Source organism: Providencia sp. PROV223, assembly GCF_028479245.1.
Classification (GTDB): Bacteria; Pseudomonadota; Gammaproteobacteria; order Enterobacterales; family Enterobacteriaceae; genus Providencia; species Providencia rettgeri.
Genome location: NZ_JAMPNG010000015.1, coordinates 57,672 through 108,058, shown reverse-complemented (window position 1 = coordinate 108,058; position 50,387 = coordinate 57,672). Strand labels below are relative to the sequence as shown.

The window sequence follows — 50,387 nt, the reverse complement described above, 5'->3', positions numbered from 1 at the left end:
AACTCACACAACTGGATTCTGTCTCCTTTTAGAAAAGGAGTCAAGAGGAATGGCCAAAATTGCCCTTCTAGGGCTAGTTACCGTGTGTCTTACGGTGTTGTGTTTTTCGTTATTGATGCAAGAAAGGCTGTGCTCTTTCAGTATCAGTAGCGGAAGCACGCTGGTTCAAGCTACGTTATCTTGCGATAACTAGTCTTGTGGGGGAAATTCCCCCACATTTCTCTCTGATTGTGAATTGGTGATACAAGCACCCTGTTTTAAGCTATGGGCGATAAACCTTTATATTTTCATAACCTTGCTCTTTTAAGTATAGCGCTTGCAAGCGGCTCATTACCCCACGGTCACAATATAATAAATAGGTTTTATCTTTTGGTAAGTCACCAAATTGCGTGCTCAACTTATAGAATGGAATATGCTTAACCTCCATTCCATCGACATTCAGTGGCTTGTCTTCAAATTCATCAATTGAACGAATATCTAAAATCACTTCATTTTCAATTGAAAGCTCACTCACCATTTCAATTTCAGGAACTTTTTCAAGGCTTTCTTGTGCAATTTGTCGAATATCAATATTTTGCGCTTGCTCAACAACAGACTCTAAAATACCAAAATCAAAATTGGCTTCTTCTGCTTCAATACGCGCTTTCACCGCTTTAACGGTTGGGCTTTTTGAAATCACACCGCAATATTCGGGCATGGTTTTTGCGAAATCTTCAGTGCCAATTTGGCGAGCTAGTTTGATAATGTGTTCTTTATCATGGGAAATTAATGGCCTTAATATTAAGGTATCAGACGCATTATCAATCAAACGTAAGTTTGTTAGGGTTTGGCTGGAAACTTGCCCAAGTGCTTCACCCGTGACAATCGCCTGCACGCCATAACGCTCTGCAACTTTAGATGCAGCTCTTACCATCATACGTTTGAGCACAACCCCCATTTGGCCATCATCAACTTTTTCTAAAATTTCAGCGACAACAGGCTCAAAATTTACAGCAATAAAACGGACTTTATGGGAGCTACCAAAACGGTTCCACAGATAATGTGCGATTTGCTTCACACCAATTTCATGAGCTGCGCCGCCTAAATTAAAGAAACAGTAGTGAACACGACAACCACGGCGCATCAACATATAGCTAGACACACCTGAATCAAAACCACCAGAAATGAGTGATAACACATCTTCTTGAGTCCCAATAGGGAAACCACCGATACCTTCAATACGTGCTTTAACTAAAATAAGTTTATCATCTTCGATTTCTAAGTGAATCGTGGTATCAGGGTCTTTAAGCTTAACTTTTGCAGAGGCAATGTGTTGATTTAACCCACCACCGATATACCGTTCAGCGTCGATAGATGAAAATTCATGTTTACCACGACGTTTTACCCGCACACAGAATGTTTTATTTTCTAATGATTCACCATAGGCTTCGTGTGTCATTTCGTAAATATGATGTAGACTGGTAAACGGTTTTTCTTCCACTTCGAGAATATGGTGAATACCTGGAATGCGCCCTAGCATGTCACAAATTTCGTCGTGTTTTGTTTCTCCCTTCACACGCACTTCAATGTTATCCCAATTACGGACAACCGAAATCTCTTCGCCAAGCGGTTTAAGCACGTTACGGATATTACTGGTCAAAATTTTAATAAAACGTAGCCTAACAGTTTGGCTTTTAATGGTAATTTCTGGGAATAACTTAATGATAAACTTCATAATAGCTGCATGTTCATGGTGGTTGGGGGCAAACGAATGTGCCTTAACAGAGACACATGACACGTTACCAATTGTCAATAAAGAGGCGTATTATAACACTATCTTGCGGGTTGAATCTAAAAACCCCAATAATAAATTGTAACCGTAGCAAGACTGCGTTAGTCTGCTGAATATTTAAAATCCCTCGAATTAACTGATTTCACATTAGTGGCTAAAGACTATGGCTAAAGAAAAAACTCAGCAAGTTCCGACTGTTAGTTTTGAAAACTCGCTTCAAGAGCTAGAGCAGATCGTCGCTCGCCTAGAATCTGGTGAACTTCCCTTAGAAGATGCCCTTAATGAGTTTGAACGTGGTGTTCAAATTGCTAAACAAGGTCAAAAAGTATTACAGCAAGCAGAGCAACGTGTACAAATTTTGCTAAGCGATGACGAAAATAAACCTCTAGCCGATTTTTCACCTGATACAGAATAAATTATGTCTGAACAACATTTAGATAGCTTTACGCAGCAACAAAAGCAAGCCTACGACAGAGTCAATCAATATCTATTAGATGCCTTAAATGCGCTGCCGTTTGCAGACCTCCCACTTGCTCAAGCGATGCGCTATGGCACATTATTGGGTGGAAAGCGCTTACGCCCATTTTTAACTTATGCCGTCGGTTCTATGTTTGGTGTTAGCCAAGAAAACCTTGACGCTCCAGCTGCTGCAGTCGAATGTATTCATGCTTATTCATTAATCCATGATGATTTACCTGCAATGGATGATGATGATTTGCGCCGTGGCCAACCGACTTGCCACATTAAGTATGGTGAAGGCAATGCAGTGCTTGCTGGAGATGCATTACAAACATTGGCATTCCAATTACTGTCATCTGCACCAATGCCGGATGTGACAGACAAAGACCGCATAGCGATGATTGCAGAGTTATCATACGCAAGTGGCTTAGCGGGAATGTGCGGCGGGCAAGCTCTTGATTTAGATGCAGAAGGAAAGCAAGTTGACCTTGAATCTCTTGAGCGCATTCATCAACATAAAACAGGGGCATTAATTCGTGCAGCAATCCGTCTTGGTGCTTTTGCTGCTGGTGAAAAAGGTCAAAAATTACTGCCTGTTTTAGACAAATATGCACAATCCATCGGTCTTGCCTTTCAAGTACAGGACGATATCCTTGATGTTATCGGTGATAGCGAAGTCACAGGTAAACGCCAAGGAACGGATGCCGAACATGAAAAAAGTACCTATCCATCGCTATTAGGGCTTGAAGTTGCTCAGAAAAAAGCACGTGAGCTATATCATGATGCGGTAGACGCTTTAGAGACTCTCCAGTCCCATGGATATAATATAGAAATGTTAAGCGCTTTAGCTAATTTCATTATTGAACGTAAAAGCTGACAATATGCTTTGCCTTTTGGCTACAAGAAGATCGATAATTACGGCAATTTATTACCCTAATGCATCTTCGAATCATTCCTATAACCAAAAAAATAGATGGATTACTTCTTAATCACTCGAGTTATAGGCAGACGATAAACGAAGGCAACCCAACAGCAGATAGAAGCTTTATGCTGCTAAATACTGAGAATAGTCATTTTACTGTGGCTAAGTAAGTTGGGTTTTTTATTAATTATAAGTGAGCAACTAATGAGTATTGATATCGCTAAATATCCCACGCTAGCCTTGGCAGAGACACCAGATGAGCTTCGTCTGTTGCCTAAAGAAAGTTTGCCTAAGCTTTGTGATGAACTCAGACAATTCTTGCTGAGTAGCGTGGGTCGCTCTAGCGGTCACTTTGCTTCTGGCCTCGGTGCTGTTGAACTCACCGTCGCATTACATTATGTCTATAAAACTCCATTTGATAATCTTGTTTGGGATGTCGGCCACCAAGCCTACCCACATAAGATATTAACGGGTCGCCGTGACCGTATTGATACCATCCGTCAAAAAAATGGTCTACATCCCTTTCCATGGCGCGAAGAAAGTGAATATGACATTTTAAGCGTTGGCCATTCCTCAACATCCATTAGTGCCGGTTTAGGTATGGCCATTGCTGCAGAAAAAGAGCAACAAAACCGTAAAACAGTTTGTGTGATTGGTGATGGCGCCATCACCGCTGGAATGGCATTTGAAGCAATGAATCATGCAGGGGATGCCGCACCTGACATGTTGGTTATCTTAAACGATAACGAAATGTCTATTTCAGAAAATGTTGGCGCACTAAACAATCACTTAGCTCACTTACTTTCTGGAAAGCTCTATACAACATTACGTGAAGGTGGGAAAAAAGTTTTTTCTAACATGCCACCTATCAAAGAATTATTGAAAAAGACAGAAGAACACATTAAAGGCATGGTCGTACCGGGGACCATGTTTGAAGAATTAGGTTTTAACTATATTGGCCCCGTTGACGGTCATGATGTTGTTGCCTTAGTTCAAACGTTAAAAAATATGCGTGACTTAAAAGGACCGCAGTTTTTACATATCATGACCAAGAAAGGTCGCGGTTATGAGCCGGCAGAAAAAGACCCAATTAGCTGGCATGCAGTTCCTAAATTTGACCCAAGTACATTCACTTTGCCCAAAAGCAAAGAGACCGGGCCGACATTCTCTAAAATTTTTGGTGATTGGCTGTGTGAAGAGGCTAAAGATGATGGCAAGTTGATGGCTATCACGCCAGCGATGCGTGAAGGCTCTGGTATGGTTCGGTTTTCTAAAGAATTCCCTGATCAATACTTCGATGTCGCGATTGCCGAGCAACATGCAGTCACCTTTGCCGCTGGCCTTGCTATTGGTGGCTATAAGCCTATCGTTGCTATCTATTCGACTTTCTTGCAACGTGGTTACGACCAAGTCATTCATGATGTGGCTATCCAAAAGGTGCCTGTCATGTTTGCGATCGACCGAGCCGGTATTGTGGGGGCTGATGGGCAAACTCACCAAGGTTCTTTTGATATTTCATTCCTGCGCTGTATACCAACCATGGTTATTATGGCTCCAAGTGATGAAAATGAGTGCCGCCAAATGCTACATACTGGCTACCATTATCAAGATGGTCCATGTGCGGTGCGTTACCCTCGAGGCACAGGAACAGGCGCTGAGTTACAGCCACTATCACCGCTGCCTATTGGTAAGGGTATTGTTCGCCGCAAAGGTGAAAAAGTCGCTATCTTATGCTTTGGTACCTTATTAAGCCACGCATTGGTCGCTGCTGAGCAACTTAATGCAACTGTTGTTGATATGCGCTTTGTGAAGCCTTTAGACGAAGCGCTTATCCTTGAAATGGCCAATACTCATGATGTACTTGTCACTCTCGAAGAGAATGCCATCATGGGTGGAGCAGGTAGCGGTGTGAATGAATTCTTAATGCATGAGAAAAAAATCATTCCAACCTTAAACCTTGGCTTACCTGACTATTTTATTTCTCAAGGTACCCAAGAAGAACTTATTGCTGAACTGGGCTTAGATTCCACAGGTATTGTTAATTCTATTAATAACTACTTAGCCAAATAATTTTTATCTCTAGGAGGGCATTGCATCAACACGCAATGCCCTATTCAATCACAAAGCCAATCACTCTTATTCTCTTTCTTAATATATTAGAAAATTATTTAACTCTTTGTAATTGCTTACTCGCTAATATTCAATTAAAAAAATCACCCATGTCACATTTTTATTATATTTCAAGATCATTATAATCAAATATAAAACCAAATATAATCAGTTTATCTACAACGATATTCAGTTATTTACCTAGAATCTGAATATAAACAAAACTTTTGTCTTGAATGTAAATTTTCACAATAAAGGCATGCAAATCATTTTGAAATCCATTAATATGAAGCTTGTCACTGTATGACGGCGTAATTTAGGCTGTGAATTATATTCGACACCTATCATTATGAAATATAAGTTTTTATATTAAAATAATGATAATTAACATTAAAAACGAATATATTATTTTAACAATTTTAACCAGAAGTTAATAATTAATTATTTTGTTTTCTTAATTAGCAAACCAGGAAACAAATAAACGCTATTCCAACTACAATTTGCATATAGTTTCTTTTTATTTAGCCAATTTTAATAAATAGATTTGGGAGCGCTTATGTGTGGACAATATATTAATGAACCCTTGTATTTATCTATCGCAAACTGGGTAATGAAACAAGGCCATTGGACTACAGCTAGAGAAATATCTAATCACTTTGATATTCCGCATCCTAATGCTGTCAATATTGTTTCTTATATTTTATCTGATGTTGCTGAAATTCAGTGTGAAGTAAAAATGATCCCAAATAAATTATCGGGACGAGGCTGCCAATGTCAGCGGCTTATTAAAGTTAAGAAAATTGATAACCAGCTTTATGCTCGTTTAAGAAGCCATCAAACTGAAAAAGTCACTATCGATTCCCCAATGAAAGCGGCCTCTATGCCACCAAGTGAATTAAATCGAGAGCAAAAATGGCAATGGATGCTATCAAAAGCACAACGTCGTTAAACTTATTTTTCAGTTTTATACCAATAAAAAACGCAGACTTCACCATCTGCGTTTTTTATTTTACGGCCTTTTAGTGAATCACTGGCCCTTAGGTTTTACATCTGTTGTACCAAATAATTTGGGTCGATTAACTTCAAGCTCTGTCAGCGGTTGGGTTTCCTGTAATTGTTGATGATATCGGCCTGCTAAGTCTTGATATTCTTTCGTATTTAACCGTTTCCAATGCAGTTCTTCATCAGTCACTGAGCGTAAAAAGCGCGCAGGACTTCCGACCAACATCTGACGATTTTCGCCTTGAAAACCGGCCTTAACAAAACTCATCGCAGCAACAATACTTTCCTCACCAATCACTGCGCCATCCATAACGACACTGTTCATTCCGACCAAAGCATCACGGCCAATAATGCATCCATGTAAAATAGCTCCGTGGCCTATATGCCCACATTCATGGACAATGGTTACGACATCACTATAGCCATGCATAATGCAGCAGTCCTGAATATTCGCCCCTTTTTCTATGATCAAGCGGCCATAATCCCCACGTAAAGAGGCATTCGGCCCAACGAAAACCCCTTCACCAATAATCACATCACCAATCACTACCGCTGATGGGTGAACATATGCAGTAGGATGAACAACCGGGATAACACCTTCAAAAGCGTAAAAACTCAAAATTCACCTCACTGCTAGATTAATTAGCGACCTTTCCAGTTTGGAGAACGTTTCTCAGAGAAAGCCAATGGCCCCTCTGTGGCATCTTCGGAATGAAGAACCGCAGGATATTGAGTCAGTACACCACTGCGCATTAATTTATAGCCCTCTTCGACAGTAAGCTCTCCTGTCGCGCGGAAAATTTCTTTTAGAGCAGCAACTGCTAATGGCGCACTTTGCGTAACTTGTTCTGCAAGTTCACGGGCTTTATCCATCAGACTCTCAATAGGCACTACATCGTTAGCTATTCCCCAACGTAAAGCTTCTTGTGCATCCATTCTTCTGCCTGTCATCACCATTTCATTCACGATTGGCGCAGGTAAAATTTTAGGTAAACGTAAAACCCCCCCGCTATCTGGAACAATACCGAGCTGAGCCTCAGGTAATGCAAAACTGGCATTTTCAGAACAAATTATCATATCTGCCGCTAAAGCCAGTTCAAAACCGCCACCAAATGCATATCCATTCACCGCCGCAATAACAGGTTTGTTTAAATTAAAAATTTCAGTCAAACCGGCAAAGCCACCTGGGCCAAAGTCAGCATCAGGGGCCTCACCTTCTGCCGCCGATTTTAAGTCCCAGCCTGCAGAGAAAAATCGCTCTCCTGCCCCTGTGATAATTGCAACACGCAACGAAGGATCATCGCGAAAATTAAGGAAAACCTCCCCCATTTTGAAACTGGTTTTTGCATCTATTGCATTAGCTTTAGGTCTATCGAGTATGATTTCTAAAATAGCGCCATTTCGGGTAATTTTTAATGATTCGCTCATAATATAATCCTTTCTTCGTCGTGCAGTGACGCTTCAGGTTGCAGGTATGCAGCCCGAAATGTATGCAAAATTAATCACGTTTGTCGATTATTGCAGATGTTTTTTCAATACTTTTCCAGAGCAGTTACGCGGTAAATCTTTACGTACCTCAACACACGTTGGCACCTTAAATTTCGCCATTTGTTTTTCACAAAAAGCAAAGAACTCTTCCTGAGTTAAGGTTTCCCCTTCTTCAAGCACAATAAAAGCTTTAATCGCTTCATCTCGGATGTCATCCGCAACGCCGATCACTGCTACATCCACAATGGCAGGGTGTGAGGCAATAATATTTTCAATTTCACTGCAAGAGACATTTTCTCCACCGCGTTTGATCATATTGCTGCTTCTATCGACAAAATAGAAAAAGCCATCTTCGTCTTGGTAGGCAAAGTCCCCCGTGTGCATCCATCCCGCTTCATCAAAGGTTTTTGCGGTCGCTTCAGGGTTGTTGTAATACTCTTTAAAAAGGGTTTTACCACGCTCACCTTTCACACAGAGCTCACCAATAACCCCCGCACCAACACGCTGGTTATTTCTGTCCCGAATTTGAGCCTGATAACAAAAACCCGGGCGACCAATGGACGGCCAGCGACGCATATCGCCAGGCCGGTCACCAATCAAACCAACAATAGTCTCCGTCATTCCATACGAAGTTAAAAACCGCTTCACCCCAAAACGGGCCATAAACTGGTCGCGTTCTTCTTCACTTAAATTGAGGTAAAACATGGCTTCTCGTAAACAATGATCTTTTTCGTTATCCGCCAGCGGCTGGCTTAATAATGTGCGGATCATCATGGGGATAAGTTCGATGACAGTCGCTTTGTATTTCACCACTTGTTGCCAAAAACGGCGTGCGCTGTATTTCTCTAATAACACAAACGTTGCACCGACAGAAAATGCAGCCATAGAAGCTGTACATTGGCAGTCAATATGAAAAGCAGGCATGACTGTTAAATAAATATCATCAGAGCGTAAGCTGTTTTGCCAAGAAGAGTAATAACCGGCAAAGCGGAGGTTATAGTGGGTAATAATTACCCCTTTAGGCTTCGAGGTGGTTCCAGAGGTAAATAAAATCTCGGCCGTATCATCGACACTCAATTCAACAACCTGAGTCAATTGCGTATGTTGTTGTGACTGTTCAAACCAAAAGTCAGAAATATGCTCTACGGGTTCAATTTGTGTGTCTGTAATCAAAAAAATATGTTTTAGACTTGTCGCTACGTCAGCGAATACTTGTTGATAAATATCTAAGAAAGAGGAACGAGTGACTACCATTTTGGGTTGGCAGTTCTGCATGATCCAAGCACTTTCATTGTATTTATAACGCGCATTAATTGGGACCATAATCGCCCCAATTTTAGCCAAGCCAAACCAGCAAAAGAAAAATTCCGGGCAATTATCTAAATGTAAAGCCACTTTATCGCCTTTTTGAATGCCATAGGCTAAAAAGAGATTGGCGGTGCGATTAATGTGCTGGTTCATTTCTAAATAGCTGAACTTGCTAGTTTTTCCATCGCAGGATTCAAAGATAAGCGCCTGGCTGTTTCCATGGGTTAACGCTAAATCATCCCACATTTGACGCAAATTTTGTTTACCGATTACATCCATTAATTGTTACCCATCATTTCCCTGATGAATACTCAGCTCAATAGTCATCATTGACCTGAGTACCCATTCAATTAATCAACTATTTTGGCTAGCCCTTTATCGACTAACCCCCGAATATCAGTTTCGCTGTATCCAATATTTTTTAAGATATCTGTCGTGTCCATACCGTGTGATGGCATGCCTCGCCAAATTTGTCCGGGGTTATTTTTGAATTTAGGCATGACGTTAGGACCACGACAGGTTTTTCCTTCCATTGTTTGCCAACTGGTAATAGATTCGCGTGCAATGTATTGAGGATTGGTTTCTAACTCAGGAATAGTAAGGACTTTGGCGCTAGCAATATTCAATTCTGCGAGTCTTGCTAACACTTCATCAATCGAACGTGAACCTAGCCATTCATCGAGTTTTTCTTCAACTAAAGGCCCATAAGGGCATTCCACACGGTGAATTAACTGTGTGCCTTCCGGTATTTCTGGTGTACCTAACAGATGCGCCAACCCAATATCTTTAAAAATTTCCTGAATTTGCGTGATACCAACAATTTCCATCACGATATAGCCATCATTACAACTATATAGGCCACAACCTGCGTAATAGGGGTCTTTCCCTTTTGTCATACGTGGGCAGATCTCTCCACCATTGAAGTAGTCCATCATGAAGTATTGCCCCATACGTAACATCACTTCATACATGGCAACGTCAATACTTTCACCCTTTCCGGTTTCACGGGCTTTATACAGTGCCGCCAATGCCGCCGTTGTCGCCGTCATGCCAGAAAAATAGTCTGCGGTATAAGGAAAAGCCGGCATTGGCTGGTCTTTATCACCGTTTTGAATCAGATAGCCGCTGAAGGCTTGAGCAATGGTGTTATACGCTGCGAGGTTGGTATATTGTGGGTCACCGTACTGCCCAAAACCGGATAAGTGTGCAATGACCAGTTTAGGGTTATGTTCCCAAAGTACTTCGTCCGTGATACCACGACGAGCAAATGCGGGGCCTTTACTCGCTTCAATGAAGATATCGGTTGTTTCCATCAGTTTTAGAAACGCGTCACGCCCCTCATCTTTGAAAATATTCAATGATAACGCACGTAAATTACGCCGTGATAGCTGTGGGTAGTTGGGTTGAACGCGAATAGTGTCTGCCCAGGCGACATTTTCTATCCAGATCACTTCAGCGCCCCATTCTGCAAACATTTGCCCTGCAAATGGGCCAGCAATTTCAATTCCTGAAAATACCACTCTAACCCCAGCTAGAGGGCCAAATTCTGGCATAGGTAGATGCTCTGCCATGTTCTTATCTCCTGTGAAGCAGGGTTGGCCTTCTCTTGAAAACCATCCCATTACGTTCAGTTATTAGCGGTATTGTTTCAGTACGCTACGGCCTAATGTCAGTATTTGCATTTCATCTGAACCACCTGATACGCGATCCACACGAAGGTCACGCCAGAAACGGGCAATTCGGTGCTCACCTGCAATTCCTACACCACCGAGTACTTGCATCGCAGAGTCCACGACTTCAAATGCCGCATTTGCACAGAAGTATTTACACATTGCTGCATCACCAGAGGTGATCAATCCGTTGTCACTCTTCCATGCAGTTTCATATAACATGTTGCGCATTGAATTGAGCTTGATCGCCATATGTGCAAATTTTTCTTGAATTAACTGAAAACGACCAATGGCTTCACCGAATTGAACACGCTGGTTAGCGTAACGCGCCGCATCTTCGAACGCACACATCGCGGTACCATAGTTAGTTAATGCCACTAAGAAACGCTCATGGTCGAACTCTTCTTTTACACGGTTAAAACCGTTACCTTCGCGGCCAAACATGTCTTTTTCATCCAGTTCGACATTATCAAAGGTAATTTCACAACAGCTATCCATGCGTAAACCCAGTTTTTCAAGTTTATTCACCTTGATACCTGGTTTGCTCATATCTAAGAACCATTCGGTGAAAACAGGTTTGTCTGGTGAATCCGCATCGCGACTCATCACCACAATGTATGGGGTGTAAGCACTACTGGTGATAAAACATTTGCTACCGTTCAAATACACTTTGCCATTACGGCGTTGGTAAGTGGTTTGTAGGCTACCAACATCAGATCCTGCACCCGGTTCAGTGATCGCCGAGTTCCACATTTGTTTACCCGTACCACGGAACGCCATGATTTTGTCAATTTGCTCTTGAGTCCCTTCTCTAAGCACCGTATTAAAACCGCCCGGTAATTGGTACAACACATAGGTTGGTGCACCTAGGCGACCAAGCTCCATCCATACCGCAGCAACGGTGATAAACCCTGCATTTAAGCCGCCATGTTCTTCTGGGATCAGCAGGTTATCGATTTCCATATCCGCTAAGGCTTTGACAAAGCGTTCAGGATATTTACTGTCTCGGTCACATTCGGCGAAATAGCTTTCCCAGTTTTCACTGGCCATCAGTTCACGGATCCCTGCGACAAACAGTTCCTGCTCATCATTCAATCTAAAATCCATATCAATAACCTCTTACATGTTGTTTTTGAATAAATTAGTCATTTTTCCAATGCACTTTGGCATCTTTAATAAAGGAGAGCGTTACCATGATGTTGACGAAAAAAAGTGGGCATCCTCCGGCAATTATCGCGGTTTGAATTGGTTTTAATCCGCCTAAAGCCAGCAAGACAATGCCGATAACGCCAACTAAGACAGACCAACCAATGCGCACTAATAATGGTGGCTCATCGCCATCTTTAACTGCGCGACAAGTTGACATCGCGAGTGTGTAAGAACACGCGTTGATCAGTGTCACCGTGGCGATAAAGCAGAGGATGAAGAAGCCCCAAATTGTTGCAGTGCTCAAAGGTAAAGCCGCCCATGTTTCAATGATGGCGCGTGCGACGCCGAACTCTTCGATCAGCTTTGGAATGTTAATAATGTTTTGGTCTACCAGTTGTAGGGTATTACTGCCTAATATTGTCCAAATTAGCGTAGTTCCTGCCGTCAAGCCTGCTACCATACCGATACACAGCTCACGGACGGTACGGCCTTTAGAGATACGTGCGAGGAAAATACACATTTGGATGGCATAAATTACCCACCACGCCCAATAGAATACGGTCCAACCTTGTGGGAAACCGCCTTTGCCGACTGCATCTGTATAGAACAACATGCGTGGCATATACATCATTAGAACCCCGATAGAATCGGTAAAATAGTTCACAATGAAGCTAGCACCGCCAACAATAAATACCCATCCCAGCATCAAGAAACTCAGGTAACTACGGACGTCACTGGCGATTTTCACCCCTTTTTGCAAACCAAAAGCCACACAAATTGCATTCAGGATGATCCAGCAGAAGATAATGATGGCATCGAGCTCAAGGGTATGAGGAATTCCAAACAGGTATTGAATACATTCGGTAACCAGCGGTGTCGCTAGCCCTAAACTCGTCCCCATTGCTAAAATCAATGCGACCAAGTAAAAGTTATCAATAATGGTTCCAAACCAGCCATTTACGTGTTTTTCACCCACTAATGGAACCAGCGTACTACTTGGGCGAATGACATCCATTTTACGAACGAAGAAAAAGTAACCAAATGCGACCGATAAGAAGCTATAAGTCGCCCATGGGAGCGGTCCCCAGTGGAATAAGCTATAGGCTAACCCGATATTTTTCGCTTCATTTGAATAAGGCTCAAAACCAAATGGAGGCGCTGATACATAGTAGAATATTTCAATCGAACCCCAGAAAAGTACGGCAGCTGAAGTACAAGATGCGAACATCATGAAAATCCAGCTTGCTCGGCTAAACTCAGGTTTTTCTTCCCCTAAGCGCTTCTTCGCATAAGGCCCTAAAATCAACCAAAACCAGCCACCAAACATGACAACCATATACCACTCAAATGCCCAGCCCCACACATTGGTGACATAGCTGAAAACTTGGTTGATAACTTCATTTGACGCATCTAAATCACGAACAGTTAACCAACACAGTAGTCCAACAATGATCAACGGCGGAAAAAAAACCTTCGGTTCTATCCCACCTTTTTTATTTTCTTTGCTCATAGTTCGGTCCCAATTTATTATTTAATATATAAGTTTTAAAATAGATATTATTCTCATTACCTAATATCTATATGCATTTAAAACTTATATTTATTATTAAATCCCAACAAACCTAATTAAGTATTAATTCAAATTCTATCCAAATCATGTCTAGTCCCCATAAACAATTCTGTTATTAAGGTCACAATATTATTCGTGATAAATAATTGTTATTAATTTTAATAATTAAAACACCAATAAATACATAGAGATAAAATATTGTGTAACGTTAATGTTATTAAATACCTTCAGTATTGGTGATTCCAGTAGCAATATTGAACATTTCATTGATAACTAGATGATTTTTACAGTATTGGTGAGTAGGGTATCAGTATGAATATTTAAACCCACTTTAATTTAAGGTTTTCAATATTGGTGACTTAGGTTTTATTTTTAAATATCCAGTTCATGATAATTATATAATCCGAAACCGAAACGGATCATATTTATTAATATTATTTTAGGAGATGTAATGAATATTATTACATGCTATAAATCTGTTCCTGATGAACAAGATATTATTGTAAATAGCACAGATGGTTCTTTAGATTTTTCACGTGCCGATACCAAAATCAGTCAATATGATTTAAATGCAATTGAAACCGCTAATCAAATAAAAGCACAGCAAGCTGACAGCAAAGTGATTGCGTTAAGTATTGGTGGTAAAGCACTCACGAATATGAAAGCACGTAAAGATGTGCTATCGCGTGGCCCAGATGAGCTCGTTGTTGTGATTGATGACCAACTTGAGCATGCACTTCCCCATCAAACTGCCATTACCCTTGGTGCAGCGGCACAGAAAGTGGGCTTCGATTTAATTATTTGTGGTGATGGCTCCGCGGATCTCAATGCACAACAAGTGAGCATTTTATTAGGTGAAACGCTGCAAATTCCTGCCATCAATGGTGTAAAAAAAATTGTTTCCATCACAGCTGATACGGTCATTGTAGAACGTGAGCTAGAAGATGAAATTGAAACGCTATCCATGCCATTACCGGCCATTATCGCTGTAACCTCCGACATTAACGTTCCTATTATTCCTTCAATGAAAGCCATTTTAGGTGCCGCTAAAAAACCCATCCAAGCTTGGACGATGGCAGATATTGGCTTAGATAACGTTGCCGCATTATCGTCTCAATCTATCGCCGCGCCGAAACAAAAAGTCCGCCAGCGGGTCATCATTGAAGGTGATGGCGATGACCAAATTGCGCAATTTGCTGAACATTTAAGAAAAATTATTTAATTGGAGGAGTTATGAGCAAATTATCAACCGTTTGGGTATTTAGTGATATGACTTCTCGCTTACCTGAACTTATCGGTGGTGCCCTCTCGCTTGGCGAGCAAGTGAATGTTTTTGCCCTTGATGAAGCACAAAGCGCACAAGCTTTCCAACTTGGCGCTTCGCAAGTCTTTCTATTAACAGGTAAACCCGATGACCGCATTATTGAAGACTATGCGGACACGATGGTTTCCACCATCAAACAACAAAGCGATAACGGTTTACTGTTGTTACCAAATACCCGCAGAGGAAAATTACTTGCAGCACGCTTAGGCGCGAAACTACAAGCCGCGGTTTCCAATGATGCCGCCGCAATCACAATTGAATCTGAAAAACCGCTGATTAAACATATGGTTTATGGTGGCTTAGCCTTCGGCCAAGAGACCCTAGATAGCGCATTTTCAATTGCAACCCTTACCTCTGGTACATTTGAAGCAGCCCCAAGTGATGCATCACGTAGCGGCACAGCTCAAGCTACACAATGGGTCGAACCAAAACAATCTATTGTACGTACCTCGATTCAGAAAAAAGCAGGTAACTCAGTGGAATTAGACAAGGCACGCTTAGTTGTCAGTGTCGGGCGAGGTATTGGTAGCCAAGAAAACATTGCGATTGCCAAAACGCTTGCCGATACCATCGGTGCTGAAATCGCTTGTTCTCGCCCAGTCGCAGAAAACGAAAAATGGATGGAACATGAGCGCTATGTGGGTATTTCTAACTTAATGCTCAAACCTGAACTTTATCTTGCCGTCGGCATTTCAGGGCAGATTCAACATATGGTCGGTGCGAATGGCGCACAAACGATCGTCGCAATCAACAAAGATAAAAACGCCCCTATTTTCCAATTTGCAGACTACGGGATCGTTGGCGATCTGTTCAAAATCTTACCTGCGTTAACGCAACAACTGGCGAAATAAACTCAATAACAGTGAGGCATTTTCCTCACTGTTTTCGTGACCTTTGGAGAAACTATGTCCGATGATATTTTTGATGCAATCATTGTAGGCGCAGGTCTAGCTGGCTCTGTAGCTGCATTGGTGCTTGCCCGTGAAGGTGCGCAAGTTCTCCTAATCGAAAGAGGAAACTACGCGGGCGGCAAAAACGTAACAGGTGGGCGAATGTATGCCCATAGCTTAGAACGCATTATTCCAGGCTTTACCCAAGAAGCGCCTATTGAGCGCATGATCACACGCGAAAAACTGTCATTTATGACCGAAACTGGCGCTGTTACAGTTGATTTCCAAAATGGCTCAGAACAAAGCCCTGATGAAACGTCTTGGTCTGTACTACGCGGTAAATTAGATCCATGGCTAGTTGAACAAGCCGAAAATGCTGGTGCACAGTGTATTACGGGTATTCGGGTTGATAAGTTAGTAGAACGCGATGGCAAGGTAGTTGGTGTTGAGGCTGATGGTGATGTACTTGAAGCTAAAGTGGTCATTTTAGCGGATGGCGTCAACTCACTGCTGGCTGAACAACTTGGCATGACTAAACGCGTCAATGCAGAACATGTCGCTGTTGGTGTAAAAGAGCTCATTGAACTACCAAAAGATGTCCTAGCTAACCGTTTTAACCTTAAAGACAAAGAAGGTGTTGCTTGGCTATTTGCTGGCTCACCAACCGATGGCTTGATGGGCGGTGGGTTCCTCTATACCAATGAAGATACCGTTTCACTCGGCTTAGTTTGCGGCCTACACCATATTAAAGATGCTAAAAAATCTGTTCCGCAAATGCTTGAAGACTTTAAACAACATCCGGCTGTTGCACCTTTGATTGAAGGTGGAAAAATGGTCGAATATGCCGCGCACGTCGTCCCTGAAGCGGGTTTAAAAATGCAATCAGAACTGGTTCGCGATGGTGTGTTAATCGCGGGCGATGCTGCGGGTATGTGTATGAATTTAGGTTTTACTATTCGCGGTATGGACTTAGCCGTTGCTTCGGGTGAAGCCGCAGCAAAAGCGGTACTTAGCGCAATGAAAACTGATGATTTCAGCAAACAAAATTTAAATCAATACCTCACACTGCTCAACGAAGGCCCACTGCGGGACATGAAAATGTACCAAAAAATGCCTGAGTTTTTGGATAACCCGCGCATGTTTTCTGCTTACCCAGAAATGGCGGTTGGTATTGCAAAAAAACTCTTCACTATTTCAGATGAAGCTCCTGTGCCTTTACGTAAGACCATGTTACAACACGCGAAAAAAGTGGGCTTTATGAACTTGCTCAAGGATGGAATTAAAGGAGTCAGAGCAATATGAGTAATCCAGTCAACGTTGATGTCAAACTCGGTATTAATAAATTTAATGTCGATGAAGAAAACCCGCATATTGTGATAAAAGAGCATCCAGATATGAATGTGCTCGACACATTAACTAAAGCTTGCCCTGCGGGATTATATAAAAAACAAGAAGATGGCTCAGTACGTTTCGATTATGCCGGCTGTCTCGAATGTGGAACCTGCCGCATTCTTGGCTTAGATAGTGCATTAGAAAAATGGGAATACCCACGCGGCACTTTCGGTATTGAATTTCGTTACGGCTGATTTATTTAGCATCACTCTCGAAGCTAATAACTTCGAGAGTTTTCAGGCGTTTATTTGCGCTGATCAGGGACACATCCATAATGAAACCAAAAAGTTTTGATGATATTCAATTTTCCTCCGTTCACCGACGGATTATGCTGTGGGGTAGCGGTGGGCCTTTTCTGGATGGTTATGTATTAGTCCTGATCGGCGTTGCATTAGAACAACTCACCCCCGTATTAAGTTTAAGTAGTGAATGGATTGGCTTATTGGGTGCTGCAACATTGGCAGGCCTATTCATTGGTACTTCTCTATTTGGCTATATTTGTGACCAAGTCGGTCGTCGTAAAATGTTTTTAATTGATATTGTTGCCATTGGTGCCATTTCAGTCGCGACCATGTTTGTCTCAACACCGATGGAGCTGCTTATCATGCGGTTCTTAATCGGGATTGTAATAGGTGCAGACTACCCAATTGCAACGTCAATGATCACCGAATTTTCCAATACCAAACAACGTGCATTTGCTGTCGGGTTTATTGCAGCAATGTGGTATGTCGGTGCCACCTGTGCCAATCTCGTCGGCTATATGCTATATGACGTGGAAGATGGCTGGCGCTGGATGCTTGGTAGCTCAGTGATCCCCTGTATTATTATTTTGATTGGTCGTTTTGATTTACCTGAATCACCTCTTTGGCTGATTCGCAAAGGGCGCATTAAAGAATGTGAAAAAATGATGGAAAAGTTATTTGGCCAACCCGTAATATTTGAAGCCGAAGAACAACAAAAAACACACTTTCTTCAATTATTCACTAAGAGGCATTTTTCTTTCGTCCTATTCACCGCCATTATTTGGACCTGCCAAGTGATCCCGATGTTTGCAATTTACACCTTTGGACCACAAATCGTTGGGCAGTTGGGGTGGGATCAAGGAAAAAACGCTGCACTCGGTAACGTAGTTATCAGCTTATTCTTTATGCTAGGCTGCTTACCTGCGATGTATTGGCTGAATAAAATGGGACGGAGACCATTATTGATTGGTAGCTTTGCCATTATGACCCTCGCACTTGCCATACTTGGACTATTTTCAAACCTTGGTATTTGCCTTGTGATTATCATGTTTGGGATTTACGCTTTTTTCTCAGGGGGACCCGGTATTTTGCAATGGCTTTACCCTAATGAGCTGTTTCCAACAGATATTCGCGCATCCGCCGTTGGGGTAATTATGTCCATCAGCCGTATTGGAACCATTTTTTCAACATGGGCATTACCGCTATTTATCACTAAATACGGTGTCAGTTCGGTGGTATTAATGGGGGCAGGCGTTTCTTTACTCGGACTGATCGTTTCGATCCTATTTGCACCAGAAACCAAAGGCTTAACCCTAGCACAAACCTCAGTGATGGGTATCCGGCGTGGAAAGAAGTAAAAGAAGCAAAAGAAGTTACTACGATAAACAATCACATCAAATACGCTAAACAATTCTTACTGCACCAAGACAGCAAGAGAAACGAATCCCTAGGAGCATAGAAGAGTATGTGACTAGGGTAACGCAGTGCCAGTAAGAAGTATAACGCGTATTTATACGCTAAATAGTTCAGATTGTAGGTAGGCGGCAAGCAAATAAGACCCTAGGAGCATACACAAGTATGTGACTAGGGCGAATAAGCGAAGCCAACACCCCTACAATTTGAAATATGACGCGTATTTATACGCTAAATAGTTTGTGTTGTGGCTAGGCGGCAATCGAGGTTATCCCGATGAGCATACACAAGTATGTGATTCGGGTAACCAAGTGCGGCCAACAACGCCACAGCGCAAAATATGACGCGTATTTAGTTGGTAGAGAATGGCATGATGTCATACCATACCAACAACCAAATAGTCACATAAGCAAAAATCGCCGCAATAATATCGTCAATCATGATGCCAAAACCGCCACTGACTTTTCGGTCAAAAATCCGTATCGGCCATGGCTTCCACATGTCATAAATGCGGAAAATAAAGAAGGCGGTGATGACCCATTCATAATCAACAACTGGGATCGCCATGAGAGTAATCCACATCCCGATAAATTCATCCCAAACAATGCTGCCGTGGTCATGAATTTTCATATCATCGGAAGTGCGCTGACAAATTAAGCAACCAATCCAAAAACCCGCGATAATAAGCACCCACAGGCTCCAAATTGGCATGTTGGCCATTAATAACCAGAAAGGTATCGCAGCAAGAGAGCCCATTGTGCCTGGCACAATAGGTGAAAGGCCGCTACCAAATCCTGTAGCCAATAAGTGCCAAGGATTACGCATATTCAGCCGTTTTTTTGCTTCTGCTTTTTCTTGGCGACTAGCCATTCTATGCACCTTCCGAAACAAAATGATCGAAACCTTTTAGGTTTACATCAACTTCTTGGTTATTGCAAAAGTAGCTAATTCCTTCAGACTGCGGCTTAATTTGCCCAATACACGTAAAGCCTGAGCCTGTGTGTGCAAGTGCCATCTCTAGCGCTCCACGGTTAATTTCAGGAACGGTAAAGCAAAGTTCGTAGTCTTCACCACCACTCAAAGACCATAAACGCCCTTGTTCGATACTACAACTTTGTTTCAACGCTTCTGATTGAGGCAATGCATCTAAATTAATGCGCGCACCACAACTGCTCGCTTTCAAGATGTGGTTGAGATCAGAAACTAAACCGTCAGAAATATCAATCGCAGAAGAAGCCAGGTTTCTCAATGCTTGGCCTTGTAAAATCCGTGGCTGTGGACGTAAATGGCGCGCAATTAGCCATTCTTGATGTTCTACATTTTTAACATTCAGTTTATCTTGTAAAATAGCAAGGCCAGCAGCGCTATCACCGAGAGTCCCCGTTACATAAATCCAATCGCCATTACGCGCCCCCGCACGGGACATCGCTTTGCCGTTTGGCACTAAGCCATGAACCGTGTAGGTCAAGCTCATAGGGCCTCGGGTTGTATCACCACCAATTAATTGCATGCCATAATAGTTAAGCTGTTCAAACAAACTATCACTAAAAGATTGTAACCAATCACAATCAACACAAGGCAATGTAATTGCCAAAGAAACCCATGCAGGGTCTGCGCCCATCGCTGCGAGGTCACTTAAATTAGATGCTAATGATTTATAAGCAAGATCAGCTGGTGAAATGGTTGGTAGGAAATGAATACCAGAAACGAGAGTGTCAGTGCTTACAGCAAGTTGCTGTTTTTCTGGAATGGTCATCAACGCACAGTCATCCCCAATACCGATATTAACATCACGTCGGTTAGTGGTTTGACGGTTAAAATAACGCGCGATGAGGTCAAATTCGCCATATGACATGGTAGATTTTCCGTTTTCGCTATATCTATTTTCGTTTAAGACGAAGCAAATAATTTACACCCTAATAATTCAATAATAGGTAAATAGCACTGAATTGCTAACCTGAAGAGTCTATCTAATTGGCTGCAATTATTCTTCGCTCACCGGCCATTGAAATATCGCGAGCATATAAACACAAAGGTAGACTGGAACCCAGGCTACCTATTTATTACCGTAGTGCTACAGGAGGGAACCCTGATATTATTATTTTTTACGGCGTACCGCAGGTGCAGCTTTGTCTAATACACCGTTAACGAATTTATGGCTATCTTCTGCGCCAAAAACTTTCGCTAATTCAATACCTTCGTTGATTGCGACTTTATAAGGTACATCTTCACGGAAACTTAATTCAAACATGGAGACGCGTAAAATCGCTTTTTCTACCTGCCCTAACTCTTCGAGCTGACGAGATAAATAAGGCGCCATCTGTTGATCTAGTTTTGTTGCGTTAGTCGCAACACCTGATAACAGTTCACGAAAATAGTTTACGTCGACGTCTGACATGTCCTGTTCAGCAATAAACTCATATTCGACTTCAGCAATTGGATTGCCAGATAATTGCCATGAATAAATGGCTTGTACAGCACACTCACGAGCGCGGCGACGAGCAGCAGGTTTCACAAGATTCCCCTTAAATTTAAAAACTGTACACAATAAATACTTGTTGCATTGCGTAATCTACACCGTAGTGGCGAAAAAATAGCAACATAGAGCAAATTGTGTATTATTTGCCTTTGATGGCCTTAATTACATTAATCATTTCAAGTGCTGTCAGTGCAGCTTCAGCACCTTTATTACCTGCTTTAGTACCCGCACGTTCAATAGCTTGTTCAATATTTTCAGTGGTTAACACACCAAAAGTCACTGGAACTTCACTGTTCATCGCAACATGAGATAAACCGGAGCTACATTCACCTGCAACGTATTCAAAGTGAGCAGTCCCACCACGAATCACAGTACCTAATGCAATCACTGCATCATATTTATTCGTTTCAACCAATGCTTTTGTGGTCAATGGCAGCTCATAAGCGCCTGGAACCCACACAATTGTAATATTGTCATTTGAAACCTGACCAATGCGTTCTAACGCATCAACAGCACCTTCCAGCAGACTATCATTAATAAAGTTGTTAAAACGAGCGATAGCGATAGCAACACGCGCTTGTGGAGCAGCAACAACACCTTTAATTACGTTCATAGCCTTCCTCTAATATTAATTATAACCCGCGGGGCGCGGATTTTATCACATTCTTTCGTGTATCGTACGTATGATTTTCAAAAAAACCACTTACCATACGGGACGAAGCCTGACACGAAGGTCTGGCCCGACTTGCTTCACTTCTGTAAATTCAAATTTTGGCGCATCAACAAGGGCGTTAAGCGGCGGAAAGTCCACCAAACCTCGAGCGCTGTCACCTAATAATTTAGGTGCAATATAGACAATCAGTTCGTCAACTAAACCTAGCTTAAGTAATGAGCCTGCGAGTTTTGCTCCCGCCTCAACCCAAATGCTATTCACATTACGTTTAGCCAGCTGCATCATCAAAATAACCAGATCGGTGCCGTTTTCATCTGCTGGAATAGCGATTTGCTCAATTTTTCCTTGCCATACCGCATTTTCATCTGGGGTTGAGCGCACTAACCAACATTCACCATCTAATTGAGTAACTTTATGGTCAGGAGTCACTCGATTGTGATTATCTAGCACAATACGAATGGGTTGGCGTACTTGGCTTTCTGGATACACTTGTTGGATATCTGATGGGAGCTCATTCCAACGTACCGTTAAAGAAGGGTCATCAGCAACAACCGTGCTGCTCGTACTTAAAATAGCACTTGCCTCGGCTCGAAGAGCTTGTACATCTTTGCGAGCTGCCGGGCTGGTAATCCATTTGCTTTCCCCAGATTCAAGGGCGGTCTTGCCATCAAGCGAAGCAGCAAGTTTCAACTGGATATAGGGAAACCCGGTACGCATACGTTTTAAAAAGCCACGGTTCGCCGCTTCAGCATCGTCTAATAAAACATTACTACGTGTTTCAATTCCTGCTTGCGACAACATATACAGACCACGGCCTGCAACCTGAGGATTTGGGTCTTGCATCGCCGCTACAACTCGGCTTACACCTGCATTAATCAGTGCTTCTGCACAAGGCGGAGTGCGGCCGTGATGACTACAAGGCTCAAGGGTGACATAGGCCGTTGCCCCTTGCGCTTTTTCTCCTGCCATACGCAATGCGTGAACCTCAGCGTGAGGTTCCCCTGCTTTCTGATGATACCCTTCACCGACAATGGCACCATCACGCACAATCACACACCCGACATTTGGATTAGGTGATGTAGTAAAACGCCCTTTTCGTGCCAATTCAAAAGCACGAGCCATATACATGTTGTCTTGTTCAATCATTGGCGTTAATCCTGTAATTTAGCGATTTCTTCGCCAAATTCGCGCACATCTTCAAAGCTGCGGTAAACAGAAGCAAAACGGATATAGGCAACTTTATCGAGCTTTTTCAGTTCATCCATAACCAAACTGCCAATCAATTTCGACGGAACTTCACGCTCTCCCGTAGCCCGAAGCTGAGATTTAATAGAAATAATAGCTTGCTCAATGTCATCAGAACTTACAGGCCGTTTTTCTAATGCCTTTTGCATACCTCGATTAAGCTTTTCTTCATCAAAAGGTTCACGAATATCGTCGCTTTTAATGACTCTAGGCATGACAAGCTCAGCGACTTCAAAAGTGGTGAAGCGTTCATGACAAAGTAAGCACTGGCGGCGTCTACGGACTTGGGACCCTTCACCGACCAGACGCGAGTCAATAACTTTCGTATCTACAGCTGAGCAGAATGGGCAGTGCATAGCGTTTCCTGAATCTATTTAGGGGGAGATAGTTTACCCTACTGTGCGAGAAAAAACACCCTAGAAGATGCCTCCTAGGGTGTTCTCGTTGCTCTTCATATTTCGCGTTATAGGGGTGTTGGCATCGTTTATTAACCCTAGTCACATACTTTTGTATGCTCCTAGGGATTAATTACACTTGCCGCCTACCTACAACACGAACTATTTTGAGCACTAATTGGCTTAACTCTTTATTATTCCCGTTGTAGGGGTATTGGCATCGCTTATGAACCCTAGTCACATACTTTTGTATGCTCCTAGGGATTAATTACACTTGCCGCCTACCTACAACACGAACTATTTTGAGTGCTAATTGGCTTAGTTACTCATCATTTTTAAAACTAAGGCAGTAATGACTCTTGGTCTGCGCCTTCTTTTTCGACTTTCGCTTGCATCAAGTGTTCACGCTTCATACCCATCTTCAGTGCTAATGCAGAAGCCACATAAATAGATGAGATAGTACCGATAGTTACACCGATTAACATAACCAATGAGAAGCCTTCTAACATTGCGCCACCGAACAGGTATAGCATCAGAACCACTAATAATGTGGTGGCTGATGTCATGATGGTACGGCTCAATGTTTGCGTCAAAGAGACGTTCATGATTTCGTACGGTGTACCACGGCGTATTTTACGGAAGTTTTCACGGATACGGTCTGATACAACGATACTGTCGTTCAGTGAGTAACCAATAACTGACATCAATGATGCCACGATAGTCATATCTATCTCTATATGGAACAAAGACAGAATACCCAAAGTGATCACCACATCATGCGCAAGAGATAACACGGCACCCGCGGCCAAACGCCATTCAAAACGGAAACCAACGTAGACTAGGATACAAATCAACGCAGTTAACAGAGCCAAAGCCCCTGTTTGCGCTAATTCAGCCCCAACACTTGGCCCCACGAATTCAATGCGTTTTACGGTTGCTTTATCATCCACATTTTGGTTGATAATCGTGATAATTTCTTTACCGACTTCTTGACCAGCAGTGCCTTCAATTGGCGGAATACGGATCATGATATCGCGGCTGCTACCAAAGTTTTGGATTAATGGATCTTTATGATTCGAGTTAGACAAGCTATCACGAATTTTATCCAAATCAGCTGGCTGACTTAAGTTGATTTCAATTACCGTACCACCGGTGAAATCTAAGCCCCAGTTAAAACCTTTGACGCCAATAATCACAAAAGAAGCTATCAGTAATACGATAGAAATGCTAAAGGCAACGTTGTCCCAGCGCATAAAGTCATAAACTTTACGGCCATAGTTCAATTGTTCAACAGTATAATCCTGTGCCACAACGTGCTCCTTAAATTGACAGCTTGTTAATACGTTTACCGCCGTAAAGCAGGTTCACGATAGCACGTGTACCAACGATAGCTGTAAACATAGAGGTTGCGACACCAATCGCTGTCGTAATCGCAAAGCCTTTAATAGACCCAGTACCCACTGCATAGAGAATAATCGCAGTGATCAGTGTCGTTAAGTTTGCGTCTGTAATACTTGAGAAGGCGCCTTTATACCCTTCATGAATTGCTTGCTGAACAGATCGACCGTTCTTGAGCTCTTCTTTAATCCGTTCGTTAATTAGAACGTTCGCATCGACGGCAACCGCAAGGGTTAATACGATACCGGCAATACCAGGCATAGTCAGTGTTGCGCCCGGTAATAAGGACATCACCCCAACAATTAACACCAAGTTTGCCAACAGCGCGCTACTCGCAATCAGACCAAATTTACGATAGTAAATAATCATAAATAGGATAGAAGCTAACAGACCTGCGATACAGGCTTTCAGCCCTTGCTCGATATTTTGCATACCTAGTGTTGGACCAATGGTACGTTCTTCAACAATTTGGATTGGCGCAATCAACGCACCTGCACGTAACAGTAATGAAAGCTGGCGAGCTTCAGTGCCGTTAGTAATACCAGTAATACGGAATTTGCTACCAAAACGTGCAGAAATACGTGCCGCATTGATGACTTTTTCATCTTTCACCAAAATTGAACGGCCCGTTGCATCTTTCTTGCCACTGTCTTTGTATTCAACAAACAGCGTTGCCATCAGCTTGTCTTGGTTATCACGTGTAAAGTCAGACATGATAGAACCACCAGAACTATCAAGACTGATACTCACTTGTGGTTGACCGTTTTCATCCGCATCAGATGTTGAGTCGGTAATATGGTCACCCGTTAAGATCACACGCTTATATAAGACATAAGGCATGCCTTCACGGTCATATTTAACTTCTGAATCACCTGGTACACGGCCACTTTCCGCTGCAGAAGAATCCACAGCGGTATTCACTAGACGGAATTCTAATGTCGCAGTCGCACCTAAAATTTCTTTTGCGCGCGCGGTATCTTGAATACCCGGTAATTCAACCACAATTCGGTCAGCGCCTTGGCGTTGAACGAGTGGCTCCGCAACACCTAATTGGTTTACACGGTTGCGAATAATAGTAATGTTCTGAGAAACCGCGTAGTTACGTGCTTCACGTAAGCGCTCGTCGGTCATCACTGCGATCATGGTGTTATCGCTGCCATCACTAAAGACTAAGTCTGGGTATTTACGAGACAATGCTTTTTCAGCTTGGCTACGATCATCAGCGTTACGGAAACGAACTTCCACGCTATAATCATTGCCTTTACGAATAGAAGAGTACGCAATGCCTTCTTGACGCAGGTCATTACGCAAACCATCCATGTTTTGTTCCTGCAATTTACCTAATGCAGTGTCCATATCAACTTCCATCAGGAAGTGAACCCCACCACGCAGATCAAGACCAAGCTTCATCGGTTCACCACCGATAGCTTCGAGCCACTTAGGCGTTGCAGGTGCAAGGTTTAATGCAACAACATACTGGTCACCCAGTGCATTCATGATCACTTCACGCGCACGTAACTGAACATCAGAGTTGTTGAATCGGGCTAAAATGGCCCCATTTTCTAGAGAGATAGATTTACTCTCAATTTTATCGTCTTTTAACGATTTCTGGACTTGGATCAGCGTTTGTTCATTGGCGGCGGTTCCCCGCACGCCAGTGATCTGAACAGCCGGATCCTCACCATATAGGTTTGGAAGTGCATAAAGCAAACCGATGAGGATCGCGAAGATCAACATCAGATACTTCCACAAAGGATAACGGTTTAGCACGGCAGTTCCCTTCGGGAGAATCAGAATTAAATTGCTTTCATTGTGCCTTTAGGTAAAACAGCAGCAACGAAATCACGTTTGATGGTTACTTCTGTGTTCTCACTCAGCTCAAGAACCACATAACCGGTTTCAGACACTTTAGTTACACGTCCGATTAAACCGCCAGTTGTTAAAACTTCATCACCTTTAGTGATAGATTCCATCAATTTACGGTGTTCTTTCGCACGTTTTTGCTGTGGACGCAAAATCATGAAATAGAAGATCAGCGCGAAAACAACAAGCATGATAACCATAGTGTACGGGCTACCTTGCGCTGGTGCACCTGCTGACGCCGCTGCTTCAGAAATAAAAAAACTCATTCAACTTTCCTCATTGTTTTATTGAAAGCAATTTTACATACAAAAAAGCTAAGTTTGATATGCTACACAGATTAATGGCATTTCGCACTTAAATTCATTCGATATTTAATGAAGGTTCAGGTTTACCAATCTTTTGGTAAAAATCTTTAGCAAACTCTTCAAAATTCCCATTTTCAATGGCTTGGCGAATACCGGCCATCAAGCGCTGGTAATAACGTAAATTATGGATGGTATTGAGCCTTGCACCAAGAATTTCATTACATCTATCAAGATGATGCAGATAAGCGCGGCTATAATGACGACAAGTATAGCAGTCACACTCAGCATCCAGTGTTGATGTGTCTGATTTATACTTAGCATTACGAATTTTTACCACGCCATTTGTCACAAATAAATGCCCATTTCGCGCATTTCGTGTTGGCATCACACAATCGAACATATCGATTCCGCGACGAACCCCTTCCACTAAATCTTCAGGCTTACCAACCCCCATTAAGTAACGAGGTTTTTCCGCTGGAATTTGCGGGCAGACATGTTCTAAGATTCGGTGCATATCTTCTTTCGGTTCGCCAACGGCTAAGCCGCCTACAGCGTACCCATCAAAGCCGATTTCCACCAGCCCCTTAACTGAAATATCACGTAAATCTTCGTAAACACTACCTTGAATAATACCGAATAAGGCATTTTTATTGTTTAGTTCGTCAAAACGTTGGCGGCTACGTGCAGCCCAACGCAGCGACATTTCCATTGATGTCTTTGCATAGTCCCAATCTGCTGGATATGGCGTACACTCGTCAAAAATCATGACAATATCTGAACCGAGGTCATACTGAATTTCCATCGACTTTTCAGGGCTTAGGAAAACTTTTTCACCGTTGATTGGGTTGCGAAAATGCACACCTTCTTCTTTAATTTTGCGCATCGCACCAAGACTAAAGACCTGAAAGCCACCTGAATCGGTTAAAATTGGGCCTTGCCATTGCATAAAGTCATGGAGGTCACCATGCAACTTCATAATTTCTTGCCCAGGGCGCAACCACAAGTGGAAAGTATTCCCTAATAAGATTTGAGCACCAGTCTCTTTAACTTCTTCCGGTGTCATGCCCTTAACAGTACCGTAGGTTCCTACTGGCATAAATGCAGGGGTTTCCACCACACCGCGCTCAAAGACTAAGCGACCACGGCGTGCATTGCCATCGGTCGTTTGTAATTCATATTTCACGTTTGCCTCCTAGCAGCAGAAAAACAGTCTGTTGCTATTGATAATATTAATTTGCTAAGCAAGCAGCCGATGCCACCGCTTCAAACTGATTACTCACCAATTTTCTCGAATCGAGCATTTGTATTGGGGGTAATGAACATAGCATCACCATAACTAAAGAAGCGGTATTTTTGTTCAACGGCTTCTTTATATGCATTCATGGTGTTTTTGTATCCAGCAAACGCAGAAACCAACATAATCAATGTCGATTCCGGTAAGTGGAAGTTGGTGATCAGTGCATCTATCACCTGATATTCATACCCTGGATAAATAAAGATTTGGGTATCATCAAAAAATGGAGCAATTAAAGCATCTTGGCTCGCTTTTGCGGCACTTTCTAGCGACCGAACGGACGTCGTTCCAACAGCGATAACGCGATTACCTCTGGCTTTACAGGCTAAAACGGCATCGACGACCTCTTGTGGTACTTCTGCATATTCAGAATGCATAATGTGATCTTCGATCGTATCAACACGTACAGGTTGAAAAGTACCGGCTCCCACATGCAATGTTACAAACGCCATTTCTACGCCTTTTTGGCGCAATGCTTCAAGTAACGGTTCATCAAAGTGTAAGCCCGCCGTTGGTGCTGCAACAGCCCCTGGTTTTTCACTATATACGGTTTGATAAAGTTCTTTATCTGATTCTTCATCAGGACGATCAATATAAGGCGGGAGAGGCATATGACCAATTTGGTTTAGAATGCTTAATACATCACGTTCATCGTCAAAACGCAGTTCAAACAATGCACCATGACGCGCGACCATCGTCGCATTCACGCTTTCATCTTCGCCTAGCAGTAATTCAGCCCCTTCTTTTGGTGCTTTTGATGCCCTAACATGAGCGAGCACGCGGTGTTCATCCAACATACGCTCAATCAGAACTTCAATTTTACCACCGCTAACTTTGCGCCCAAATAACCGTGCGGGGATCACGCGAGTGTTATTGAACACCAGCAAGTCACCATGCTCCAATTTTTCTAGAATATCGGTAAAAACACCATGCGTGAGCTGCCCTGAGCCGCCATCTAGGCTTAATAAACGGCAAGCACTACGCTCAGCCTGCGGATAATGGGCAATCAGTTCTTCAGGTAATTCAAAAGTAAAATCGGAAACACGCATTGTATTGACATCAATCTAAAAAAACAGGCGACTAGTCTAGTGCCGCACTGACTTTGGCGCAAGAAATAAGCGCAAAATCGGACAAAAAACCACCATTTTTTAACAAATAATTTGTTAGCAAAAAATTCTGCGTACTATTTATCCATTCAAAGAATGAATTATTTCAATTTCAATAAACTTTTATAACAAATTTATTTCGACTTTTTTCTACTCGATAGGTATACCCATGAATTTCAAATTAGAGGAATTCTTTATTCCTCTGCCAAGTAATGTCCTGTGAGTTTCGAATTCAACATAATTACTGCTATAGTTTGAGCAATCAAAAAGTTAGCTAAGCTGCGTTGCATGTCCTATGGATTTCGAATCACAGGTAGGCAGCAAGTAAAGATATCCCGATGAGCATACATGAGTATGTGATTCGGGTGGCTTTACGAAGCTAACACCCCTGTGGTTTGAAAGACGACGGACATTTTAAAGTGAATTATTTAGCGCACCTCCACCTGGCCCATCTCGCTGACAGCTCCTTACTCGGCAACATCATGGCTGACTACGTCCGCGGTAACCCTGTGGGCCTTTACTCCCCCGAAATTGTCTCTGGTATCTTTATGCATCGAACTGTCGACCGCATTACAGATACTCACCCTTTAGTCAAAGAAGCTAAATTGTTATTTCGTGATGAATATCGCCGTGTTGCCCCCATAACATTGGATTTAGTTTGGGACCATTTTTTATCGCTGCATTGGTCAACTATTGAGCCATCAATACCTCTAGTAGACTTTGTACGTGACTGCCGAAAAATAATTGAGCCGCAGCTTTGTCATACCCCTGAAAAATTCCAGGAGTTAAATGAATATCTCTGGCCTCAACAGTGGCTAATACGCTATGCAGATAAAAATTATATTGGAAAATCACTGAGTGGGATGGCAAGAAGACGCCCCAAGCTCAGTGCGCTAAGTGGTTCATTTGATGATTTTTTATTGCAGTATGATGCGTTAGAAACTATTTTCTTTCAATTTTATCCGCAAATGATGGCTAATGCGCTGCAACATTTTTTTGTACAGACTGTCACAATTAACACAAAGGAATAAATTAAAGCTTGCACTTTAGTGGAATAAAACTATCTTATTGATATTAATTTGATAAACCAGTATTATTGATAGTTAAAACCTATCACAATAATCGGTTTAAATGACTTTATTGTCAAAAGATCTTTTTCTATTCTTTCAGAAGTCTAAATCCACACTATTTATCAGTGATTAAATAGACAGGACAAAAAACTTTAATTCAAACTCATAGGAGTAAATTATGGTTCTGGTAACACGTCAAGCCCCTGACTTTACTGCAGCAGCTGTTTTAGGTAACGGTGAAATCGTTGAAAACTTCAACTTAAAAAAACACATTGCTGGTAAACCTGCTGTCATCTTCTTCTGGCCAATGGATTTTACTTTCGTTTGCCCTTCAGAGCTGATCGCATTTGACCACCGCTATGAAGAATTCCAAAAACGTGGTGTAGAAATCATCGGTGTTTCTTTTGACTCTGAGTTTGTTCATAACGCATGGCGTCAAACATCCGTAGATAAAGGCGGTATTGGTGAAGTTAAATACCCAATGGTTGCTGATATCAAACGTGAAATCATGGCAGCATACGGCATCGTGCACCCAGATGCAGGCGTTGCCCTGCGTGGCTCTTTCCTCGTTGACAAAGACGGTATTGTTCGCCACCAAGTGGTTAATGACCTACCATTAGGCCGTAATATCGACGAAATGCTGCGTATGGTTGACGCGCTGCAATTCCACGAAGAGCACGGTGATGTTTGCCCAGCTCAGTGGGAAAAAGGCCAAGAAGGTATGAATGCATCTCCAAAAGGCGTTGCTGACTACCTTACTAAAAACTCTGCAAAACTGTAATTCGTTACGCGAGTTTTAGAAAAGCGGGCATCAAGCCCGCTTTTTACTTTTGTGAACCAAGTCTATCTTTTCTCTTCCTACTCGCAATTATTCCACTCAGTTAACAATTCTTAACTCAAATACTCAATGTTTTGTATTATTGTGTGCTATACATTAAAAACACAAATAATTAACAAACTATTCATATTGAATATTTGTGCGATAGAACAACTCAATTAACCCTAACTGGGAGATACGAATGATAAAAACATCATTACGCCCTGCGGTTCTATTTCTTTCCTTACTTGTTTCTAATCAGCTGTATGCCGCTTCTGAACCTGCCGTTGAAGCAAAAAAAGGTATGGTTGTTTCCTCCCAACATTTAGCATCACAAATTGGGGCTGATATTCTAAAATCAGGCGGCAATGCTATTGATGCCGCTGTTGCGGTAGGATATGCACAAGCCGTAGTTAACCCTTGCTGTGGCAATATCGGCGGTGGTGGCTTTATGACTATTCATCTAGCCGATGGCAAAGATTTATTTATTAATTTTAGAGAAACCGCGCCCGGTGCCGCTAGTGCAGATATGTATTTAGATAAAGACGGCAAACTAATCAAAGATGCGAGCCTATATGGCTACCTCGCGTCAGGTGTACCAGGTACCGTTAAAGGCCTAGACTATGCCTTAGAAAAATACGGTACGATGAGCCGCCAGCAGGTGATGGCGCCGGCTATTAAATTAGCAAGAGAAGGCTTTGTGCTGACTAGAGCGGATACTGATGTCCTCGACACCACGACAGAACGTTTTAAACAAGACCCTGAAGTCGCACGTATCTTCTTAAAACCGGATGGTCGTTCTTTCCAACCCGGTGACTTGTTAGTTCAGACCGATTTAGCTAACACCTTAGAAAAAATTGCCCAAAATGGCCCTTCTGCTTTTTACGAAGGAGAAATCCCCGAAATTGTTGAAGAAGCCTCTAAGAAAAATGGCGGCATCTTAACCGCAAAAGATTTTGCAGATTTTACTATCACAGATACAGCGCCTGTTAGCTGTACCTATAGAGGCTATCAATTTATTTCTGCACCACCACCAAGTTCAGGTGGAGTGACTATCTGCCAAACGCTTAATATCTTAGAAGGGTATGACCTCAAAGAAATGGGCTTTAACTCCGCGGACTATATTCATACTCTAACGGAAGCGATGCGCCATGCTTATATGGACAGAAATACCTTCCTCGGTGATCCTGAGTTTGTCGATAACCCAACGGAAAAGCTACTCAGCAAAGCCTATGCAGAAGAGTTACGCAAAGAAATCAAACCCAACCAAGCAACGCCATCCACGCAAGTTCAACCTGGAATAGGGCCTCACGAAAAACCGGAGACCACGCATTATTCTGTTGTTGATGAAAAAGGAAATGCGGTTTCAACTACTTACACGATTAATGGCCGCTTTGGTTCTGTCGTTATCCCTCCGGGGACAGGGTTCTTCTTAAACGATGAAATGGATGATTTTACAACGAAAGTTGGCGAGAAAAATTTGTATGGCTTAGTACAAGGGGAGCGCAACTCTATTGCTCCAGGTAAGCGCCCACTATCCTCGATGAGCCCGACTATCGTGACGAAAGATGGCAAAGTATTTTTAGTTCTCGGTTCACCCGGAGGCTCACGAATTATTTCGATTACGCTGCAAACCGCTTTAAATATTATCGACCATGGTATGCCACCACAAGAAGCCGTTAATGCACCGCGTATTCACCACCAGTGGCTCCCTGATGAGGTTTATTATGAGCAAAGAGGCGTTTCTAAAGACACCTTAGCACTACTCGATAAAATGGGTTACCAGATGGTTGAACAAACACCGTGGGGTGCCGCCGAGCTGATTATGGTCGCGATCCCTGAAGGAGCTGGTGTTAGTGCCAAATCTTCGGGTAATGATTCCGCTGTTTCAGGGAAAGTTCGCGAAGGTTTCATTTATGGCTCTAACGATGTACGTCGCCCAGCAGGGAGTGCTGTCGGTGTTGATTAATGGCCTAATAAAATAGAAAAAGGAGCTATTTAGCTCCTTTTTTGTAATTTCAATTAATTACACTTGCTTATGCTGTGCAGCAGGTGACACAAACTTATCGCATAAAATAGCCACGACCATCACAACAACAGTTGGTAATACCCAGACTAAGTCTTGTTTATACAGTGGCATTGCTGTCATCCATTCAGGAATATAACCTTTAAGATGGTCTGACGCTTTTACGGCACCGATTAAACCGACGACAAAGCTAACTAACATTGTCGGCGCAATCACTATCGTTGGGTTTTTCCACCACTTCAAAGTAAAGCTTAATAAAATTAAGACAATACAAGGTGGATAAATTGAAACTAGCACGGGTAATGAGAAGGCGATTAACTTACTCAAACCTAAATTTGAGATCACCATGGAGAACACACCCAAGATCAATACCAGTTTACGGTAAGAAATCGGTACATAGCGGCTAAAGAACTCGGCACAGGCACAAGTTAAACCCACGGCAGTTACCATACAGGCAACAAAGATTAATACCGCAAGGAAGAAGCTACCGTAATTACCAAAAGTATACTGAACATAGGTATGTAAAATATCAGCGCCATCAGCAGGGTTTGGAATTAACGAACCGCTATTCTCACCAAGCTTAAACAAGGACAAATAGACCAGAGTTAATAATACCCCTGCAATTAACCCTGCCCACATAGTGTAACGGGTTAATAGTGAAGAGTTTTCGATACCCCTTGAACGCGCCGCATTAACAATAACGATACCAAATACCATAGCACCAAGGGTATCCATAGTTAGATAACCATTGATAAAGCCATTCGAGAAAGCCATCTCACGGTATTCTATTGTAGAAGGGATCGGATCCCCCGCAGGCCACATGACAGCCGCAATACCCAAAATAGCCAAGGCTAACATTTTTACAGGTGCTAAAATGTGCCCAACGCTATCGAGCAGTTTTCCGGGATATAGTGAAATACCGATAACTAGAACGAAGTAAACTACGCTGTAGATAAGTAACAGCATATCGGACTCACCACCGAATAAAGGTGCGATACCGACTTTATAGGATACAGTCGCCGTTCTTGGCGTTGCAAATAGAGGCCCTACAGACAAATAAGCAACAACCGCCAATAGTAACCCTGCCGTTTTGCCAACGGGTGTACTGAGCGCTTCAATGCCCCCACCCACTTTAGCTAGCGCAATAACGGTTAAAACAGGTAAACCCACGCCTGTAACCAAAAACCCTAGTGCCGCAGTCCAAACTTGTTCCCCTGCCTGCAAGCCAACCATGGGAGGAAAGATAATGTTTCCTGCCCCTACGAATAACGCAAAAGTCATAAAGCCTAATGCGATGATATCTCTTGATGATAAACGATGAGCCATATTATGTTATTTTTAAGTGACAAAATAGAAAATTATGGGTTTACACTTAGCAACCCTTTGAAATATATATAGCGAGATAGAATTCTGATAAACATACTGTTAACAATATAAAAAAGCATGTTTGTTTGTATCATACGAAATGAAAAGTCAAAAAACAGAAAAATTCGCCAATAACTGACAACAAGTAGAACTTTTATAGGGCAAAAAGGCAATAGCAAACCGAAAAACAAGAATAAATAACTAAACTAATTTTCAGAACTAGTGATTACTTTCAGTAAAATCCCAATACTCGTTATATGCTTTGCTCGAAAAATGAACAACTCGTCTTTTTCTGGTGATTAAAATTGATTATTTAACAGAATATATAATTAATGTGATAGCAATAATCAGCATTAAATATATATGTTTTGAATTTAATACAGGTATGGATTGATAAATAGAAATAATCCACTTTATTAATATTTTGATTATATTAACAAAGTGGAATTATTTACCCATTTTTAAGTTTTTTGTCATCAACAATAAATACTGGCGGTAAAGTAAATGAAAACTCACTCCCTTTACCTAATTGACTTGTTACCACCAATTGGCTGCTATGGTGCTGTAATGCATGTTTAACAATAGCCAACCCAAGGCCGGTACCTCCACCGCCTTGGCGGGAGCGTGCTTTATCTACCCGATAAAACCGTTCTGTCAAACGAGGAATATGCTCTGTAGGTATCCCTTGCCCGTTATCTCTCACACTAAAGCGAGCACCCTGACCATTTCTTTGCCATTCAACCCAAATTTTGGTGCCTTCTGGCGTATGGCTGATTGCGTTATAGACTAAATTCGCCACTGCACTTCGTAATTGTTCTTCATTACCATGGACACGCAATTTTTCATCAACATGAAATTCAAACTGGTGGCGCCCTTGGCTTAAACTTAACGCTTCTTGCTCAATCATTTTGAGAATGACAGGGATATTCACTTGCTCATCAAGGTTAATTTGAGGAGCAATTTCTATACGTGATAACTGCAAAAGCTGTTTAACCAAGTTATCCATACGATGAGTTTGCTCTTGCATGACATGCAGTGCTTTTTTATTGGCCGCAGTGACATTTTCTTGGTCATCCATGACCTCAAGGTAGCCTTGAATGACAGTAAGAGGAGTTCGTAATTCATGGCTTACATTCGCAAAGAAGTCCCTACGGGCCTTTTCCAAACGGCGTTTTTCTGTCACATCTCGAGCTACCATCAATAACTGCCCTTCGGTATACGGCAAGATACGAAATTCAACAATTTCACCACTATTGAGCTCGATAGTCAGCGCTTGGTCATAACGCTTAATGGTGAAGTATCGGCTAAAATCTGGGTAACGTAATAAATTAAAAATATGTTGGCCATTATCTTCAGGCCAACGGAAACCGAGTAAAGCCTGCGCATGACGATTACACCAGAAGATATTCCCTTCTGTTGTCATCATAACCACAGCATCAGGTAGTGATTCTGCGCCACTACGAAACCGTTTAATTAACTGGCCTAGCTCACGACGGCGTTTACGATTACGTTGTTGCATCTGGTAGATGCCATAAAATATCGGTTCCCACCCTCCTTTCCCCTCGGGTGGTAACATGCTTTTATCGAGCCACAACCAGTAAGAGAGTTTAAGTAAGTTATACCCATGCCATATCAATGCAGCAAGTAGCGATATCACTAATAGCCACGCTAGGTGGCCAATAAAAACCGATAAGATAAGGGCGGGTAAGATAAATAAAAACAGCCCCCAAATCAGCTGCTTAATCGATAAACGTTCAAGCACGCATGCCTCTCCCTTTGTGGTTTTTAGTAACGGATAGAAAAACGATAACCTGTACCGCGTACAGTTTGTACCATTTTATCATGACCTTCCGTCTCTAGTGCCTTTCTTAACCGCCGAATATGGACATCAACGGTTCTATCTTCCACATACACATTGGCTCCCCATACATAATTTAGTAGCTGTTCTCTACTATATACGCGTTCAGGGTGAGTCATGAAGAAATGCAGTAATTTATATTCAGTTGGCCCCATATCGATAGGGATTTCATTGCTGGTCACACGATGAGAAGTAGGGTCTAACGTTAACCCATTCATTTCAATAATATCTTCTGTCGCCATTGGTGAAATACGACGTAAAATTGCCTTTACCCGAGCGATTAATTCCTTTGGTGAAAACGGCTTAATCAGATAGTCATCCGCGCCAACTTCCAAACCTTTTACGCGGTCTTCTTCTTCTCCTCGTGCGGTTAACATCATGACAGGAACGTCACGTGTTGCGCTATCACGCTTCATATGCTTAATTACTTGGATTCCAGATCCCCCTGGGATCATCCAATCCAGTAGTACGAGATCGGGTAGAGGGTCAACGAGTTGTGCAATCGCACTGTCATAATCATCAGCTTCAATAGGCTGAAAACCATTCTGTTCTAATACAAAACAAACCATTTCTCGGATGGGCGCTTCATCTTCAACAACTAGAATGCGTCTTGCCATGATTGTTCCTGTAAAATTAAGAAGACATTTAAAATGTGAAAGCATTATGCGTCACTTTTATGACAGAATTATGAATATCAATGAGCAAAACTCATATTAATCTTTATTTTAGCGGTTAAATGTCATTTAAGTGAAATATTTCCGCAACATGGTAATAAAGCCGCAAACATCCCTCAACGAGTTATCTGGATCAGGTATACTCAGTTATCGAACGCTCGTGCACATTATTGTTGATAGGAATTGATAGCTCATGCGCATTATTCATACTTCAGACTGGCACCTTGGTCAGTATTTTTTTACCAAAAGCCGTGCGCCTGAGCACCAACATTTCTTGAATTGGCTCGTTGAACAAGTGGAATTACATCACGTTGATGCAGTCATCGTTGCTGGTGATATCTTCGATACAGGCTCTCCGCCTAGCTATGCACGTGAACTGTACAACAAATTTATTGTTGATTTACAAAAAACAGGCTGCCAATTAGTCATTTTAAGCGGTAATCACGACTCAGTTTCTGTACTCAATGAATCAAGTGCTCTACTTCGTTACTTAAATACACAAGTCATTACGTCGGGAAGTGAGCCCCATGTTGTTACCTTAGTCAATAAACAGGCTCAACCTATTGGTTTAGTCTGTGCCATTCCTTTTTTACGCCCTCGAGATATTCAACTAAGTATTGCAGGGCAAGATATTGAAGAGAAACAACGCTCGCTGCAAACAGCTATTCATGATCATTACCAAGCCAGCTACCAACTCGCGCTAGAACAGCGAACCGCTTTGGGGCTGGATATTCCAATTATTGCAACAGGCCATTTAACTGTTGTCGGCGCAGCCTTAACTGACTCTGTACGAGATATTTATATTGGTACGTTAGATGCGTTTCCTTCAGGGGCTTTTCCCCCCGCTGACTATATTGCCCTTGGCCATATTCACCGGCCCCAAGTGATTGGAGGACAAGAAAATATTCGCTACTGCGGTTCACCTATTGCATTGAGCTTTGACGAAACGACACAACAAAAAAGTGTCTGCCTTGTTGAATTCAGCGGAAGTGAATTGACTCAAATCACACCACTGGAAATCCCGATTATTCAGCCATTACAAAGTATTAAAGGCTCCTTAAACCAAATAGAACAGCAATTAGAGATATGGAAAGATTACCAAGGTGATAAACCGATTTGGCTTGATATTGAAGTTGCTTCACAAGATTACCTCGCCGATATCCAACAACGTATTGAAGCTTTGACACAAGACCTCCCAGTCGAAGTCGTAATACTACGCCGTGCACGCAAGCAAATACAGGGACAAAGCCAAACCTTGGCCAATGAAACATTGAGTGAACTCACCGTAGAAGACGTTTTTTTACGCCGCCTTGCTCAAGAGTCTTTAGAAGATCCTGAGCGTGAACAGCGTCTATTCCAGCTATTTCAACAATCTTATGACGCAGTGCAACTGAGCAAGGAAAGTTAATATGAAAATTTTAAGTTTACGTTTAAAAAATATTAACTCTCTTAGAGGTGAATGGAAAATTGATTTCACTGAAGAGCCATTTGCTAGCAATGGCCTGTTTGCCATTACGGGTGCCACTGGTGCAGGGAAAACAACCTTATTGGATGCGATTTGCCTCGCGCTTTATCACCGAACACCGCGTTTAAAAACCATTTCTAATGCACAAAATGAACTGATGACTCGCCATACAGGGGAATGCCTCGCGGAGGTAGAGTTTGAGGTCAAAGGTAAAGCTTATCGAGCCTTTTGGAGCCAACGACGGGCTGGAGGGAAACCTGATGGCAATTTACAACAGCCTAAAGCGGAGCTTGCAACGGTTGCTGATGGTAAAATATTGACCGTAAAAATCACAGAAATAAAAGAATTAGTGGCGCAAATAACAGGGCTTGATTATGAGCGTTTTACTAAATCCATTTTACTCTCCCAAGGGGACTTCGCGGCTTTTTTAAATGCCTCTGAGAAAGAACGCGCTGATTTACTTGAAGAAATTACAGGCACCGAAATTTATAGCCAAATTTCAATTTATGTTTTTAATCAACACAAGCAAGCCAAAATTGACTTAGATTTGCTAAAAGCAAAAGCGCAAAACATTAATTTACTCACAGAAGTAGAACATCAAGAATTATTGGTACAGCAAAACGATTTGCTTGAACAAGAAGCACAAACCAAGCAACAGCGTGCTCGCCACCAACAAGGGGTTAATTGGTGGCAACAATATCATCAACTCACCCAGCGCATGCAATCACTTGATGAAGAACTCAAAAAAAACGAACTTGAGTTCCAAGCCGCGCAACCTCAATTAAAAAGATTAGCTGATAGTGCCCCTGCGGAATCCCTTCGTCCATTATGGCAGGAAGTTGAACGACAACAGCAACAACTCACTGAATACACGAATAAACAACACCATTTGAAACTTAGCTTGCAAACCCAACAAACTGAGCGCGCCCCACTGCAAGAAAAGTTGTTTAAATCGCAATCCGAGTATCAACAACACCTTGATTTTGCCAAACAACAACATCAATTGATTGAAGAAACAGTCAGGCCTCTTGATAACCAAATTGCACAATTGAAACAGCAACAATCTGAAATTAAACAGCAAATTGAACAACAACAAATCACTCTTCAGCAAAAGCAATGCTTAGTTAGTGAAACGCAAAGTCAGATCCAAAATGCGTACATTGAGTTAAAAAAACACAATATATTCCTAGAAGAACACCCAAAAGACGCTGAGCTCAGTTCACAAATAGGCAGTTGGCAACAACAAGGCCATTTTATTTTCGAATTAGCTGATAAACTGGCCAGCTTGCACGAAAAACAACAGATACTTTCAAATGAAGTCGAGCAGTTACAGCGGCAACAGCAGCAGCAAACAGAGAAATTATCCCAAAAACGTCTCGAGTTAGAGCACAGCACTGTAGCGTTCAAAAAACAAGAAGAAATCTACAAGCGAAACCAAGAAAAACATGACATTAACACCATCAATCAACACATTGAACAGCTACAAGCACGTTTGCAACATGCTAAGTTATTGCCATTAATATTATCTCAATGCCTTAATGCGCAAACGCAAAAACAGAAACAGCTCCAAAAAGATGTTGAATTAGCGCAAGATATCATCACTACGCAAAAAGCGTTGAGCCTTGCGGTAACACATATTAATGAATTGACCCCACTCATCAAACTAACCAATGATAAATTACAATTAGAACAAAAAATTGTCAGCCTAGAGCATGAGCGCCAGCAACTAATAGCAGGTAACCCCTGCCCATTATGTGGTTCAACAGAACACCCGGCAGTTAACGATTATCAATCAATCCATCTCAGTGAAACACAGCAACAACTCATTGAACTAACAAATAAACTCGACCAATTAAAACAACAACAAACCCAGTTAGAATCACAACTTCACACACAAAAACAACGTCAAAACGAAAATTTACAGCAACAGCAGCAAATCAATGAACAATTCGATGTATTTAACCAACAGTGGCAAAAGACATGTGAGCAAGCACTCACACCTGAGTTGGCCCAAAATGAACAAGCCGTTACGCTCTTTGTTAATCAATTAACAGAGCAATTGGCGACGCAACAGAAAATAGTTGTGGATATGGCTGCTCTTGAGCGTGAATACCAGCAAACCAAACATCATTTACACGAACAACAAGCAAGCTTTACCCAGTTGCAATCAGACCTGTTATTAGTCGAAGAACGCTTAAAAAACCAAACACAACAACATGATGAGTTGCAAAAAGAACAGAGCCAATTCCAACAACGTAAACAGAGACAAATAGAGCAGTGGCAATCTACCCTAGCGCCATTTAACTTAAATGTGCCAGATAAAGATAAGTTCGATGAATGGGTTCTCGATATTACTCAGCGAAGTGAGCGTTTTAATAACCAAAAAATGGCGGCGCAAACACTTAGCCAACAAATTGAGGTCAATTATGCCACATTAAAAGTTGAGTCAGAGCAACTCAATATTCTCAATCAACAAATTGAACAAGAAAGAAATCGCCTTAAACAAATTGAGTTAGGTTTAGAGCAAAAAACAGCGCAACGAAAAACACTGCTTTCTGGCTTAGCTATCAGCCAATTTATTCAGCAGTTGAATGACAAACAAACCATACTTTTCCAAACTCAGGAACAATTAAGCAAACAACTCAATGAGGTTGATAAAACCATCGCATCGATGAATGGAAGTTATCAAGAGCTCATTGACGCCTGTGAAAAAACAAAACTGGCGCAAATACAAGCTAATACCCTGTTTACTCAAGCACTTATGGATAGCCCATTTCGTCATCAACAAGCTTTCCTTGATGCGTTAATCAGCCATGAAGAAAAACAACAATTAGAAGCACTAAAACAACATATTAACCAAGCTCGCATACAGTGTGAAACGCGTTATAAAGAGGGGTTGCAGGCTATTGAAGCACTGAATCAACAGCGTATCACTGATTTTTCAGCGCTTAATGAAACGCAATTACAAACAATTGTTACTCAGTTCGATGAAGAAATTAAGCAAATAAACCAAAAACAAGGCCAGATAATTAACCAGCTCAGTACAGACAAGCAACTGCGCCATCAACAACAAGATTTGCTGCAACAAATAGAAAAAAGCCAATTAAGTTATGATGACTGGAGCTATCTCAGCTTACTTATTGGTTCTGCTGAAGGAGATAAATTCCGACGTTATGCGCAGGGCTTAACTTTGGACTGTTTAGTTTCTTTAGCAAATCAACAGCTTGAGAAACTTCATGGCCGCTATTTATTACAGCGTAGCCACCAAGCAAACCTTGAATTACAAGTTATTGATGGCTGGCAAGCGGATAGCATTCGAGATATTAAAACCCTTTCGGGTGGGGAAAGTTTTTTAGTGAGTTTAGCGTTAGCTTTAGCGCTATCCGATATGGTAAGTCACCGTACACAATTAGAATCGCTCTTTTTAGACGAAGGTTTTGGTACTTTAGATGCAGAAACGTTAGATATTGCCCTTGATGCATTAGAAAGTTTAAATGCATCTGGCAAAACTATTGGCGTAATTAGCCATGTGGAAGCAATGAAAGAACGTATTCCCGTCCAAATTGCAGTGAAAAAAGGCAATGGGCTTGGCTTTAGCGAACTTCCCGCACAATATCGCATCACCTAACTCAATTTAGTGACCATTCAGGGTGGGAAATTTCCCCACCCTGATGATTAAATCGCCTCTAATGCTAATTCCAATGCATATTTAAGGTCATTCACATTTTCAATACCTATAGATAGACGAACTAAATTATCACTAATACCGATTTGCTCTCTGACCTTTTGAGCAACACCTGAATGAGTTGTCGATGCCGGATGGCTAGCGAGCGACTCAGTTCCCCCTAAACTAACCGCTAATTTAAAGATTGCTAAGTTGTCTAGAAAACGAAATGCATCCGCCTCATTATTCCCTACATTGATAGAGAAAGTTGAACCCGCTCCTGTACATTGTTTTTGATAAACTTGATGCTCTACACTCGCTTTCGGAAAAAAAGCAGGAAAATGCACTTTACTGACTTTAGGGTGCTGATGGAGATATTCAGCTAATACTTTTGCACTCTCATTTGCCCTTTCCATACGTAATTGTAATGTTTCTAACGACCGCCCTAACATCCAGCTAGAGTGAGGGTCAAGCTGTGTACCGATGGCATTACGTTGAGCTTTTACTTTCTTGACTAGCTTCTGACTTCCAACCACCGCACCTGCGACTAAGTCTGAATGCCCTCCCACATATTTAGTTAGTGAGTACACACTCAAATCTGCACCTAACGACAAAGGCTTTTGAAACACAGGCCCTAGCAACGTATTGTCGCAAATGACTAACGGAGTTTGCCCATTTTGCTTCGCAGCTATCTGCTTAGCCACATGGCTAATTAATTCAATATCAACAAGTGTATTCAATGGGTTAGATGGTGTTTCAATATAGATAGCCGCAATTTTTTGCTCTTTCCCGACTCGATTAGCAACTTCTAAGATGGATTTCTGCTCGTACCCATTTTGAAATGGAACCGAAGTTATTCCGAAACGAGCCAACGTGTTTAAAAATAGGGTTTCAGTTCCACCATAGAGTGGCTGAGAGTGGAGTAGTACATCACCCGGTTGCAATACTGCCATTAAGCAAGTTGTAATTGCCGACATACCGGAAGAAAATAGCGCTGCGCTTTCTGCACCTTCATACAGGGCTAGTCTATCTTCAACAATCTCACTATTTGGGTGGTTAAAACGTGAATACACCAGTCCTTGTTTCTGGTTTTCGCTTGTTTGTGTGCGCCCACTAACTAAATTAAAAAAATCTTTTCCTTCCTGAGCAGTTTTAAATACAAATGTAGATGTCAGAAAAACAGGCGGTTTAATTGATCCTTCTGAAAGCTTAGGGTCATACCCATAACTCATCATTAAAGTTTCTGGGGATAATTCTTTACCTTGTAAATCCTTTTGATAGCTTTGTTCTGACATTTTTAGCTCCAATACGGTTTATCATCATATCTCTAACGACTCGATTACTCAGATAATATTGTTATTACTTATTATTTGCTCATATTCCTTAGGATAAAAGCGACGAGTTACTGTTAAATGGGAACGCAAACGCCCTTTAATGACATTTTTTCCAAGATTAGTAAATAATGGGTTTAATGGATCGCTATCCGGCCCTAACGCTTGTTGTGCTAAATAATGGGGTAAATTTAATAATGGGACTTCTTCCGCAAAAATATTTGGTGTAATAAAATAAGCAATGGAATAGCGGGAATGACTATTTTTACGCCTAACAACTTGATGAACATTCGCACGTAAATAGCCATTAGTGGCTAATTCAAATACTTCTCCAATATTTACCACAAATGCATTTTCCAAAGGTTCAACATCTATCCAACCAGCATCAGTTTCAACTTGTAGCCCCCCACTATTATCCTGCCATAATAAGGTTAAAATTCCCGCATCTTTGTGCGCTCCAACCCCTTGCTCCCCTTCATTATTATCTTCCCTTGCCGGATAATGAATAAGTTTTAATAAATGTTGGGCAGGGTCGGCAATAATTTCATCAAAGCTATTTTCAGGCAATTCTAATGCAACTAAAAATGCTTTAATTAATTTTACCGCAATGGTTCGCATTTCACGTTGCCACGCAAGTGCTTGGGGTTTAAGTTCAGGTAAGGATTGTGGCCATTGGTTTGGCCCATGTAAATTAAACCAGATAGGGTCATCTTGATTAAGTTGTAATGCCGGTAACTCTTCGCCAATATCAATCTGTTCACGGTAATCTGGCTGGCTACGAGTGCTCTCTTCAGTGGATGCCGTGTACCCTCGAAAATGCTTTGAGTATTCCATCGAGATACTTTCTTTTTCGCTTTGAGGTAAGGCAAAAAATTGCTTGGTTGTCGCTAATAATTGCTCTCGGGTGCCAACGGAAATATTATGCCCAACGAGATAAAAAAAGCCAATTTCCCTGGCAATAAAGCGCAATTTTTTATAGAAACTCTCTCGTGTTTCAGGGTTTTCAAGCTCATGTAAATCAATAATAGGTAATTGTGTGATAGACATATTAATCGGCCTTTTTAAATATTTATTTAAATAATGAATAAAATTCACGATATATTTATCACTCGATTAAATACCACATCTGATATTACTAAAAATAATTTAAAACTATATCGATATAACTTTTTGAATATTTTAGCCTCATATAACTAAAAAGAAAAAATGTGGAAAAAATATTATTTATAAAGCGTTATTTTTATTTGGTTAGATACTGATAACAAAACCAATTAGAGATCATCAAATGAAAAAACTACCTGCAGTGTTATTGTCTTTGTCGTTAACGGCCTTGGTGGCATGTTCCCAAGAAGAAAGCACTAACGAAACAACAGAGTCACAAAAAGCAGCATCACAAAAAATTGTTATTGGTAGCCACGGTAGTGATGCAGATATATGGCAATTTATTGCTCAATCACCGGAAGCTAAAAAAGCCAACCTCGATATTGATGTCAAAATTATTGATGATGGAATAACACTTAATGTCGCCACTATTGACGGAGATGTTGATGTTAATGCATTTCAATCTTGGGGCTTTTTAAAAGATTTTAATAAAAGTCATAATAACCAATTAACCGCAATTTCAACCACCTATTTTGAGCCAATGGGCATATATTCGGTAAAGCATAAAAAATTGGCTGATTTACCTCAGCAATCTATCGTTGCCATTCCTAACGATGCCGCCAACCATATACGTGCACTTAAATTACTTGAAAAGTCAGGGTTAATTGCATTAAAACCTGATTTCAACCAAGCCACAGGGTCTACTAATGATATTGTCTCGAACCCTAAGAACTTAGTGTTTAGGCAAATAAAATATGCTCATGGCCCAAGGGCATTACCTGATGTTGATATCGCAGTCATCGGTAATACAGCTGCACAAGAAGGTGGGTTAAATGTTTTAACTGACTCGTTATTTAGGGAAGAAAATGATGAGACTATTATCAATAATATCAATTTATTAGTCGTTAAAACAGATAACAAGGATAACCCCAAATTTGCCAAATTAGCAGAACTGTACCACACTGAAGCGGTAAGAAAGTACATCATTGATAATTTTGGCGGAACTAAAATCGAAATAACCAAAAATGTTAGTGAACTCAATTAAGTAAAACTAGTTATCATTCTTGCCTAGCAGGGTTACGCCTCTAGCTAGGCTCTTTCATTTCCCATATTCCTCCCCCTTTTATACTCAATTATTTTCTATGCATATTATTCATTAGTGTTTATTAATGTGGTTTTTTGCTATGAATCATCGCTAAAAATAAAAATAACCTATTGATTTTAAATCAATTAAATCCAACCCTTAACTTGGCGCAAAAATTTGAACCTTATCGTTAAATTTTTTTTCTATGATTTTTTATTCCCCACGTTATAGTAATAATCATTGAAACACACTACGGCTTCTAAGATTTATTCAATAACATGCCGTGCGCTAATGAAAAGCTAGGAGACTAAAATGTCTAACGCATTTATCGAAATGATTAAAAATCGTCGTACCATTTATAACCTCGGCGATGCTTTACCTGTATCAGAAGAACACGTCACGAAATTAATTAAAGAAGCAGTTAAACATTCACCATCATCATTTAACTCACAAACATCTCGTGTCGTAATTTTATTTGGTGCTGAACACAAAAAATTATGGAATATGACCAAAGAAGCACTACGTAAAATTGTTCCTGAGCAAGCCTTCGCTGCAACAGAACAAAAAATTGATAGCTTTGCTGCAGGTGCCGGTTCTATTCTGTTTTTTGAAGACCAAGACATCGTAAAAGGCTTACAAGAGCAATTTCCTTTATATGCGGATAACTTCCCAATTTGGTCTGAACAAGCCAGTGGTATCGCTCAATTCGCAGTCTGGACTGCATTATCACAAGAAAATATTGGTGCATCTTTACAACACTATAATCCACTGATTGATAATGACGTTCAAGCAGCATGGAATGTGCCTGCTAACTGGATATTACGCGCTCAAATGGTATTTGGTTCTATTAATTCACCAGCAGGTGATAAAGACTTTATGGACGATGATGTTCGTTTCAAAGTTTTCAAATAAGCTGAAATAATACTAAAATTTTAAATAATCCCCTCGTAATATACTTACGGGGGGATTTTATTTATATCATATTATTAAAGTGCATAGCTTAATGTCATCACTTATGATTTCCACCATTTAAAATATAATAATAACTTATTCTAAATTAATCTGCGCTATCAACAAAACATATTTATTAAAAATACTTTATCGAAATAAATATAAATATTTACAATTACACTGTTATTATTACACTTTCATTACCACTTGATCATTAATTGATCAGAAGAAATTAAACAAATAGATAAATTGATACTTATCAACGAATTAATCAATCACCCCACTAAACTCTAAGTATATTTTCATTTTTAGTTTTGCATTATGGATATTTGAACTACACTAAAAGTGAAAGCACAAAAACACGCTTCATCGTGTAACGTGTTATTAAGGGGGTGGACTATGAAAGGTTTATCTTTACTAACATCTGTTGTTGCTATAATCATTTCAAGTTGTTCTTTCACCTATGCAGGCAATAATTCATCAGGAGGTACAATTTCATTTACAGGTTATATCTATGAGCCACAATGTTCAGTCAATGTTGAACATAAAGAGCAAGTTAATGTTAAATGTTACCGGAAAGGTAAAGACATCTCGATAACCCGTTCCTTAAAAGAGGGCCAAAAGATAGAGTCTGAATATGTTAAAGTAGAATATGATAAATATTCTAAATTACCTATGTTGAATGTTTTTTATGAATAGTAATATGATGCCTACATTAAATTATAACCGCTCGGGGTATTAAACTTTAAAAGTGATGTTTATATTCCGAGCACTATTTTCCCTTATTATCCTCACTTCGCGTCTTTTCCTCTAAAAAATCGCCTCCCAAACCTATCAGTTAGCCATTAAAAAGCCCACCCGTAGGTAGGCTCGAATAATACAAATACGTTAAAATTACTTCTCAGTTAAGTCTATTTGATAAATAGCGAAACCAATATCATCAGTACCGATTTGTTTCATCGGATACTGTGCATTTTCTTTGATAAAGTTTGCAGCCTTTTCACTTGGTGCTGTTTCAAAGCGAACATCCAGTTTTTTGTCTGTTTTAATTGGTGTGAATGACCAATTATTAGCCGCTTTAGTCGCAATTTGTCCTTTATCTTTAGACTCTTTAGCAATATAAGCCGCTAAAATAGAACGGTTTTCATCCGGAGATGCAAATGCAACATTATTATCACCTGTTCCCGCAAATTTACCGCCGTAGCCACGGTAGTTATTCGTTGCCACTAAGAAGGTGGCTTTTGGATCAATCGGCTTACCTTGATAGGTGACATTTTTGATTCGGTTAGCATCTTTGTTGACAGTTTGGCAATCAACATCGTATTTCGCTGGTTGAGTCAAGTCGATTTGATAATTTACACCACTAATTGTATCAAAGTTATAAGTTCTGAAACCATTCCAATTCAATAAGTTTTGTGGTGCTGTTGATTGTGGGTTGATTTGATTGAACATTCCCGCTGAACATTCTAACCATTCGACGACATCCGCACCGGTCGCTTTAACCACAACCAACGTATTTGGATATAAATATAAGTCAGCAGCATTACGGAAGGTTAAATCACCTTTTTCGACCTCAATGAATTCAGTTGGTGAATTTTTACGACCGCCTGCCTTAAATGGTGCTGCGGCTGCAAGAACCGGTAAATCAGCCAGATCAGGGTCACCTTGAATAAAGTTTTTGGTGTAATCGATTTGGGCGTCATTCACGATTTGTACAGTTGGGTCGCTTTGAACCAATGCTAAATAGCTGTACATGTTTTCGGATGCTTTACCGATATGTTTCCCAACAAATTTACGAGTATCTTGGTGTTCTTGCTCAATAATTTTTGCGAGGTCGCCATCGCGTTCAACCAAGGCTTTCTTATTTGGTTTGTCATAGACAGGACGTGCATGAGCGGTTGCATCAACTACTTTCCAAGCACCATCATCATTATTGACCACTAAATCAACAACACCTAAATGATCACCCCACTGCCCTGGCATGACGGCTGGCACGCCATTAACAGTCCCTTTCGCAACATCAACACCCTTGATATCACTGAAATCTTTGCTTGGGAACACACCGTGTGAGTGGCCAAACATAATCGCGTCAATACCCGGAACTTCGCTGAGGTAATAAACTGAGTTTTCAGCCATTGCTTTATATGGCTCTTGCGAGAAACCAGAGTGAGGGATCGCAACAACTAAATCTGCTCCCTCTTTTTTCATTTGAGGTACAAATTTTTTCGCGGTTTCAGTAATGTCATTAACTAATACTTTGCCTTCTAAATTTGGTTTATCCCAAATGAGAATTTGTGGTGGAACAAAACCAATATAACCAATCTTGATGGTGTGTGTTTTGCCGTCTCTATCTTTAACCGGTGTATCGACAATAATGTATGGGTTAAAGTAGTTTTTACCTGTTTTCGCGTCGATAATATTGGCATTAATGTATGGGAATTTTGCGCCATCAATCGCTTTGTGTAAGAACTCTAATCCAAAGTTAAACTCATGGTTACCGAAGTTACCTACGGTGTAACCCATAGTATTTAAAAGTTTATGTGCCGGGTGAGATTCACCGTCTTTTAAACCTTCACCTACTATATAGTCTGCTAATGGGCTACCTTGGATTAAATCTCCGTTGTCCACTAATACTGAGTTTGTTGCTTCTTGTTTAGCGGCTTTAATTAATGTCGCGGTACGTACGTAACCAAATTGCTCTGTCGGCTTGTCTCTATAATAATCAAAGTCAACGAGGTTGCTGTGAACATCCGATGTTTCCATTACGCGTAAATCAACCGTTGCTGCGTTCGCATTAAATGCGACTAACATAGCAAGTGTTGAAAGTTTTAATACTTTATTCATGTAATCCCCTTAGTTGCCATTTTTGAGAGAAAATTGCCTCTCAAATTTGAGTACCTATCCTGTAAAATTGAACAAATAAACAACAAAAATAGCGTTAAAATTTTACACTATGTGCATGACGTCAATTTTTAATGATAATACACTGCAAACACTAACCATTTTTTGTGACTAAATCACGGTTTTCATCTTTTTATTGGGCTTGATTTTTATATAGCTCACAAAAATGAATTAATGATGACAAATTCACCCAAAATAATTGAAATTATCTTGTCGAGGTATTGTGAATATTTTTTGAAGTAAAAAAAGAATTGTGATTTATATCACTTAATACAAAGTAAACTTATTTTGATTAAAAAACCACAATTCGTTACATAAATAAAATAATCAATCTTACTTATCAAATTTGATTTAATAAATATATTTATTAAATCATCTTCAATTAATTAAAATTTAATTTAAGTAAAAAAAGATGATTATTTAAGCATTAAAATATCAATATTATTTTCTAACTTATGTGTACCATAACTAGGCGAAAATAAGATAATTTGTCGTTTTCTCCTCAAAGTAAACTACATTTTTTTTAAATAATTCAAGTTGTGGCAAGGCGGAAAAATGAGGTCATTTCAAGGAACATACATAAGTATGTGACTAGAGTGACTGAATGAAGCCA

The 50,387-nt window shown here is 41.0% G+C and carries 42 protein-coding genes; 18 read left to right on the top strand and 24 right to left on the bottom strand.

Annotation, left to right across the window (positions count from 1 at the left end):
* The coding region (locus tag PR767_RS16130; protein ID WP_442959808.1) for a Hok/Gef family protein at positions 1–193 on the top strand (193 nt) is incomplete at its 5' end.
* A 69-nt stretch (positions 194–262) separates the two neighbouring features.
* Here PR767_RS16130 and thiI read toward each other — a convergent pair.
* Positions 263–1,714 carry a tRNA uracil 4-sulfurtransferase ThiI gene (thiI, locus tag PR767_RS16125; RefSeq protein ID WP_004914568.1) on the bottom strand — a complete coding sequence of 484 codons (1,452 nt, stop codon included), beginning with the start codon at positions 1,712–1,714 and terminating at the stop codon, positions 263–265.
* 220 nt (positions 1,715–1,934) lie between these two features.
* Here thiI and xseB point away from each other — a divergent pair, with 220 nt between their 5' ends.
* The 4 genes from xseB (at position 1,935) to caiF (ending at position 6,210) form a co-directional block, all read left to right on the top strand.
* Complete coding sequence (gene xseB / locus PR767_RS16120; protein ID WP_004914571.1) at positions 1,935–2,186, top strand: exodeoxyribonuclease VII small subunit; 252 nt, start codon at positions 1,935–1,937, stop codon at positions 2,184–2,186.
* Between the two features lie 3 nt (positions 2,187–2,189).
* Positions 2,190–3,107, top strand: coding sequence for a (2E,6E)-farnesyl diphosphate synthase (gene ispA / locus PR767_RS16115; RefSeq protein WP_004914574.1), 918 nt, complete (start codon positions 2,190–2,192; stop codon positions 3,105–3,107).
* Positions 3,108–3,356: 249 nt separating this feature from the next.
* Entirely contained in the window at positions 3,357–5,222 is a 1,866-nt protein-coding gene (gene dxs, locus PR767_RS16110) for a 1-deoxy-D-xylulose-5-phosphate synthase (RefSeq protein ID WP_004914577.1), read from the top strand.
* A gap of 595 nt (positions 5,223–5,817) precedes the next feature.
* Positions 5,818–6,210 (top strand): carnitine metabolism transcriptional regulator CaiF, encoded by a 393-nt coding sequence (caiF, locus tag PR767_RS16105; RefSeq protein ID WP_004914580.1) that lies wholly within the window; start codon positions 5,818–5,820, stop codon positions 6,208–6,210.
* 78 nt (positions 6,211–6,288) lie between these two features.
* Here caiF and caiE read toward each other — a convergent pair whose 3' ends face one another.
* The 6 genes from caiE to caiT form a co-directional block, all read right to left on the bottom strand.
* A complete protein-coding gene (caiE, locus tag PR767_RS16100) occupies positions 6,289–6,882 on the bottom strand; it encodes a carnitine operon protein CaiE (RefSeq protein ID WP_004914582.1) in 594 nt (197 codons plus the stop codon).
* Between the two features lie 23 nt (positions 6,883–6,905).
* Positions 6,906–7,691: a crotonobetainyl-CoA hydratase gene (caiD, locus tag PR767_RS16095; RefSeq protein WP_004914585.1), complete on the bottom strand. Its 786-nt coding sequence runs from the start codon at positions 7,689–7,691 to the stop codon at positions 6,906–6,908.
* 87 nt (positions 7,692–7,778) lie between these two features.
* Complete coding sequence (gene caiC, locus PR767_RS16090) at positions 7,779–9,338, bottom strand: crotonobetaine/carnitine-CoA ligase (protein WP_004914587.1); 1,560 nt, start codon at positions 9,336–9,338, stop codon at positions 7,779–7,781.
* Between the two features lie 71 nt (positions 9,339–9,409).
* On the bottom strand, positions 9,410–10,630 hold the full coding sequence (caiB, locus tag PR767_RS16085) for an L-carnitine CoA-transferase (RefSeq protein WP_004914591.1): 1,221 nt from the start codon (positions 10,628–10,630) through the stop codon (positions 9,410–9,412).
* Positions 10,631–10,693: 63 nt separating this feature from the next.
* Positions 10,694–11,836, bottom strand: a complete 1,143-nt coding sequence (gene caiA, locus PR767_RS16080) for a crotonobetainyl-CoA dehydrogenase (protein WP_004914593.1) — start codon at positions 11,834–11,836, stop codon at positions 10,694–10,696.
* Positions 11,837–11,870: 34 nt separating this feature from the next.
* The gene (gene caiT, locus PR767_RS16075; RefSeq protein ID WP_004914596.1) at positions 11,871–13,388 is read right to left on the bottom strand and encodes an L-carnitine/gamma-butyrobetaine antiporter; all 1,518 of its coding nucleotides are present in this window, start codon (positions 13,386–13,388) and stop codon (positions 11,871–11,873) included.
* Positions 13,389–13,899: 511 nt separating this feature from the next.
* On the opposite strand from caiT, the gene fixA reads away from it, so the two are divergent.
* The 5 genes from fixA to PR767_RS16050 all read left to right on the top strand — a co-directional run bounded on the left by fixA (position 13,900) and on the right by PR767_RS16050 (position 18,654).
* Complete coding sequence (gene fixA / locus PR767_RS16070) at positions 13,900–14,670, top strand: putative electron transfer flavoprotein FixA (protein ID WP_272520604.1); 771 nt, start codon at positions 13,900–13,902, stop codon at positions 14,668–14,670.
* 11 nt (positions 14,671–14,681) lie between these two features.
* Positions 14,682–15,623 (top strand): FAD-binding protein, encoded by a 942-nt coding sequence (locus tag PR767_RS16065; RefSeq protein WP_123382494.1) that lies wholly within the window; start codon positions 14,682–14,684, stop codon positions 15,621–15,623.
* A 54-nt stretch (positions 15,624–15,677) separates the two neighbouring features.
* Positions 15,678–16,964: an FAD-dependent oxidoreductase FixC gene (gene fixC / locus PR767_RS16060; RefSeq protein ID WP_004914606.1), complete on the top strand. Its 1,287-nt coding sequence runs from the start codon at positions 15,678–15,680 to the stop codon at positions 16,962–16,964.
* Positions 16,961–17,248 (top strand): ferredoxin-like protein FixX, encoded by a 288-nt coding sequence (gene fixX, locus PR767_RS16055; RefSeq protein WP_004914610.1) that lies wholly within the window; start codon positions 16,961–16,963, stop codon positions 17,246–17,248. Before fixC ends, fixX begins: the two co-directional genes overlap by 4 nt.
* Before the next feature lie 80 nt (positions 17,249–17,328).
* Complete coding sequence (locus PR767_RS16050; protein WP_442959807.1) at positions 17,329–18,654, top strand: MFS transporter; 1,326 nt, start codon at positions 17,329–17,331, stop codon at positions 18,652–18,654.
* Between the two features lie 406 nt (positions 18,655–19,060).
* Here PR767_RS16050 and pgpA read toward each other — a convergent pair whose 3' ends face one another.
* From pgpA to queA, 11 genes are all read right to left on the bottom strand, one after another.
* A complete protein-coding gene (gene pgpA / locus PR767_RS16045) occupies positions 19,061–19,579 on the bottom strand; it encodes a phosphatidylglycerophosphatase A (protein ID WP_109911879.1) in 519 nt (172 codons plus the stop codon).
* Between the two features lies 1 nt (position 19,580).
* A complete protein-coding gene (thiL, locus tag PR767_RS16040) occupies positions 19,581–20,564 on the bottom strand; it encodes a thiamine-phosphate kinase (RefSeq protein WP_004914616.1) in 984 nt (327 codons plus the stop codon).
* Between the two features lie 243 nt (positions 20,565–20,807).
* A complete protein-coding gene (gene nusB, locus PR767_RS16035) occupies positions 20,808–21,224 on the bottom strand; it encodes a transcription antitermination factor NusB (protein ID WP_004914619.1) in 417 nt (138 codons plus the stop codon).
* Between the two features lie 103 nt (positions 21,225–21,327).
* A complete protein-coding gene (ribH, locus tag PR767_RS16030) occupies positions 21,328–21,801 on the bottom strand; it encodes a 6,7-dimethyl-8-ribityllumazine synthase (protein WP_004905531.1) in 474 nt (157 codons plus the stop codon).
* Between the two features lie 90 nt (positions 21,802–21,891).
* On the bottom strand, positions 21,892–23,007 hold the full coding sequence (ribD, locus tag PR767_RS16025; RefSeq protein ID WP_004914622.1) for a bifunctional diaminohydroxyphosphoribosylaminopyrimidine deaminase/5-amino-6-(5-phosphoribosylamino)uracil reductase RibD: 1,116 nt from the start codon (positions 23,005–23,007) through the stop codon (positions 21,892–21,894).
* Between the two features lie 5 nt (positions 23,008–23,012).
* Positions 23,013–23,462 carry a transcriptional regulator NrdR gene (gene nrdR / locus PR767_RS16020; protein ID WP_004914623.1) on the bottom strand — a complete coding sequence of 150 codons (450 nt, stop codon included), beginning with the start codon at positions 23,460–23,462 and terminating at the stop codon, positions 23,013–23,015.
* Between the two features lie 380 nt (positions 23,463–23,842).
* Positions 23,843–24,811: a protein translocase subunit SecF gene (gene secF, locus PR767_RS16015; RefSeq protein WP_004914625.1), complete on the bottom strand. Its 969-nt coding sequence runs from the start codon at positions 24,809–24,811 to the stop codon at positions 23,843–23,845.
* Between the two features lie 10 nt (positions 24,812–24,821).
* A complete protein-coding gene (secD, locus tag PR767_RS16010; protein ID WP_004914628.1) occupies positions 24,822–26,669 on the bottom strand; it encodes a protein translocase subunit SecD in 1,848 nt (615 codons plus the stop codon).
* A 26-nt stretch (positions 26,670–26,695) separates the two neighbouring features.
* Positions 26,696–27,028, bottom strand: a complete 333-nt coding sequence (gene yajC / locus PR767_RS16005) for a preprotein translocase subunit YajC (RefSeq protein WP_004905542.1) — start codon at positions 27,026–27,028, stop codon at positions 26,696–26,698.
* Between the two features lie 94 nt (positions 27,029–27,122).
* Positions 27,123–28,250 (bottom strand): tRNA guanosine(34) transglycosylase Tgt, encoded by a 1,128-nt coding sequence (tgt, locus tag PR767_RS16000; RefSeq protein WP_004914630.1) that lies wholly within the window; start codon positions 28,248–28,250, stop codon positions 27,123–27,125.
* Between the two features lie 89 nt (positions 28,251–28,339).
* Positions 28,340–29,410, bottom strand: a complete 1,071-nt coding sequence (queA, locus tag PR767_RS15995; protein ID WP_109911878.1) for a tRNA preQ1(34) S-adenosylmethionine ribosyltransferase-isomerase QueA — start codon at positions 29,408–29,410, stop codon at positions 28,340–28,342.
* A gap of 476 nt (positions 29,411–29,886) precedes the next feature.
* Between queA and PR767_RS15990 the strand changes: the two genes are divergently transcribed.
* The 3 genes from PR767_RS15990 to ggt all read left to right on the top strand — a co-directional run bounded on the left by PR767_RS15990 (position 29,887) and on the right by ggt (position 33,323).
* The gene (locus PR767_RS15990; protein WP_117162859.1) at positions 29,887–30,498 is read left to right on the top strand and encodes an acyl carrier protein phosphodiesterase; all 612 of its coding nucleotides are present in this window, start codon (positions 29,887–29,889) and stop codon (positions 30,496–30,498) included.
* Positions 30,499–30,715: 217 nt separating this feature from the next.
* Complete coding sequence (locus PR767_RS15985; protein ID WP_272520603.1) at positions 30,716–31,318, top strand: peroxiredoxin C; 603 nt, start codon at positions 30,716–30,718, stop codon at positions 31,316–31,318.
* Between the two features lie 238 nt (positions 31,319–31,556).
* On the top strand, positions 31,557–33,323 hold the full coding sequence (gene ggt / locus PR767_RS15980) for a gamma-glutamyltransferase (protein ID WP_196723296.1): 1,767 nt from the start codon (positions 31,557–31,559) through the stop codon (positions 33,321–33,323).
* A 57-nt stretch (positions 33,324–33,380) separates the two neighbouring features.
* Here ggt and brnQ read toward each other — a convergent pair whose 3' ends face one another.
* From brnQ to phoB, 3 genes are all read right to left on the bottom strand, one after another.
* Positions 33,381–34,706, bottom strand: coding sequence for a branched-chain amino acid transport system II carrier protein (gene brnQ / locus PR767_RS15975; RefSeq protein WP_004914636.1), 1,326 nt, complete (start codon positions 34,704–34,706; stop codon positions 33,381–33,383).
* Between the two features lie 490 nt (positions 34,707–35,196).
* Positions 35,197–36,507 (bottom strand): phosphate regulon sensor histidine kinase PhoR, encoded by a 1,311-nt coding sequence (gene phoR / locus PR767_RS15970; protein WP_272520602.1) that lies wholly within the window; start codon positions 36,505–36,507, stop codon positions 35,197–35,199.
* Between the two features lie 23 nt (positions 36,508–36,530).
* Entirely contained in the window at positions 36,531–37,220 is a 690-nt protein-coding gene (gene phoB, locus PR767_RS15965; RefSeq protein ID WP_004914638.1) for a phosphate regulon transcriptional regulator PhoB, read from the bottom strand.
* A 250-nt stretch (positions 37,221–37,470) separates the two neighbouring features.
* On the opposite strand from phoB, the gene sbcD reads away from it, so the two are divergent.
* Positions 37,471–38,685, top strand: a complete 1,215-nt coding sequence (sbcD, locus tag PR767_RS15960; RefSeq protein ID WP_272520600.1) for an exonuclease subunit SbcD — start codon at positions 37,471–37,473, stop codon at positions 38,683–38,685.
* Position 38,686: 1 nt separating this feature from the next.
* A complete protein-coding gene (locus tag PR767_RS15955) occupies positions 38,687–42,370 on the top strand; it encodes an AAA family ATPase (protein ID WP_272520599.1) in 3,684 nt (1,227 codons plus the stop codon).
* A 47-nt stretch (positions 42,371–42,417) separates the two neighbouring features.
* On the opposite strand, the gene PR767_RS15950 is transcribed toward PR767_RS15955, so the two are convergent.
* Both PR767_RS15950 and PR767_RS15945 read right to left on the bottom strand, forming a co-directional pair.
* Positions 42,418–43,701 carry a cystathionine gamma-synthase family protein gene (locus PR767_RS15950; protein ID WP_272520598.1) on the bottom strand — a complete coding sequence of 428 codons (1,284 nt, stop codon included), beginning with the start codon at positions 43,699–43,701 and terminating at the stop codon, positions 42,418–42,420.
* A gap of 48 nt (positions 43,702–43,749) precedes the next feature.
* Positions 43,750–44,784 (bottom strand): isopenicillin N synthase family dioxygenase, encoded by a 1,035-nt coding sequence (locus PR767_RS15945; protein WP_109911871.1) that lies wholly within the window; start codon positions 44,782–44,784, stop codon positions 43,750–43,752.
* A 238-nt stretch (positions 44,785–45,022) separates the two neighbouring features.
* Here PR767_RS15945 and PR767_RS15940 point away from each other — a divergent pair, with 238 nt between their 5' ends.
* The 3 genes from PR767_RS15940 to PR767_RS15930 all read left to right on the top strand — a co-directional run bounded on the left by PR767_RS15940 (position 45,023) and on the right by PR767_RS15930 (position 47,572).
* Positions 45,023–45,883, top strand: a complete 861-nt coding sequence (locus PR767_RS15940) for a MetQ/NlpA family ABC transporter substrate-binding protein (RefSeq protein ID WP_004914646.1) — start codon at positions 45,023–45,025, stop codon at positions 45,881–45,883.
* 351 nt (positions 45,884–46,234) lie between these two features.
* Positions 46,235–46,834: a nitroreductase family protein gene (locus PR767_RS15935; protein ID WP_004914649.1), complete on the top strand. Its 600-nt coding sequence runs from the start codon at positions 46,235–46,237 to the stop codon at positions 46,832–46,834.
* 438 nt (positions 46,835–47,272) lie between these two features.
* Entirely contained in the window at positions 47,273–47,572 is a 300-nt protein-coding gene (locus PR767_RS15930) for a hypothetical protein (RefSeq protein ID WP_004914650.1), read from the top strand.
* A 195-nt stretch (positions 47,573–47,767) separates the two neighbouring features.
* On the opposite strand, the gene PR767_RS15925 is transcribed toward PR767_RS15930, so the two are convergent.
* The gene (locus PR767_RS15925; RefSeq protein ID WP_272520597.1) at positions 47,768–49,717 is read right to left on the bottom strand and encodes a bifunctional 2',3'-cyclic-nucleotide 2'-phosphodiesterase/3'-nucleotidase; all 1,950 of its coding nucleotides are present in this window, start codon (positions 49,715–49,717) and stop codon (positions 47,768–47,770) included.
* Between the last annotated feature and the right edge of the window lie 670 nt (positions 49,718–50,387).

Coding starts and splice junctions, on each gene's coding strand:
- thiI (WP_004914568.1), bottom strand. CDS start 1,714: ATGAAGTTTATCATTAAGTTATTCCCAGAAATTACCATTAAAAGCCAA.
- xseB (WP_004914571.1), top strand. CDS start 1,935: ATGGCTAAAGAAAAAACTCAGCAAGTTCCGACTGTTAGTTTTGAAAAC.
- ispA (WP_004914574.1), top strand. CDS start 2,190: ATGTCTGAACAACATTTAGATAGCTTTACGCAGCAACAAAAGCAAGCC.
- dxs (WP_004914577.1), top strand. CDS start 3,357: ATGAGTATTGATATCGCTAAATATCCCACGCTAGCCTTGGCAGAGACA.
- caiF (WP_004914580.1), top strand. CDS start 5,818: ATGTGTGGACAATATATTAATGAACCCTTGTATTTATCTATCGCAAAC.
- caiD (WP_004914585.1), bottom strand. CDS start 7,691: ATGAGCGAATCATTAAAAATTACCCGAAATGGCGCTATTTTAGAAATC.
- caiC (WP_004914587.1), bottom strand. CDS start 9,338: ATGGATGTAATCGGTAAACAAAATTTGCGTCAAATGTGGGATGATTTA.
- caiB (WP_004914591.1), bottom strand. CDS start 10,630: ATGGCAGAGCATCTACCTATGCCAGAATTTGGCCCTCTAGCTGGGGTT.
- caiA (WP_004914593.1), bottom strand. CDS start 11,836: ATGGATTTTAGATTGAATGATGAGCAGGAACTGTTTGTCGCAGGGATC.
- caiT (WP_004914596.1), bottom strand. CDS start 13,388: ATGAGCAAAGAAAATAAAAAAGGTGGGATAGAACCGAAGGTTTTTTTT.
- fixA (WP_272520604.1), top strand. CDS start 13,900: ATGAATATTATTACATGCTATAAATCTGTTCCTGATGAACAAGATATT.
- PR767_RS16065 (WP_123382494.1), top strand. CDS start 14,682: ATGAGCAAATTATCAACCGTTTGGGTATTTAGTGATATGACTTCTCGC.
- fixC (WP_004914606.1), top strand. CDS start 15,678: ATGTCCGATGATATTTTTGATGCAATCATTGTAGGCGCAGGTCTAGCT.
- fixX (WP_004914610.1), top strand. CDS start 16,961: ATGAGTAATCCAGTCAACGTTGATGTCAAACTCGGTATTAATAAATTT.
- PR767_RS16050 (WP_442959807.1), top strand. CDS start 17,329: ATGAAACCAAAAAGTTTTGATGATATTCAATTTTCCTCCGTTCACCGA.
- pgpA (WP_109911879.1), bottom strand. CDS start 19,579: ATGGCTAGTCGCCAAGAAAAAGCAGAAGCAAAAAAACGGCTGAATATG.
- thiL (WP_004914616.1), bottom strand. CDS start 20,564: ATGTCATATGGCGAATTTGACCTCATCGCGCGTTATTTTAACCGTCAA.
- ribH (WP_004905531.1), bottom strand. CDS start 21,801: ATGAACGTAATTAAAGGTGTTGTTGCTGCTCCACAAGCGCGTGTTGCT.
- ribD (WP_004914622.1), bottom strand. CDS start 23,007: ATGATTGAACAAGACAACATGTATATGGCTCGTGCTTTTGAATTGGCA.
- nrdR (WP_004914623.1), bottom strand. CDS start 23,462: ATGCACTGCCCATTCTGCTCAGCTGTAGATACGAAAGTTATTGACTCG.
- yajC (WP_004905542.1), bottom strand. CDS start 27,028: ATGAGTTTTTTTATTTCTGAAGCAGCGGCGTCAGCAGGTGCACCAGCG.
- queA (WP_109911878.1), bottom strand. CDS start 29,410: ATGCGTGTTTCCGATTTTACTTTTGAATTACCTGAAGAACTGATTGCC.
- PR767_RS15985 (WP_272520603.1), top strand. CDS start 30,716: ATGGTTCTGGTAACACGTCAAGCCCCTGACTTTACTGCAGCAGCTGTT.
- ggt (WP_196723296.1), top strand. CDS start 31,557: ATGATAAAAACATCATTACGCCCTGCGGTTCTATTTCTTTCCTTACTT.
- brnQ (WP_004914636.1), bottom strand. CDS start 34,706: ATGGCTCATCGTTTATCATCAAGAGATATCATCGCATTAGGCTTTATG.
- phoB (WP_004914638.1), bottom strand. CDS start 37,220: ATGGCAAGACGCATTCTAGTTGTTGAAGATGAAGCGCCCATCCGAGAA.
- sbcD (WP_272520600.1), top strand. CDS start 37,471: ATGCGCATTATTCATACTTCAGACTGGCACCTTGGTCAGTATTTTTTT.
- PR767_RS15955 (WP_272520599.1), top strand. CDS start 38,687: ATGAAAATTTTAAGTTTACGTTTAAAAAATATTAACTCTCTTAGAGGT.
- PR767_RS15950 (WP_272520598.1), bottom strand. CDS start 43,701: ATGTCAGAACAAAGCTATCAAAAGGATTTACAAGGTAAAGAATTATCC.
- PR767_RS15945 (WP_109911871.1), bottom strand. CDS start 44,784: ATGTCTATCACACAATTACCTATTATTGATTTACATGAGCTTGAAAAC.
- PR767_RS15940 (WP_004914646.1), top strand. CDS start 45,023: ATGAAAAAACTACCTGCAGTGTTATTGTCTTTGTCGTTAACGGCCTTG.
- PR767_RS15935 (WP_004914649.1), top strand. CDS start 46,235: ATGTCTAACGCATTTATCGAAATGATTAAAAATCGTCGTACCATTTAT.
- PR767_RS15930 (WP_004914650.1), top strand. CDS start 47,273: ATGAAAGGTTTATCTTTACTAACATCTGTTGTTGCTATAATCATTTCA.
- PR767_RS15925 (WP_272520597.1), bottom strand. CDS start 49,717: ATGAATAAAGTATTAAAACTTTCAACACTTGCTATGTTAGTCGCATTT.